Raw genomic sequence first — 43,254 nt, forward strand, 5'->3', positions numbered from 1 at the left:
GCCGATGGCCATCACGCTGGGCATGGCGGAGATCCTTTCCGCCCGGCGGCTGCACCTCATCACCGACGGCGGCGCGTGGAAGCGGTACATCGTCCGCGTGCTGCTGCTGACGACCGAACCTGAGGTGTCGCTCCCGGTCACGCTGGCGCACCGGCACCCCGACGTGCGCGTCTCGGTGGACGCCGACAGCATCGCCCCGTGCGCGGTGGGGCTGGGCGCATGACCCCGCCTTTCGCCCGATCCCCTCACCAGGCGCCGTAGTGGTGGCCGCGAGAAAGATGGTGCCCCAGTGACCGTGCTCGCGCTCGGCGCCTACACCCTGGACCTCTACATGTTCGGCGGCCGTCTGCCGGCGGCCGGCGAGAGCGTCAACGCCGCCGAGTACGCCACCGCGCACGGCGGCAAGGCGGCGAACGTGGCGGTCGCGGCGGCCCGGCTCGGCGCGCCCGCGCGTTTCGCCGGCTGCCTGGGCGAGGACGCCGACCGTTCGGCGGCGCTGGCGGCGCTGCGGGCCGACGGCGTCGAGGTGGACGACTGCGCGATCGCCAAGGGCGTGGCCACCGGGCGCAGCTTCGTCTACGTCGACGACCAGGGGCGGCAGATCGTGATGACCTGGCCGGGGGCGGCCGACCTGCTGGCCCCGGAGCGGGCGGCCGCGGCGGCCGCGCGTCTGCCGGCCGGGTCGGTTCTCGTCCTGCAGGGCGAGATTCCGGTGGTGACCTCGTGCGCGGCCGCGGCGGCCGTCTCGCCGGGAGTCCGCGTCCTGGTCAACCCCAGCCCGGCCGAGGCGTTCCTGGGAGCCGACGGGGCGGACCTGCTGAGCAGGGCCGACGTGGTGGTGCTCAACGAAGGAGAACTGGGCGTGCTGGCCGGCGGCCGCACCGCGGACTCGTCGCGGTCCCTGGGCCTTCGTACGAAAGGAGGCACCGTGATCGTCACCCGGGGCGAGCGGGGGGCCGAGATGAGCGACGATCACGGCACTATGCTGGTCGACGCACCCCGCGTGGACGCTGTCGACACGACCGGAGCGGGCGACGCCTTCACCGGTACGCTGGCCGCCACCCTGCGCGCCGGGCTGAGCCTGGCGGCCGGGGTCCGACTCGCCTGCAGGGTGGCCGCAGTCTCGGTCACGCGCCGTTTCTGCGCGCCCAGTTACCCGTCCGCCGGAGAGCTCGGCCTAGCCCCTCTCCACGGTCCACCGGCGCAGGAGATATCCCCATGACACCACGACCGCACACCCTGGCCGTCAGGATCCGCGACCGGCTCCGCCTCCTCATCGTCGAGCAGGGCCTGCGCCCGGGCGACAAGCTGCCGTCGGAGAACGAGCTGATGAACCTCTTCGACGCGGGCCGCACCAGCATCCGCGAGGCGTTCAAGCTCCTGGAGCAGGAGGGCGTCATCCAGGCGCGTCACGGCGACGGCCGCTACCTCACCGCGCAGCCGAGCCTGGATCGTCCGCTGACCCGCCTCGAAGGCGTGACGGAGATGCTCGCCAGCCGCGGTTTCACCGCCGACGACACCGTCTTGGACGTCGCCTCGGTCGAGCCGGACCGCCATCAGCGCGAGGTGCTGCGGCTGGCGCCCGGTGAGACGATCGTGCGCCTGGAGCGGCTGCGCCGGCACCGCGACGACGCGTTGCTCTACTCGATCGACCTGTTTCCGCGTCGGCTCGTCCGTCTCCCGCTGGACGAGGTCGACTGGTCCGGGTCGCTGTTTCAGCTGCTCACCGAGCACGGTCACACGATCGCGTACGCGGTCACCCAGGTCCGTGCCGTCACCCTCGACTCGGCGCAGGCCGAGCGCATCGGCGGCACCGAGGCCGGCGGCGCGTGGCTGCTGCTCATCCAGACCCACCACGACAGCGCTGGGCGGCCCCTGCTGTTCTCGCAGGACTACCACCGAGGCACCGACTTCTCCTTCCACCTGGTGAGGCGCCGTGACTGACCCCCCGACAACCGGCACTGTGACCGGCACTGTGACCGGCACTGTGACCGGCGCGCGCCGCCGCCACGTCGTGTTCGACCACGACGGCGCGCCCGACGACCTGCTGGCGCTGCTGCTGCTGACCCGCTACGAGAACGTCGATCTGCGCGGTGTCGCCGTCACCCCGGCCGACTGCCTGCCCGCGCCCGGCCTGTCGGCCACCCGCAAGATCCTCGCGTTGGTGGGCCGGGACGTACCGACGGCGCTGGGCGTGCTGCCCGGCCGCAACCCTTTTCCGCTCGCCTGGCGGATCGACGCCCTGCGGGCGGACGCGCTGCCCGTGCTCAACCAGCGCGGCCGCACCGTCCCCACAGGTCAGGCGCCCCCGGCGCACGAGCAGCTCGCCACCTGGCTGGCGCAGGCGCCGGGACCGGTCACCGTGCTGGCCACCGGCCCGCTGACCAACATCGCCTGGTGCCTGAAGCACCACCCTCGGCTCGCGGCGCGCATCGAGGAGATCGTGTTCATGGGCGGCGCCCTGGATGTCGCGGGCAACGTCCACCAGCCCGGCCACGACGGCACCGGCGAGTGGAACGTCTACTGGGATCCCGACGCCGTCAAGTGCGTGTTCGACTCCGACGTGCCGATCACCATGTTCCCGCTGGATGTGACCAACCGGGTGCCGGTGACCGCCGACTTCGTCGAGATCTTCGGCCGTGCGTACGGCGAGCACGTGAGCGATCTGGCCGGGTCGCTGCTCGCGCTCACCTTCGGCACGCTGGAGACCACCGGGCTGCCCTACTGCTGCTGGGACAGCCTCACCACCTCCTACCTCGCCGACCAGGACATCTGCACCTTCGAGACGGTGCGCTGCGATGTCGTGACCCGGAGCGCGAGCCAGGGACGAATCGTGCGAAGTGCCGGCGGGCGCGCGGTCCGCTGTGCCCGGTCGGTCGACGCCGACCGGTTCTACCGGCACTTCGTCACCACCCTCGCCCCGCGCGGGCGATGACCTCAACGACAGAAAGGATCATGCGATGAGCACGAGAACGATGGATGCGGGCGAGCGGATCGCCGCGCCTCTTTTCGGCCGCCGCCGGATCCTGTCCGTCTTCTGGCTGGCCGAGGACGAGATCTCCTTCTACGGGCTGCCGCTGCTGCTGTGCCGGGTACCGCACGTGGTCAGGGCGACGGTCGGCCGAAGCGTGACGGAGGCCGGCCAGGCGCTCGGCGGAGGGGACTTCGACGTGGTGGTGCTGCCGGTCGCGACGGTGCCGCAGGTGGTGGCCGCCGCCGGTACGCCCTGTGGCCGCACCAGGGTGCTGGCACTGATGCGAACGGAGGAGGCGCGCCACCTGTCCCCCGTCGCCGGCGACCACGGTGTCGACGGCTGCCTGCTGTGGGACGTGGTCAACGTCGCCGGATTGTCCGACGCCTTCGCGCACCTGCTCAGCGGCGACCTGCCCACCCTGCCGGTCGCGCCGTCCGTGTCGCCGTCTGCGCCGCCGGTCGCGTCTTCCCCCCAGACCGCCGGCGCCGAGCTGACCGACCGGCTGACCGAGCGCGAGCACACGGCGCTCGCCCTGCTGCTGCGCGGAATGAGCAACAACCAGATCGCCCGCGCCATGGGCATCTCGATCCACGGCGTCAAACGGCACGTCTCGAACCTGCTCGTGAAGTTCGACTGCTCCAACCGGACGGAGGTGGCGCTGGTCGCGCAGCGGCTGGGACTCAGCTCCGCCACCGGTGTCCCCCGCGTCAACCCGGCGGTCAGGTGAAGGGCGGCACCGCCGCCCTTCCCGAATTCGCATATCGCCCGTACCCCGCAGTGACCGAAGAGAAGTGGAGCGACAATGGACGTCCCCCCCATGGAACTCAGTGGTCGCGTTCCCCTCGTGCGCGCCGACGATCTCGACGCCGACATGCAGAAGGCGGCGCAGGCCATCAGGACCCAGCTGACCGACTGGGGCTTCATGGCCGCCGAGGTCCCCGGCCTCGGCGCACGCGTCCGCACCATGATGGAGGAATTCGCCTCGGCGTGCCGATCGGCGGAGCCGCGGCTGGCCGACTACGCGCAATCGTCGGTACCCCAGCTGTCCGTCGGCGGCACGCACGGGTTCTTCCCCTACAACTCCGAGATCCCGCGCCTGGCCAACGGCGTGCCCGATCCCAAGGAGTTCATTCACGTCAGCGGGGCGCTGCTGGCCGACCAGCCGCCCGGCGCCGGTGACGTCCTGCGCGCCTTCCCGGCGTTCGGGGCGGCGGCGGCCGGCGTGTTCGACACCGCGTTCCGGCTGATCTCCCTGTTCGGCGAGGTCGTCCGCGGCATGATGGCGCCCGGCACCCCCGAGCTGGACCTGTCGCGGGAGGCCACGAACCTGCGGGTGATCCGCTACCGGGACGTGGGCGACCGCGAGGTGCTGGCGCACGAGCACTCGGGCATCCAGATGCTCGGCCTGCAGCTGCCGCCTTCCGACCAGGGGCTGCAGTACGTGCTGCACGACGGCACCTGGGTGGAGCCGGTGATCGCCGGCACCGACGTGGTCCTGTGCAACATCGGCCGGATGTTGACGAGTGCCTCCGACGGGCGTTTTCGGCCGTCGACGCACCGGGTGCACACCAAGCCCATGCCGTCCGGCTACGAACGTCTGTCGTCGGTGCTGTTCGCCTACCCGCCGCACAAGGCACCCCAGTGGAAGATGGTCGACGGTGAGGTGGTGACGCTCGACGCGACGTGGGGCGACTTCATCGAGAGCCGGTTCCAGGGCCTGGGCGAGCGGCAGCCGGAGTCCTGACGAAGAGAGGTCCTGGTAGTGACGAGGAAATTCCCCACGAAGTAGTACCTGACCTGCGGCGACGGCCGCGTTTGACGGATTGCTGATCACTGCCGCTACGTTCGTTCCGGTTTCGTCCGGTACGGCAGGTACAGGTGGTGCGTCGTCCGAGAAGATGTTCTCCGAGGAGCGGCTGGAGCAGCCGCGCTCGTCCCCGGAGTTCACCGGCGATGAGTCGATCCGGTATTTCACGCCGCCGACGGCGAGTGTGGCCTTCGTCGATCCGGGCAAGGGGCGGGGACCGGTAGACCGGCTGGGCATGCCGGTCCAGCCGGGCACCCCGCCCTGGCTCGGGTTCGTGCCCGGCGACGTGACCGCCGCGCCGCCCGCGGCAATGGCACGGGCGGCCGGAACACGGTCATTCACGGCGGCCAGGTGCTGTCCACCCACACCTATGTCTCCGACCAATGGTCAACCTGTTTAAAAAGAGTCAACCGGATTACTGGACAATTCCCGCGCGCTATGGCCTACGGTCGAGCGAATAGCCTGTGGCCGGCGAGAGATATGACGGGCGTTGAGACATCCGTCTCGTTGCGCGAAACGGAATTTCATGCCCTCGCCAAGGGCTCTGACCTGCTGCCGACCTTGCTGAACTGCGAAAAGCCGCCTTTGGCCAGCAGAACGGGTGTGTGACTTCGACGGATAAAGGCGGCCGTTTCGACTTTCCGGATGATGCGGGCGACTTGCGGGGGGATGAGCGTTCGCGACACGCCATTAGAGTCAAATTCATGGAATGGAATTTTCAAGCGGCCGAAGACCTCGCAGCTGCATTGCGTGCCGGTGAAGTGAGCTCGGTGGAACTGGCCGACGAGGCGATCGCCCGTATCGAGCGGGACGACAAAGCGATCAACGCGATCTGCGTACCGGACTTCGACCGTGCGCGGGCCGCCGCGCACGGTGCCGACCTGGCGCGCGCCCGGGGCGAGGACCGGCCGCTGCTCGGCATTCCGGTGACGGTCAAGGAGTCGTACAACGTCGCCGGGCTGCCCACGACCTGGGGCATGCCGGCGCACCGGAGCTACATGCCGGCCGAGGACGCGGTACAGGTGTCGCGACTCAGGGCCGCGGGAGCGGTGGTGCTCGGCAAGACCAACGTGCCGTTGGGGCTGCAAGACATACAGAGCTTCAACGAGATCCACGGCACCACCAACAACCCGTGGGATCACGGTCGCACGCCGGGCGGATCCTCCGGCGGATCGGCGGCGGCCCTGGCGTCCGGGTTCGGCGCGCTGTCCATCGGCTCCGACCTCGCCGGTTCGCTGCGCACCCCCGCGCATTTCTGCGGTGTCTACGCGCACAAGCCGACACTCGGACTGGCGGCGAACCGCGGTATGGTCCCGCCGTCCGAGCCGGCATTGCCGATCGACCTCGACCTCGCCGTCGTCGGCCCGATGGCGCGCACCGCCCGTGACCTCACGCTCCTGCTCGACGTCATGGCCGGACCGGACCCGCTGACGCTCGGCGTGGCGCACGACTTGACGCTGCCGCCCGCCCGCCACGAGCGGCTCTGCGATTTCCGGGTCTTGGTCCTTGAGGAGCATCCGCTGATTCCGACCGGGTCCGCTGTGCGGGCGGGCGTGAACCGGGTGGCAGACGCGCTCGTCGACGGCGGTGGCCGCGTCGAACGGCGCAGTCCGCTGCTGCCCGATCTGACCGAAGCCGCGATGCTCTACATGCAGTTGCTGGTTTCGGGCTCCGTCGCGCGTTTTCCCGTCGAATCGCACGAGCGGCTGCGGACCCGCGCCGCCGGACTGAGCGCGGACGACCGCAGTCTTGACGCCGTGCGGTTGCGCGGCATGGTGTTCAGCCACCGCGACTGGATGGAGGCGGACAACCGTCGCGAGGTCCACCGCCACGGCTGGCGGCAACTGTTCGCCGAGTTCGATGTCGTGGTGTGTCCGATCACGCCGACGCCCGCGTTCCCGCACGACCACAGCCCCAATCCGCTGGAACGGTGGATCGACATCGACGGCGTCGAGTACCCGTACTTCGACCAGCTCGTCTGGGCCGGTCTGGCCACCATGCCCGGCCTGCCGGCCACTGCCGTACCGGCGGGCCGGTCCCCCGAGGGTCTGCCGGTGGGAGTGCAGCTCATCGGTCCGATGTTCGAGGACCGCACCCCGCTGCGGCTGGCCGAACTGCTCGAGCAGAAGATCGGCGGCTTCCACTCACCGAGATAGAGCATATCGCCGGGTATCCGCTGGCTGCCGGGGCGCCGTTTCCCGGGAAGGGAGTTCACCGACGCCGGTGGCGGAGTGCTCGCTGCTCGGCGACGTCGAGTGCGGGTGTGAGGGGGGCGAGCGTGGCGCGAAGGAGGTCCGGTAGTGAGCCGGACGGCACGACGAGCCCGCTGGTCGTGGAGGACGAGACGGTCGTCTGCAGCCACTGCTCGAGCGCCACGCGAACCGCGGCGGCCACGCTCGCCGCGAGCACCCGTGCGGTGTGCGGGTCGCCGTCGCCGAGACGTTCGGCGATCGCATCGGTGAGGGGGTGCTCGATCGCGGTGGTGGTTTCGACGAACGCGTCGCGCAGCGCGGGGCGGGTGGTGATCAGCAGCAGCGCGCCCTGGCCGGATTCGTCCGGGGCGGTGTACTGATCCACGATCGCCTCGATGACGGCGTCGGCGAGGCCGACGCCGCGGGGCCGGCCGGTCACCGCCGCCGCGACCCGCGCCTCCCGTTCGCCGGCGACGGCGGCGACGATCGCCTGTTCGCGGCTGGAGAAGTAGTTGTTGTACGTCCTGGGTGAGACGCCGGCGGCCTCGGCGATGTCATCGACGCGCACGTTGTCGGGTCCACGCTCAAGAGCCAGCCGCAGGGCCGCCGTGCGCAGGGCCTCTCGGGTGGCCTGCTTCTTCTGCTCGCGCAGCCCCGTGCGTCTCGTCGTCACCGTCTCAGCATCTCACCTTGAATGCGTGTACGCAAACTTGCCTACGCGCAACTTTTTTCCTAGCCTGGGCGTCCTCTCACCTCGGGCGAACAAGGGAGTGCACATGATCACGGATGTCGTCATCGTCGGCGGCGGTCCGAACGGGCTGATGCTGGCCTGCGAGCTGAGCCTGGCGGGGGTCCGGCCGGTCGTGCTGGAGCGGTTGCCGGAGCCGAGCGAGGAACCGAAGGCGAACGGATTGCTCGGCCAGGTCGTCAGGCTGCTCGACCGCCGGGGGCTGTACGAACGTCTCAGCGGCAGCCCGGAGCCGCCACGGCCGAACTCCGCCTACTTCATGTTCGGCGCGCTGGGCCTGGACCTGAGTCTGCTGGAGGACAGCCCCGTCTACGCCCTGCCGGTGCCGCAGCGACGCATCGTGCAGGTTCTGCAGGAGCGCGCCGTCGAGTTGGGCGTGGAGATCCGGCGCGGACATGAGGTCGTCGGCCTGTCGCAGGACGACGAGGCGGTCACCGTCGACGTCGCGGGCCCGGGTGGGACCTACCACCTGCGGGCCCGGTACCTTGTCGGCGCGGACGGAGCCCACAGCGTCACCCGCAAGCTGTCGGGCATCGGATTCCCCGGAGTCACCTACGACCGGATGACCGTGCGCTCGGCGCATGTGACGGTCCCGGCGGACCGGGTCGATCCCGCGACCGGTGCGCTGAACGTGCCCGGCTACGGCGCCGTTTCGCCGTTCATGCCCCACCGCACCGAGCACGGAGGGTTCTCCTACGCGCCGATGCCCGGCCACCCGCCGCTGCTCAGCACCACGGAGTGGGACCAGCCCATGACCGAGGCCTCGATGAGCCTGGAGGAGTTACGGGCGAGCATCCGCCGCGTGCTCGGCGTCGAGGTGCCGCTCGGCCCGCCCGACGGCCAGGGACCGCACGTGCTGCGCCGGCTGAGTGGCGGTAACACCCGGGTCGCCGAACGCTTCGCCGACGGCCGGGTGTTCCTGATCGGCGACGCCGCTCACGTGTACGCCGCCACGGGGGGCGGTCCAGGGCTCAACCTCGGCCTGCAGGACGCGGTCAATCTCGGCTGGAAACTCGCCACCGAGATCCGGGCGGGCGCCCCGTCCGGACTGCTGGACAGCTACGAGACGGAGCGGCGATCGGCCGCCCGGCGCATGGTGCTGAACGCGCAGGCGCAGGCGGCCCTGATCGCCCCCGGCAGCGATGTCACCGGACTGCGCGAGGTGTTCACCGAACTGCTCCGCGACCCGGACACCGTGCGGCGCCTGGCCGAACTCACCGCGGGCGCCGACGTCCGCTACGACATGGGCGCAGGCGAGGCGCATCCGCTGACCGGCCGGTTCGCCCCGGACCTGGACCTGCACACCCCGGCCGGTCCGGTCCGGCTGGCCGAGCTGACCACAACCGCACGCCCTTTGCTGCTCGACCTGACCGAAGAGGCGTCGCTGGCAAAGGCCCTCGCCCTGCGGCACGACCAGGTCGATGTCGTCACGGCGCGCTCCCAGGCCCCCGCGCCCACCGCCCTGCTCCTTCGACCGGACTGCTATGTGGCCTGGGCATCCGCGTCACCCCGGCCCGATCCCGCGGAGATCGCGACACTCCGGGCAGCCTTGCGGCGGTGGTTCGGAGTCACCAAGCCTGCCCACACCTGAGGCAGCCGGCGCCGGTCCGGAATCCGTTCCGGCCCCGAGCATCAAGAGAGGTGGCACTGAACATGGTTCGTCGGACCCCTACCTGATGTGGGTGAAGAAGTCCAGGACGTCCCCGGCGAGCAGCTCCGGTACCTCCATCGCGGCGAAGTGGCCACCGCGCTCGAACTCCGACCAGTGCCTGATGTCGTACAGCCGCTCGGCCAGCGGTCGCACCGACTGCGTGATGTCGTGCGCGAACACCGCCACGCCGACCGGCACCGGACACGGCTCGACCCGCCGCGGAGCCTCACGCGCCAGCCGCGCCGAGGAGGCCGCGGTGGCGGTCAGCCAGTACAGCGAGATGTCGGTGAGCATCCGCTCGTCGCCGATCCGCGAGCGCGGGTCCGTCCACTGCGCGAAGCGCTCGGCGATCCAGGCCAGCTGGCCGACCGGCGAGTCGGTGAGCGCGTAACCGATGGTCTGCGGGGTGGTGGCCTGCAGAGCCTGGTACGGCGGGCGGTTGGCCATCAACCGCCTGACCTTCTCCAGCCGGGCCTCGTCCGCTTCCGACAACTCAAGGCCGGCGTCGGGGTCCGGCCGGGTCGGCAGGTAGTTGACGTGCACCCCGACGACCTGCTCGGGTGCCACCGAGCCGAGCGCCATCGAGATGCCCGAGCCGAAGTCGCCGCCTTGTGCGCCGTAGCGCTCGTACCCCAGACGGCGCATCAGCTCGGCCCAGGCCCGCGCGACCCGGACGATGTCCCAGCCGCGCTCGTGGGTCGGCCCGGAGAAGCCGAAGCCCGGGATGGAGGGGATCACCAGGTGGAAGTCGCGCGACAGTGGCTCGATCACGTCGAGGAACTCCAGGAACGACCCCGGCCAGCCGTGGGTGAGGACGAGCGCGAGCGCGTCCGGCCTCGGAGAGCGGACGTGGACGAAGTGGATGTTCTGGCCGTCGATCTCGGTGGTGAAGTGCGCGAGCTCGTTCAGCTTGACCTCGTGCGCGCGCCAGTCGTAGCCGGTGCGCCAGTGTTCGGCGAGTTCCTTCAGCCGCGCCAGCGGGAAGCCGTAGTCCCATCCGGCGTCGGCGACCTCGTTGGGCCAGCGGGTGCGCGAGAGCCGGTCGGCCAGGTCGTCGAGGTCTGCCTGGGGGATGTCGATGCGGAACGGCTTGATCATGGTCTTGGCTCCAGGGGATTCGCCCGGCGCCCGGATGTTCGGACGGGCCGGTGTCGATGAGGTCGGTGCGGACGGCGAGGGGCGGCGGGTGCCGGTTTCGAACCACGCTCGCGCGGGTGTCCGCGGCGTGCCGGAAAGTGATCGGTTCTCGCGTGTTCAGACGGTCGCGGCCGGCATCGTTTTGTTGGCGTGACCAACGTTGGCGTCGCCCACTATATACAGATTTATTGGTCATACCAACGATGTATGGTGGCTGGTGTGGAAAAAACACCCGCCCGCCTAGCTGCGAAGCCGAGTTGGTTGCTCACCCAGCTGGCGGTGCACGCCCACCGCCTGGCCTCCGACGGCTTCGCCGAGGTGGGGGCGCGCGGATACCACTACCGGATCCTGGCCGCGCTGGAGGAGTTCGGGGTGGCCAGTCAGGCCGAGCTCGGCCGCCGGTGCAACATGGACCGCAGTGACGTCGTGGCGGCGATCAACGAGCTGGCCGGGCAGGGCTTGGTCGAGCGGACGCCGGACCCCGATGACCGAAGGCGCAACCTGGTTACCCTCACCCTGGCGGGTGATCGGCAGCTGCGGCGCCTGGACCGGGCGCTCGACAAGGCGCAGGAGGACCTGCTCGGACCGCTCGCGGCCGAGGACCGGCAGGTCCTGACCCGTCTGCTCACCCAGCTGCTCGCACACCACCAGCGGGGGTGAGCGGCGCACGGATCGCGCCGAGGCCGGCCGGGACGGAGAAAAAGCCGTTGATCACCCTCGCCGCGCGAGGGAAAGCTGTACCAAATCACTGGTGAAGAGAACCCGCGAGGAGCCGGTCGTGGCGAGTGGCTTGATGGTCGTCCTCGTGCTGGGCGTCATCATGGTGGCGGGAGCCTCGGTGCAGCGGCTGGCGGGAATCGGGTTCGCGCTCGTGTCGGTGCCCGCGCTGGTGCTGCTGCTGGGCCCGGCCGAGGGCGTGGTGCTCGCCAACTGCGCGGCCGGCGCCATCAGCGCGGTCGGCCTCGCCGGCACCTGGCGCCAGGTGCGCCTGGCCGCGATGGTCCCGCTGGTCGTCGCGGCCGCCTGCACGGTACCGGCCGGGGCCTGGGTGGCCGCCCGCCTGCCCGAGCCGGTGCTGCTGGCCGGTATGGGGGTGCTGGTGAGCGTGGCCGTGGCGCTGGTGATGTGGGGTGCCCGGGTGCCGGCCCTGCGCGGCGTCAAAGGCGCGGTGGCCGCCGGTGCCGCGAGCGGGTTCATGAACTCCTCGGCCGGAGTGGGCGGCCCCGCGGTCTCCCTGTACGCGGTGAACGCGGGCTGGACGGTACGGGAGTTCGTGCCGAACGCCCAGTTCTACGGGGTGGTGGTGAACGCCTTCTCCGTGACGGCCAAAGGCGTGCCGCAGCTGCCCGCCCCGGTCTGGTTGCTGGTCGCGGCCTCGATCGCGGCGGGCTCGGCGATCGGCGCGGCACTGGCGCGGCGGGTTCCGGAAAGGCCGGCCCGGCTGGTGGTGCTGCTGCTCGCGCTGGGCGGCGGGCTCACCACGCTGGGCAAAGGACTGTGGGAGCTGTGAGCGGGCCACCTCGCGTCGTCTGCCGATTATCCGGGCAAGGGGCGGTCGCGGAGCTCGGATTTGCGGATCTTGCCCGACCCCGTCTTCGGCAGCGCGTCGACGATCTCGAAACGGACGGGGATCTTGTACTTCGCGAGCCGGGAACGCAGAAAGCCCGTCAGTTCGCCGGGGGCGACGCCGGCGCCGGGACGAAGCACGACGAAAGCGCGGCCCACCTCTCCCCATCTCTGGTCCGCCATCCCCACCACGGCGGCCTCCGCCACGGCCGGATGCGCGAAGAGCGCCTCTTCGACCTCCGCCGGGTAGACGTTCTCCCCGCCGGAGATGTACATGTCCTTGATGCGGTCGACGATGCTCAGATGGCCCTCCTCGTCCATGATCGCGATGTCGCCGGAGCGGAACCAGCCGTCCTCGGTCAGCGCGGCGGCACTGGCCTGCGGGTTCCGCCAGTAGCCGGGGGTGACGTTCGGCCCCTGGATGAGCACCTCGCCCGGCTCCCCGACCGGTGCCGTCGTGAGGTCGGGGCGTGCCACCCGCACGCTGGAGAAGAAGACCGGCACCCCGGCCGAGCCCGCCTTGCGCACGCTCTCGCCCGCCTCCAGGAAGGTCGCGCCGGGGGCGGTCTCGGTCAGTCCGTAGCCCTGGCAGAAGACCAGGCCCCTTTCCTGGTAGGTGCGGATCAGCGCCACGGGGATGGCCGCGCCGCCGGCCATGAGGGTGCGCAGCGACGACAGGTCGGCCTCGGCCCAGCGCGGTGACCTGGCGAAGTCGGCGAACATCGTGGTGACGCCGAACATCCACGTCACCCGGTGTTTCTCGATGAGGTCGTAGCACACCTCGGCGTCCCAGGACGGCATGATCACCGAGGTGCCGCCCTTGAGGAAGGTCGGCAGCAGCGTCTGGTTCAGGGCCGCGACGTGGAAGAGCGGCGCGCTGATCAGCGTCACCTCCGTGCTCGTCACATCCACGCCGACCATCATGTTGAAGCAGTTCCACACCAGGTTGGCGTGGCTGAGCATCGCCCCCTTGGGGCTGCCGGTCGTGCCGGAGGTGTAGAGGATGAGGGCGAGGTCGTCGAGCGCCACCGGGACGTCGATGGGATCGGGTTCGCCCCGCGACGCCCAGGTCTCGAAGTCGTGCTCCCCCGGCGCGGGCGAGCCCAGGGCCACGAGCGTGTACGGTCCGGGCAGGGCGCGCACCGTCTGCGCGCAGCCGGGGTCGTACACCAGCAGTGAGGCGCCCGAGTGGCGGAGCATGTAGCCGATCTCGGGCGCGGTCAGCCGGAAGTTCAGCGGGACGAAGACGGCCCCCAGCAGGTGGGTGGCGAACATGGTCTCGGCGAAGGCGACGTGGTTGGGGCCGAGGTAGGCGACTCGATCCCCCGCCCCGATTCCCTCCTCGCGCATCCGTGAGGCCAGGCGGGTCGCCCGCCGGTGGACGTCGGCGTAGCTGACGGATCGGCCCGCGAGGACGAACGCGGTGCGCTGAGGGCTCATCTGGGCTCGGCGGGCGGGCCAGCCGCCGAGCCCGGCGTTACGCATCGGTGGCGGCACGGATCGCCGGGGCGCCGGAGGTGAGGTCGTCGCCACTGGTCTCACGCAGGGCCAGCACGCACAGTACGGTCAGCAGGCAGCAGGCGGCGATGATCACCGAGATCGTCGTCGTGCTGCCGCCCCCGGAGGAGGCGTCCAGCTGGGCGAACAGCAGCGGGCCCAGACCCGCGCCGAGTCCGGCGAGCTGGTAGCCGAGCGAGGCGCCGGTGTAGCGGTTCCTGGTGGGGAAGAGCTCGGCGTACAGCGCCCCGAGCGGGCCGTACATCATCGGGTGGATGAGCGCCTGGCCGAGCACCAGCGCGATGACGAGCAGCGCGACGCTGCCGGCGTTCACCATCGGGAACAGCACGAAGCCGAAGGCGGCCATGAGCAGCGCGCCCGCCAGCACGATCGGACGGCGTCCGACCCGGTCCGAGAGCGCCGACCAGGCGATGATGCTCACCACGGCGAGCGCGGAGGAGAGCGTGAGGCCGTTCAGCACGGCTTGGCGGGTGAAACCGGTCCGGACGCCGTAGGCGATGAGATAGGTGGTCAGCGTGCCCTGGGCCACGAACGCCGACAGCCCGACACCCACCCCCAAAAGCAGGGTCCTGGGGTGGTTGCGCAACACCTCCAGCAACGGCATCCGGGCGGCGCGGCCGCCGGTGCCGGCCGCCTCGAACACGGGAGTCTCCTCGACCCGCAACCGGACGAACAGGCCGACCCCCAGCAGGAGGATGCTGAGCAGGAACGGCACCCGCCAGCCCCAGCTCAGGAAGGCCTGCTCACCCACGACGGCCGCGGTGCCGCTGAGCACGCCGGTGGAGAGCACCATGCCGAACGGGGCGCCGGCGTTGGTGAAGCTCGCCCACAGGCCGCGGCGGCTGCTCGCGTGTTCCGCCGACATCAGCACGGCGCCTCCCCATTCGCCGCCGATGGCCACGCCCTGCAGTACGCGAAGGGCGACCAGGGCGACGGGGGCCAGGGCGCCGATCTGCTCGTAGGTGGGCAGCACGCCGATGAGGAAGCTGGCGACACCCATCAGGGTCATGGTCAAGACCAGCATGCGCTTGCGGCCGAGCCGGTCGCCGAAGTGGCCGAAGATCACTCCGCCGAGCGGCCTGGCGAGGTACCCCGTGGCGAAGGTGCCGAAGCTGGCGACCGTGGCCGTGAGCGGGTCGAGCGAGGAGAAGAAGATCTTGCTGAAGACCACCGCCGAGGCCGTGGCGTACAGCAGGAAGTCGTAGTACTCGATCACGCTGCCCAGGAAGCTGGAGGCCACCGCGCGGCGCAGCTGAACCTGGTTGGGGGGAAAGACCGACGGGTTCGTCATGACTGAGCTCCTCAGTCCGAGAGCGAGCTACTGCGCTTGCTTGCCCGGAGGTTAGGCATTTTTGTGACGGACGTCAATCCTTTGCCCAGCATTAAAAGGTGCCGAGCCCGAGCAGGCGCACGGCGTTGTCCTTGAGGATCTTCGGGCGGACCTCGGGCTTGATGTCGAGGGCGTCGAAGTCGGCGAGCCATCGATCCGGCGTGATCATCGGGTAGTCGGATCCGAAGAGCACCTTGTCCTTCAGCAGCGTGTTGGCGTACCGGACGAGCTGCGGGGGAAAGTACTTCGGCGACCACCCCGACAGGTCGATGTAGACCTGCGGCTTGTGCGTGGCGACCGCCAGAGCCTCGTCCTGCCAGGGAAAGGACGGATGGGCGAGGATGATCCGCAGCTCGGGGAAGTCGACGGCGACGTCGTCGACCAGCATGGGGTTGGAGTACTTCAGCCGGATCCCGCCCCCGCCGGGCAGGCCGGCACCGATGCCGGTCTGGCCGGTGTGAAACAGCGCCGGCACGCCCATCTCCTCGATCGCCTCGTAAAGCGGGTAGGCCACCCGGTCGTCGGGCGCGATGCCCTGGACGCTCGGATGGAACTTGAAACCACGCACCCCGTGCTCGGCCACCAGCCGGCGCGCCTCGCGGACACCGGCCCTGCCCTTCCACGGATCGACGCTGGCGAAGGGGATCAGCACGTCGGCGTGGGCGGCGCAACTCGCCGCGACCTCCTCGTTCGAGATGCGCCGATGCCCGGTGGCGTGCTCGGCGTCGACGGTGAACACCACCGCCGCCATCCTGCGCTCGCGGTAGTAGGCGGCCATCTCGGCGATGGTGGGCCGAGAGTGCCCCTTGAAGTACTTCGCCGAGGCTCCGGCCAGCTCGTCGCTGAGCGAGGCGTGCCCGTCCGCGGAGACCTCCGCGTGCGTGTGCACGTCGATGGCGACCAGTTCGTCGACGTTCATGAACTCTCCTTGTGCACATATTTGACTTCCGTCAATTATGTGCCTGACATCTGGCCCGTCTACGCTTTCGGTGTGAACATCGGCGGCGAAGACGGACCGGCGGCGCCGTCCGCGCGCCCGCAGTCCCTGATATTCAGCTTCCTCGGCATCCACGCCCTGGATCGCGGCACCGCCATCTCCTCGGGCAGCATCATCGAGGTGTTCGCCCGCCTGGGCGTCTCGGAGGAGGCCGTCCGCTCCACGCTCGCCCGCATGGTCAAGCGCGACCTTCTGACCCGCTACCGGGTGGGGCGCAGGGTCTATGTCGGGCTCACCCCGCACGCCGAGGCGGTGCTGCGCGACGGACGCCGGCGGATCTGGGAGACCGGCGCGGTGAACCGCGACTGGGACGGCACCTGGACGGTCGTCGGGTTCTCCTTGCCCGACAGCCGCCGCAGCACCCGCCACGACCTGCGCTCCCGGCTCATCTGGGCCGGATTCGGCCCGCTGCAGAGCGGACTGTGGATCGCTCCCGGCGCGAAAGAGGTCTGCGGGGTGCTGGAGTCGCTGGAGGTCGACGATCACGTCACGGTGCTGACCGCGAGGGCGTTCAAACCCACCGAGGCCGCCGACCTGGTGGCCAAGGCCTTCGACATCGAGCAGATCGCCCAGCGCTATCGGGCCTTCCTCGCCAGGTGGGACCTCACCCGGCCGCTGCCCGACGCGCCGGACGATCTCGTACGGCAACTGGTGCTGCACACCGACTGGCTGCAACTCGTCCGCCAGGACCCTCATCTGCCGGCCGAGCACCTGCCTGGCGACTGGCCGGCGATCAGGGCCGAGCAGGTCTTCCGCGCGCGGGCCGAACAGTACGAACGGCCCGCGCTGAAGGTGGCCGGCGGCCTGCTGGACGAACTCACCCTATGACGCAGGCGGTCCCGTTCAGCGCGAACGCCGCCGGAGCCGAGTTCGTGCCGCTGTAGGTGCCCTGGAACCCGAAACTACCGCGGGCCTGCGGGGCGATGGTGGCGTTGTAGGAGACGTTGCGCGCGCTGACCTGGGAGCCCGACTGGGTCACCGTGGCGTTCCAGGCACTGGTGACCTGCTGGTTGCCCGGCCACGTCCAGGTCACGGTCCAGCCGTTGACGGGGGTCGACCCGGTGTTGGTCACGGTGACATCGGCGGTGAAGCCGTTGTTCCAGGTGTTGGGAAGGTAGGTGACCCGGCACCCGGCACCCGGGCCGGGGGTCGGGGTCGGCGACGGGGTCGGGGTCGGAGTGGGTGTGGGGGTCGGGGTGGGGGTCGGGGTGGGTGTGGGGGTGGGAGACGGGTTCGGCCCGCCGGTGAGGCCGAAGAACTGGATCGCGGCGGCGGCCATCCCGCTCGACGGCAGGCTGTGACCGGCCCCCTGGATGCTGTAGGCCTCGACCTGCACCGTGCCGGAGGCGTCGGCGTAGCGGCGGCGGTTCCAGTTCGCCTGCGGGGTGTCGCTGCTGGTGGGCGTCTGGCTCAGACCGAAGACGTTGGTCCACTGGTCGATCGCCTGCTGGTGGGTGGCGTAGTACACGAGGTTGTCGTTGGTGCCGTGCCAGAGCTGGACGCGCGGCCGGGGACCGCTGTAGCCGGGATAGGCGGCGCGCACCAGGTCTCCCCACTGCTGGGGCGTCTTGCTGATCCGCCCGGAGGCGCAGTTGCTCACGCCGGGCGAGGGAACGTAGTCGGCCTCGTTCGGGAAGCAGGCGAACGGCACCCCCATGAACGCCGCCCCGGCCTTGAAGACGTCGGGATAGTTGCCGAGCATGATGTTGGTCTCCATGCCGCCGGCCGAGGAGCCGGTGACGTAGATACGGTTGGCGTCACCGTTGTACCGCTGCCGGGTGTAGGTGATCATGGACAGCAGGGAGACCGGGTCGCTGCCGCCGTTGCGCACCTGCGAGGCCGCCGACCAGGAGTCGAAACAGTTGCCCTTCTTGGAGGCCGAGGGGTAGATGACGATGAAGCCACGCTGGTCGGCCAGGGTGCGGAACTCCGACCCCGAGAAGAAGCCCGGCCCGGTGCCGCCGCAACCGTGCATGGCGAGCACGATCGCGGGGCTGGACTGGACGTTGTCGGGCACATAAAGGTGCATCCGCAGGTTGCCGGGATTGGCGCCGAAACTCGTCACCTCGGTCAGGGTGGCGGCGGCGGCGGGCTGCCCGCCCACCAGGATCGTGGCGGCACACAGCATCGCGGCACAGACGGCCGCGAGCACAGCACTCCATTGCCTCATCGGCTCTCCTTCGCTTGACGTTCGCTCGGTGCACGAGCCGCAGCGCCGCCGACTCGCCCTGACATCAGCCGGTATAGGGGCGCGTCGCCAGGCGGTCAAGCTTCCCCCGTCCTGGATCATGGCCCCCAAACGATGAGAAATGCTGCTTGCGCTGGTTATCAAGCGATTTGTTATCAAGTAGCTTGATATTTGAGGCGCGAAACTTACATCGCCCGTTATCGTCATCCGGTGACCTCACGCCACGACCCCGCAGCCGACCAGCCGCCCAAAACGGCGCCTCACCTGAGCTACCTGGTCTACCGGCTGGAGCGTCGCATCCGCGCCCGACTCGACGAGGCACTCGTGCACTACGGCGTCACCACGACCGAATACATGGCACTCAGCGAACTGCGCATGCGCACCGGACTGTCCTCGGCCGAACTGGCCCGCATCGCCTTCGTCACACCACAGGCGATGAACCTGGTCGTACGCGACCTGGAACAACGCGGCCTGATCCACCGCGACGCACACCCCGACGGCGGCCGGGTCCTTCGCGCCCACCTCACCCGCGAAGGACAGGCCGCACTACGGCACTGCGACCGAGCACTCGACCGCATCGAAAAGGACATGCTCGCCGACGTCGACGACAGCACACGCACCACGCTGATGGAGGGCCTCACCCTCTGCACCCGCGCCTTGCGCCCCCCTGAGCCCACAAGCGCCGGACTTCGGCGGGCGAAGACGCCTGACGATCTCACGGCGTGATCCGGCTTGACCTTGACACAGTGACAAGGTCTTCACTGAGGGCCAGGAGGTGGCCCCCATGACCATGCCGCAACAGGACACCAACCCGATTCCAGCCCTCCAGGGACTGCAGGACGACGACCCGTCGGTACGGCTGCGAGCGGCGCTGACGCTCGGCACGACCCCCGACCCGCGCTTCATCGACAAGCTCATCGAACGATGCGCCATCGAAGACGAATTCCCCGTACGCGACACGCTCACCTGGGCACTCACCCGCCACCCCGCATCGATGACACTCCCCAGGCTCCTCGACGAGGCCCGCTCACCACGCGCCCAGGCACGAAGCCAGGCCCTGCACACCCTGTCCAAGATCGGAGATCGGCGGGCATGGCCGGCGATCACCCAGGCACTCCTGTCCGACACCGACGACGAGGTGGCACGCAGCGCCTGGCGAGCGGCCGTCGTGCTCGTACCCGAAGGCCAGGAGCCCGAACTGGCCGCAGCACTGTCGACACAACTCGGCCGCGGCGAACGCGAGACACAACTCAGCCTCAGCCGGGCGCTCATCGCCCTCGGCGAGGTGATCTCACCGATCCTGCACGCCGCCCGAACGCGAGCAGACCCCCGCGTGCGCGCGCACGCGATCGCCACCGAGCGACTGCTGCGCGACCCAGAAGCCGGATTCGAGTTCGCGATCGAGCAGGCCAAGCGCGTCGTGGCCCTCGGCGAAACCGGAAGGCAGGGATGATGAGACGGTGTTGATCGGTGAGGTGGCACGACGCTCCGGAGTCAGCGCCCGCATGCTCAGGCACTACGACACACTCGGCCTGGTGCGGCCAACAGGCCGCACCGGCGCCGGCTATCGCGAATACTCCGCAGCCGACATCCAGCGGATCTTCCACATCGAGAGCCTGCGATCGCTGGGACTGTCACTGCACGACGTCGGACGCGCGCTCGAAGACCCCGCCTTCACCCCCGCACAACTCGTCGAACACCTCATCGGCCAGACCCAGGAACGCATCGCGAGACAGACCGAGCTGCTCACACGCCTTCGCCGCATCGGCGCCGCGCAACCCGCCGACTGGAAGGAGGTCCTCCACACCGTCGAACTCCTCCAAGCGCTGAGATCAAAAAGCGCCGGCAAGCGCCAGCACGCGGCCCTGTCCTCGACCCAAGAGGCCTCGGTGCCGGTGGAGGCACTGGTCGAGGCAGTGCTCGGCGAGAAAGACCCCAACGTCGCCGGAGCCCTTCGATGGGCCCTGGCGCGATCAGGCGACAGCGGAGCGGCGCTGCTGGCCAAAGGCCTCGGCTCACCGACAGCCGAAGTGCGCGAACGTGCCGTCCAATCCATCGCCGAGATCCCGGACGCCAAGGCGACCACACTGCTGCGCGACGCCCTCGCCCACCCCGACCCCGTGGTCCGCAAACACGCAGCCCTGGCGCTCGGGACACGCGGCGTGACCGAGGCGATCCCGACACTCATCGACATGGTCGTCGAAGGCCCCAACGACGTCGACGCGGCCGACGCGCTGAGCACCCTGGCGAGCAGCCCCGCCCTGGCCGACCAGATCGCCACCGGCCTCATCGACCGCCTCACCCCCGGCACCGCCGAACCGCCGGCACGCCGACGCCTCGCGCAGGCGCTCGCGGACATCCCGGCGACCACCGCCTCACGCGCCCTCGCCGACCTCTCACACGACGAAGACCGCGCCGTCGCGCTCACCGCGGCCTACATCCTCAAGATGCGCCACGCCTGAGGACGAAGACGCGCCGGTGCGGGCGACGGAGTCTCGCCCGCAACCGTCCGCCGAAGCGACGCCGCCCCGACCGACACGCGACGAACGACCGGATCACAAAAACGAGCCAACGAGCCCGGCGAACTCCTCAGGACCGACGATCCGCACCCCCAAACTCTCGGCCTTGGCCCGCTTGGAACCCGCCTTCTCCCCCGCCACCAGCAACGACGTCTTCGCCGAGACACCCGAGGAGGACCTGCCCCCGGCACGCTCGATCAGCTCGTTCATCTGGTTGCGGGTCAAAGACTCCAAAGCCCCGCTCATGGAGCCGGTGACCACGACCGACATCCCGGCCAGCGGCAACCCGGACGTGCCACCCGGCTGCGCGGCGACCTCGCCCCCCTCGACACCGGTGACGACAGGGTCGACGAGCGCGACAGGAGGCGTCCAGCCGGGCTCGCTCATGGCGACCCCGGCCGCCACCAGCTTGTCGATCAACGGCGCGAGCTCGGCGAGCTCGGCCACCACCGCCGGAGCCTTCTTCGGGCCGATGCCCTCGACCGCCTCGATCGCCCCCGCATCGGCCGCGCGAATGGCGGCCATACTCCCGAAATGCCGGGCGATGCGACGGCTCATGGACCGGCCGGTACCGCGCACGCCCAGCGCACAGAACACCCTGCTGAGCGGCTGCGCCTTGGCCCGCTCGATCGCGGCGAGCAAATTGTCGGTACTCGTCTCCCCCATCCGCTCCAGGCCCAGCACCTGCTCGCGAGTCAGGAAGAACAGGTCGGCGAAGTCGGCGATCAACCCCGCGTTCAACAACTGCAGAATACGATTTTCCGCCAAACCCTCGATGTCAAGCTGGTCACGACCCGCGGCATAACCGATGGAGGCGATCGTCCGGCAGGCACGACCACGCACGCACCGCCACCGCTCCTGCGAGGTGTCGATCGCATCACCGCAGGTGGGACAGACCTTCGGGATCTCGATCGGCCGCTCATCACCGGTGCGCAGGTGCACCACCGGCGCCTCCACACGAGGAATCACATCACCCGCCTTGTAGACGGTCACACTGTCGCCCAACATCAAACCCCGACGCGCTATGTCAGAGGCGTTGTGAAGCGTGGCATAGGTGACGACACTGCCATCGAGCTCGACCGGCTCCAACACCGCACGCGGGGCGATGACACCGGTACGGCCGGTGTTCCACTCCACACCGACCAACTTGGTGATCTTCTCGGTGGCGGGCAGCTTGTAGGCGACGGCCCACCGCGGAGCACGCGAGCTGAAACCGGCCTGCGCCTGGTCCGCGGCGAGATCACACTTGATCACGATGCCGTCGATACCGAATGGCAACTCCGGCCGCACCGCGGCGATCTCCTCGACCCGCTCCCGCACCCCCTCCAACGCCTCGGCGACGATCCCGGCCACCGAGGTGGCCGCAGTGGTCTGCACCCCCTGCCCCGCGACCCACGCCATGACCTCGCTGTGCGGCAACCCACGCAGCCACTCAGCCGTCTCGGAGGTGTCATCGGGATACGGCAGCGCCCCATAGCCGAAGAAAGTCAACTCGCACACATACGGCCGATCCTGGGCGCGCAGCGTACCGGCGGCGGCGCTACGCGGGTTCGCGAACGTGGTGCCGTCATGCGCCTGCCGCTTGGCACAGGCCTCCTCGAACTGCGACGCCGTCATGAGCACCTCACCGCGCAACTCAACGCTGACCGGCTCGGCCAGCCTGGAAGGCAGCCCCACGACGGTGCCGATCGCGTGGGACACATCCTCACCGGCGGTACCGTCACCACGGGTCACAAGCCGCACCAGGCGGCCATGACGATAACGAGCCGAGATGGCCAGACCGTCGAGCTTGGGCTCGACACTCCACGCCGCCACCGGACGCCCAAGCCTGCGCTCCAGCGAGGCGGCCCAGTCGGCCAGCTGCCCGGCACCGAAGACGTTGTCCAAACTGAGCATCGGCACCGCGTGCGGCACATCGCCGACCACCGCACCCCCGGCCACCTTGCCCGTCGGCGAGGTCGCCAGCACCTCCTCAGGATGCTCGCCCTCATAAGCCTCGATGCCCCGGACCAACCGGTCATAGGCGTCGTCATCCAACGTGGAAGTGCCGTCACCGTAGTAGGCCGCAGCAGCGTCCAAGGCAAGCTGGACGGCTTCGGCATAGGCGGTCTGATCAGCGAGAAGAGTACTGGGGGGCGCGTCGGTCATGATCCCATCATCTCTCCCGGCACCGACATTTTCCGGCCGCCGAACGCCCCCCAGCCCAAATGGCCGACAGGAAGGGACGGAGACGTCCTTCGCCTTTAGCGGTGCCGACTTACTACAGAACCTGGTCGTGACGGGCGAAGATGTCCAGCAGCACACCGATGGGCACATCCGCCTCGGTGGGATAGCGGAAATGCCGGTCGGGATTGATCGTGTAGTGGTTGCGGCGGCCCACCTTGGAGCGGGTCAGATAGCCCGCCTTGTGCAGGTCGGTCACAATGCCCTGTGCCGCGCGCTCGGTGATACCGATGACGGTCGCGATGTCGCGCAGCCGCACCTGCGGGTCCCGGGCGATCTCCAGCAGCACCCGAGCGTGATGGGTCAGGAAAGTCCACGAGGACGAAGGCTGATCGGGACTGTTCTCGGCCATGTCATATCCTCTCGGCCTCGCCAGGGCGGGCCGCTACGCAACGGTCAGGCAGGACACCACCACGCGAAGAACTATACCGGAAATATCTTTCATGTATCTTTGTTCCGACGTAATATGGATGGCGTCCAGGCCCATCGGCATGCACCAGGGCACACAAAGGGATCGATCACATGACTGTCGTGCACCACCGGCCAGCACCGGTCGGCCTCCACGCCCGGCAACACCGGCTGCCGACCCCACTGGCCACCGACTCACGACGAACGCCCGACGGCGAAGCCGCCCCCCTCCAGGAACGGGTCACATCCGGCGAACACTGGACCGACGCCGTGCTCTACCTCGACCGCACACTGCGCATCACCTACAGCCTGGCCTCACCCATAAGCACAGTCCAGCTGATCGGCGAACTCGACGCCACCAACACCCAGGCGGCAGCCCGGACCCTGACCCAGACCCGCACCGCCGAGGACATCCTCACCATCGACGTCGGACGCCTGGAGTTCGTCGACGCCGCGAGCCTGCGCATGCTGACCGACCTGTGCCGCGACGGCATGGCCCACCTGATCAACGTGCCGACCGGCATGCGCCGCCTACTCGGCCTGCTGAACCGGACGGACGTCCTCGACAAGTGCGCATGACGACCCCCAACCGCCCCAGCCCGAGGGCCTGCCGCCCTGCGTGGCCAACCGCCGCCGACGACCTGAACCCAGCCGGCCGTCCGAAGACGACCGTGACCGTCGAGGACCCCCGGTGGCGGGCGGCGGCAGGCAGTGGTGTCATCTTCCGGAAGCAGGGCGACGCGATACGCGTGGTGAACCTGGCGGCCGTCCTTCAACCATGAGAGGTATCGACGACCAAGGAGGGGGCGAAACCTGCCGCGTTGCGTTCTTCCCTAGATGGAGTGGGTTTTTGATCTTGAAGTGATTTTTAACCAACCCACGCCCTTTACAATGTAGATTTATAACTGCCTCGGAAGCCGTCAGTTGACGCCCGCCGACTCCGGGGGCAAGTCCTCTGTCGACCGGCTCGACGAATCGATCCGGGGGGCATCTGCCCCCTCCGTGAGGTGGCGCCCCAAGGCCGGATGACCGACCGGCCAATGGCGAGACGCGTTTGACGGAGAGCCCGGGTCGCCGGCGACGCACTACCCCACTCCCCCTCCCTCCGAGAGGCGGCACATCCTCGCCGCAGCACGCTGAGCTGCTTTGACACCCCCCTTTCCGGCCCATAGCCTCGCATCGAATCGATTCGAACCAGGGGTCGCAAGGCGCGGGCTCGATCCGGTGCCACGGGGAGGCCACAGTGAACATCGGGGAGATCGCCAGGCGCGCCGGCGTGTCACGTAGCACGGTCTCGTACGCGCTGAGCGGCAAGCGGGCGGTGTCCGAGGCGACCCGCCGGCGGATCGAGCAGGTGATCGCGGAGGCGCGTTACCGTCCCAACGCCAGCGCCCGGGCACTGGCGGAAGGGCGCACCCGTACGCTCGGGCTGGCGGTCCCGCCCGCCGGCCGGAACCTCACCTTAATGCAGCTGGACTTCGTCGCGAGCGTGGTGGAGGCCGCGGGCCGTCACGGACTCGACGTGCTGCTCTCACCCAGTGGTGACGAGCACGACAAGTCGTTCGAACGGATGGTGAGCAGCCGCCGGGTCGACGGTGTCATCTTGATGGAGGTCCGACTGGAGGACCCGCGAGCGCACCGGCTGCGCCGGTCCGGCCTGCCGTTCGTGACGATCGGTCATACCGCGGACTCCCAGGCCGACTGCTGGGTGGACGTGGACTACGAGGCGTTGACCTCCCGCTGTGTCCACCACCTGGCCGACCTCGGACACCGCGCCATCGCGCTCCTCAACCGGCCACAGGAGTTGCTGGCCGCCGGTTACGGTCCCGCCCGCCGGGCTCTGGACGGTTTCACCGCGTCGGCGACCGAACGCGGCCTGAGCGCCACCTCGGTGTGCTGCCCGGACGAGGCGACGGCCGGCGAGGAACGCGTCGAGGACCTTCTTCGCCTGAGCCCGGCCGTCAGCGCCGTCGTCACGCTCAACGAGGCCGCCCTGCCGGGTGTGGATCGGGCTCTGCGAGGCCGGCGACTTGCGGTGCCCGGCGACTTCTCGATCACCGGAGTGGTCGCCCGGCAATGGGCGGAGGATTTCCACCCGCCGCTGACCTCCGCCGATGTGCCTGTCGCGACCATGGCCACCCAGGCCGTGGAGCTTCTCGTGGAACGGATCTCATCACCGGACGCTCCCCCGCGCCAGGTTCTGCTGCAGCCGTCGATCTCGCTACGGGCCAGCACCGGCCCCGCTCCGGTACGCCCCTAGACGCGCCGGGCACCATGCGGACGGAAACCGGGCGCTTCGAACCGGCCACCGAAGTGACCGGCACCCTCGACCGGACAGCTTCGACGCAACCGCATCTCGTACAGGCTCTAGTCCACCTCGACGTGGTCGAGGAACCGGAGAAGGTGTGAGAGCACCCGGATGCAGGCGGCGACCTCGGCATCGCTCAGATCTCCGCCCGCCTGGCGGAGAAGCGCGCGCTCGCGGTCGATCAGGGCGGTGACGGCGGCCCGGCCCTCCTCGGTCAGCCGGATGAGCGAGGACCTCTTGTGCGCCGGGTTGGGGACGGACTCGACCAGGTTCCGCGCGGCGGCGTCGTTGATCATGCGCTGTACGAACTGGCGGCTCAGCGCCTGAGCCCGGCCCATCTGGGGGACGGTCATCGGCCCGTGCTCGCAGAGCATGGTGAGCACGGCCCGTACTCCGACGGACAACCCCTCGATGGGCGCGTCCTGCTCCACCTTTCGCTGGGCACGCCGGTACAACGGCCCCACCAGGTCGAACACCTCGGCGAGCCGGTCGGCCCGCTCATCGGACGCGGGGTTGCGGTCTTTTTCCCTCACCTCACCATGATGACACCTGGGTTGTCATTGTCGACCAATAATGACACCCTGGTTGTCATGAGTGACCTGTTCCGGCTCGACACCGGCACCGGCCGGCCCCTCGTCCTGCTGCACGGCGGCTTCCTGGACCACGGCATGTGGGAGGACCAGATTCCGTTCCTCGCCTCCCGCTACCGCGTCATCGCACCCGACGCCCGTGGTCACGGCCGGACCGCCAACGCCACCGAGCCGTTCCGGCCCACCGACGACCTGGCCGCCCTGCTGCGTCATCTGGGCACCGGCCCCGCGATCCTGGTGGGGGTTTCCATGGGGGCGGGCGTCGCGGTCGACACAGCGCTTGAGCACCCGGAACTGGTCAGCGCCGTGGTCGTCAGCGGCGCCGGGACCAGCGAGCCGTACTTCACCGACCCCTGGACCGTCCAGACCATGACCGCGTGGCACTCGGCGATGGCCGCCGGCGACCTGAACGCCTCGATCGAGGCGTTCACGCTCTTCGCCGCCGGTCCGTACCGCACCCTCGACGATCTCGCCCCGGAGGTCGTCGCCCGCCTGCGCCGGATGACCGGGGACACCATGTCCAAGCACACCGCCGGCGAACCCAACCTGCTCGTCCAGGTACGCGACACCTGGGAGCGCGCCGCCGGGATCGACGTCCCCCTGCTGGCGGTGAACGGCACCGTCGACTCCCCCGACCACATCGGCATGGCCGAACGCCTCGCCCACACCGTCGCCAACGGCCGGGCGATCCCGGTCGAAGGGACCGCTCACTACCCCAACATGGAGCGCCCCGACGTCTTCAACGAGATCCTCGAAGGCTTCCTGCGTGCCCTGTGATCCCAGCGTCCGTGGGAGGTCTCCACTGCCGGAGCGGGACAGCGGGAACACGAACCGCCGCAGGGCTACCCGGCGGCCGGGGGCACGTTCGGGAGAAGACCGCCGGATCGGCGTCGTTCGTTCGCGGCGGCCAGGATCAGGTAGCCGCTCGCCGTCCAGGTGTAGGCACGGTCGCGCAGCCCGGCACCGTTTCGGGCGTCGAAGTTCTCCGCGAAGCCGGATTTCTCGCACAGCGCGCGGAACCGCGTGCTGATCTTGTCGGCCAGTTCGGCGAAACCGGCGCGGCGCAGGCCGTCCTCGATCAGGACGGTCGAGGGCGCCCAGATCGGTCCCCGCCAGTAGCCGTCGTCTCGATAGTGCTCGGAGGTCGGCAGCTCGGTGGCGGGCCCGTAAGCGGTGAGGTGCGTCTCGATCCTCCTGGCCAGCGTGGTGCGCACCGGTTCCGGCAGCTCTGCTCCCAGCACGATCGGCATCAGGTCCAGCAGGCTGTCGCTGGACCAGGTCCGCCTGGAGTGCGCGCCGCGCGAGACGAACCGGTCGCCGGCCCAGAGCTCTTCGAGGAGCGCCTCACGGATCCGATCGGCGGCCTGGGACCACGCGGCGGACTTCTCGGCGAGCCCGAGTTCGCCCGCGAGGTGGGCGAGTTCCCGCATCTGGAGTACGAGGAAGGCCGCCAGGTCGGCGGTCTCGACGACCCGCTCCGGGTCGAAGGTGGTCGCGTTGTCCCAGCCGCTGTCGTTGCCGTGCTGGTAGTGCGGCAACTCCTGCCCGGGAACACGGCGCGCGGTCAGCCAGAACCCGGTCCAGCGCTCCAGCTTCCGGTACGTCTCGGCCAGCTCGGCCGCGGGCAGCCGGGGCATGCGCTCCCGCAGGTGGCGCAGCGCCCAGCCGTGGATGGGCGGCTTGACGAAGTTGTAGAGGACCTCGGAGTGGGTGATGGAGTCGGGTAGCGCGCCACCTTCGTCCTGGTGGTCGAAGACGAGCCGGAACTGGTCCCACGCCAGGTCGGGCACCCCTTCGGCCAGCGCGATCGCGTTGAAGCAGTGGTCCCAGCTCCAGACCTTGTCCATCCAGTGCTTGGACATCAACACCGCGGGGCGGGTGATGAACCCGGTCGGCCGCACCGTGGCCGACCACAGCACGTAGGCCGCCAGATCCGCGGCGGGCGTCTCGGCGCCGCGCCACGGTGCCAGCGCCTCGGCGAAGGACTCGAAGTCGGCCCTCGCCGATTTGACCGCCTGTTCGAAGGTGCCCGCCGACAGGTACGGCGGGCGGGAGGTCCCGTACTCCTCGATCGCGATCTCCCACGGCTCGCCGTCACCGGACAGGACGACGCCGCGCTCCCCCGAGCCCAGCGCCTGCGCCCCCGGGCAGTCGGTCATGTCACCGCGTAACACGGTGACCCGATAGCGCCGCCCGGTCTCGTAGACCGTGAAGACATGGGCCCCGTCGACCGGATCCCGGTAGAGGTACGGCCCGCTGAACGGGGTCAGGTCGGGGTTGGCCGCGATGAGACGCAGCCCCAGTCCCCGCCCTCGCAGCCGCGCGGTGTCCGGCCGCTCGTAGGCGAGTTCCATCTGTCCACTGTCATGGGTCCAGGTGAGCCGGTGCGGCGTGGCCGCGACGGTCGTCTCGGCGCGTACTCCCCCGGTGGTGGGTATCAGCCGCAGGATCGGGTGCAGTCCCGTCTGGTGCGACACGAGATGCACGTCATCCGCGTAGGTCTTCTCCGCTATCACAGGTGAGAAGTTGAACCAGGACCCTCGGAAGCTGAAGGGAATCTCCTGGACGGAGAACTCCGGGCCTGGTGCGGCGACGGTCATGAAGTCAGCTCTCTTTCTCGATGTGGGTCCGCATGGCGGCGACGCCTGCGGCCCGCGGCGGCCGGCCGTGCCTGGCGGCCGCCGCGGGAAAGGGCGAGGAGCGGTCAGTCCTTCACCGCTCCGGCGGTGACGCCCGCGGCGACATAGCGTTGCGCGATGATCAGCAGCACCGTGGCCGGAAGGGAGGCCACGACCGCGGTCGCCATGATGGCGTTCCACTGCTGGTTGTTGTTGCCGATGTAGTGGTAGATGCCCAGGGTGATCGGCCGCAGGGTGCCACCGCCGTCGAGTGTGCTGGCGAACACGAAGTCCGACCACGCCCAGAGGAAGGCGAACAGGGAGACCGTGACGACGGCGTTGCGACTGACCGGCAGGACGATCGACCAGAAGACACGCACCGGCCCCGCCCCGTCGGCCGTGGCCGCCTGGAGCATCTCCCGGGGTATTCCGGACATGAACGCGGTGAAGACCAGCACGGCGAACGGGACGGCGATCGTGGTGTCGGCGACGATGAGGCCGGGCAGCGAGTTGAGGACCCCCAGGTTCAGATAGATCGCGTAGAAGCCCATCGCCATGATGATTCCGGGGATCATCTGCGCGATCAGCAGCGCGAAGCTCAGCGCGCCGCCGCCCCTGGGACGCAGCTTCGCCAGCGAGTAGCCCGCGGGCGCGGCGATGGCCACGGTCAGCACCACCGTGGCCAGGCCCACGATCAGGCTGGTCGCCAGGTAGGGCATCTGCTGGTCGAGGACCGCCCGGTAGCCGTCCAGCGTGCCGTCGAACGGGAACCAGGGCGGCGGGCTCTTGCGCATGTCCCGGTCCCGGGTGAAGGAGACATTGATCATCCAGTAGACCGGGAACAGCATCAGCCCGGTCAGGACCACTCCCAGGACGCTCTTCCACCACACCCTCTTGCCGGTCATGGTCGTGACTGCCTTCGTTGTACGCGGATGTAGATCAGGCCGAAGACGAGGGCCATCAGGATGAGCAGGTTGCCCACCGCCGCGCCCGGCCCGAAGGCGGGCAGCAGGTTGCCGAACCCCAGCCGGTAGGACCAGGTGGCGAAGGTCGTCGAGGAGTCCGCCGGACCTCCCTTCGTCATGATCCAGATGATGTCGAACACCTTCAGCGTGTAGACCAGGCCCAGCAACAGCGTGATCGCCGACACCGGCCGCAGCAGGGGGAAGGTCACCCGCCAGAACTTCTGCCAGCCGCCTGCTCCGTCCAGCTCGGCGGCCTCGTGGACGTCGCGCGAGATCGCCTGCAGACCGCTGTAGAGCACGACCAGGTTGAAGGGGATGCCGATCCAGATGTTCGCGATGGTCACCGAGACCAGCGACCAGTCGGGGGAGGTGAGCCAGTTGACCGGTCCCAGGCCCGCGTAGCCCAGGGCCGCGTTCACGATGCCCGAGTCGCTGTTGAGCATCCACGACCAGGTCGAGGCGGACACGATCAGGGGCAGCAGCCACGGCACCAGGAACAGCGCGCGCAGTGTGGCCGAGAGCTTGAAGTTCTGGCTGAAGAACACCGCCAGGGCCAGGCCGATGGCGAACTGGAAGGTCAGCGACACCAGGGTGAACGCGACGGTGTGGGTCAGTGCGGGCCCGAAGGTCGGGTCGTCGAGCACTTCGCGCAGGTTGTCCAGCCCGCTGAACTCCGCCCCGCCCTGCACGAACGAGCGGACCGTGTAGTCGCGCAGGCTGAGGTCGATGTTGCGGTAGAGCGGATAGAGGTAGAAGGCGATCAGGTAGGTGGTCACCGGGGCGAGGAATGCCCAGGCCGCCCACTGGGTGGAGCGTGGCCGCCGCCGGTCACGCGAGCGTGGTGGGGCGGCGACGCGCGCCGCCCCACCACGCTCGGGCACAGAGCGGGAGGCCGCGGTCTGTGTGGGGTTGTTCATGACGTCCTTCGCCGAGTCTCCGACGCGATCAGTTCGTGGCGGCGGACGCCGCCTTCTGGGCCTCCGCGAACGCCTCCTGCGGGGTCTTCGAACCGCTGAGGGCGCTCTGCACCCCGGTCCACAGCGGCTGCGAGATCTTGGGGTACTTGGTGCCGAGGTCGTCGCTCGTGCGGCCTTTCGCCGCCTTCACCGCGTCGACCCACACCTTCAGGTCGGCCGTCGCGGCCACCTGCTTGGCCTGAACCTCCGCCGTGGGGGCGATGTAGGACAGCGTGGTCGTCGTGGTGAGCGAATTGTCGGCGCTGGTCAGGCAGCTCACCAGCTTCTGGGAGACGGCGTAGCGGCCGGTGTCCTTCTGCACCGGCACGCTGACGAACTCGCCACCGGTCGGTGCGGGCGCGGTGGCGCCGCCGGCGGCCGGGATCGGGATGATGCCGTACTCGAAGCCGGCCTCCTTGGCGTTGGCCAGCTGCCAGGTGCCGTTCTCGGCGAAGGCGTAGTCCCCGGTCGCGAACTCCTGCCAGCTCGTCGTCTGGGTGTTGTTGATGACCGAGTTGGGGGCGTAGCCCTTCTTCAGCCAGTCGGTCCACAACGCCAGGGCGGAGACGGCCTGCGGGGAGTCGAGCTGGGTGAGGTTCGCGCCGGAGCCCCAGAACCAGGGCAGGAACTGGAAGCTGCCCTCCTCGGTGCCGATGGCGGAGAAGGTGATGCCCTTCTTGCCGGCGTCCTTCACCTTGGCCAGCGCTGCGGTGAGCGAGGCCCAGTCCTTCACGGTGGCGATGTCGACGTCGGCCTCTTTCAGCACCGCCTTGTTGTAGTAGAGGGCGAGCGTGTTCGCCCCGATGGGGATCCCGTAGGTCTTGCCACCACTCTGACCTGCCGCGAGGAGGTTGGGATCGATCGCCGAGGTGTCGATCTTCGCCTCCTCGGTCGTGCCGAGCACTCCTGCCTCGGCCAGCGTCGAGACCACCGGGTTGTCCACGATCAGCACGTCCGGGGAGTTGCCCTGCTGTGCGGCGAGGAGGGCCTTGTTCGTCAGGTCGCTGGTGTCGTAGCCGGTCCTGGTGACCGAGACTCCCGCGTCGGTACCGCACTTGGTGAGCAGTTTCACCCACTCGGAGGTGCCGTCGAACTGCGGATACGGATCCCAGATCGTGTAGGTGCCGCCGGAGGCGTCGGCGGACCCTCCGCCGGAACCGTCGTCGGAGGACGAACACGCGGCCATGCCGCTCGTGAGCACGAAGATCACCAGGCTCATACCGGCGCCGCGCCGCCCCCATTCCGCTGATCTCATCGGGTCTTCCTTCCGCCAACGGGCTTTTCCGGATTGTTTCGATCTCATGTCGAATCAATTTGTCGAACCGATTCGATGAACATAGGCCTCGCCGCGACGAAGGTCAATGGGGCGCCTGGACCGACATGCATGGCCCCCGAGGGTTTCGGCCCGCCTTCCGCCCGCCCTTCGTGGCGGCGACCTCGGAAGCCCGTACGCCACGTCGTTCACATGGCGTGTCCGACCGCTTTCCCCTGGTGAACCGATTCGACCTATCATGTGTCTGTGTCGACCCGGATTTTTGAGGAGTCTCGATGAACATCGGGGAGATCGCCCGGCGGGCAGGGGTCTCGCGGAGCACGGTGTCCTACGCGCTCAGCGGCAAGCGCTCGCTGTCGGAACAGACCCGGCGACGCATCCAGGACGTCATCGACGAGCTCGGCTACCGGCCCAACGCCAGCGCCCGGGCGCTGAAGGAAGGCCGCACCCGCACGCTGGGCCTGGTCATCCCGCCGGCCAGCCAGCGGCTCACCGACATGCAACTGGGATTCGTGGCCAGCGTGGTCGACGCCGCGGCCCGGGCCGACCTCGACGTCCTGCTCTCGCCTTCCGGCGGCGAGCATGACCGCTCCTTCGAGCGGGTCGTCACCGGCAGCCGGGTGGACGGGATCATTCTGATGGAGATCCGGTTGCGGGACGACAGGGTCACCCGGCTCCAGCAGACCGGCCTGCCGTTCGTCGGCATCGGCCGTACCGCCGAGCCCGATGACATGTGCTGGGTGGACGTCGACTACGAGACGCTGATCTCCCGATGCGTGCAGCATCTGGCCGATCTCGGGCACCGGCACATCGCGCTGGTCAACCGCTCCGCCGAACTCGTCGCCGCCGGTTACGGGCCGGGCCACCGCGCCCAGGCGGGCTTCGCCAGGACCATCGCCGAACGTGGCCTGACAGGCGTCGAACTGTGCTGTGCCGACGACGCCTCAGCCGGGCACACGTGCGTGGAGCGGCTTTTGGCCGACCACCCCGAGGTGACCGCTCTGGCCACCATCAACGAGGCAGCGCTCCCCGGCGTCTACCGGGCCCTGCGCCACGCCGGTCTGGAGATCCCCCGGGACTTCTCCGTCACCGGCGTCGCCGCCCAGCACTGGGCGGAGAACCTCCACCCGCCCCTGACCGCGGCCGACGTACCCGCCGACCAACTCGGTGCCCACGCCGTCGACCTGCTCATCCAGCGCATCGCCAACCCCGACACCCCGGTCCGGCACCTTCTCCTCGCTCCCCCGATCTCCCTCCGATTCACGACCGCCCCCGCCCTGCGCCGCTCCGCCGACGGGGCCACACCCTGAGGACTCTCTGACGACACCGCCGTGAATCTCGCGGCGCCCGGTCCGGCGCCCGGCCTGATCGGCGGGTTCCGGCAACGGACGGGAGACAAGATCAGGGGACGATCGCGGCCATAACCTGGCGAACGGGCCGGGGACGAACTCAGCTGGACGGGCGCCGTGCGCGGCGCGTCATCGCTTTGGGAGAAGACCGCGCGGCCGCGACGAACGACAAACGGCGAATTCGACAAACGGCGAAGTTCGGGAAATCACCCTCTACTTGCCACTCTCAACGTATAGCGCACCGGGGGGCTTGCGGCAAGACCCCGGTCATGCCGCAGAATCATCGCCCGAGGCCGGAACCTGGGGAAATCAGGGATCCGCGAAGTACGCGTTCTTCGTCGATCGACGTAGGGGTCACGCGAGACGCCGGACCACCGGTGGAACTCGCGGTGCGGTCGTGGGCACCCGGCGCGAAGACGTGGGTGTGCTCGCCGCCGGACCACGCGGAGCAGCCGGCCGAAAAGCGAACTTTGTCGAATGGGGGATCTTCATGATCGACGTGATCATCGCCGGCGGCGGGCCGACCGGCCTGATGCTCGCCGCCGAGTTGCGGCTGCACGGGGTGCGCGTGCTCGTACTGGAGAAGGAGGCGGAGCCGGCCCGATATGTCCGCGCGCTCGGCCTGCACGTGCGCAGCATCGAGGTGCTGGACCAGCGTGGCCTGCTGGAGAGGTTCCTCGCGCACGGCAACAAGCACCCGCTCGGCGGTTTCTTCGCCGGCCTCGCCAAGCCCGCGCCCGACCGGTTGGACACCACGCATCCCTACGTCCTCGGCATCCCGCAGCCCGTCACCGATCGCCTGCTGGCCGAACGTGCCACCGAACTCGGCGCGGAGATCCGGCGCGGCCACGAACTGGTCGGGCTGAGCCAGGACGAGGACGGGGTGACCGCCGAGCTGGCCGACGGCACGCGGCTGCGCTCGCGCTACCTCGTCGGCTGCGACGGTGGCCGCAGCACGGTGCGCAGGCTGCTCGGCGTCGCCTTCCCCGGCGAGCCCTCCAGGAACGACACGCTGCTGGGCGAGATGGAGGTGGCCGTGCCGCCGGAGACGGTCGCCGCCGTGGTCACCGAAGTCCGCAAGACCAACCTGCGGTTCGGCCTCGGCCCCTTCGGAGAAGGCGTGTACCGCGTCGTCGTTCCGGCCGAGGGAGTGGTCGAGGACCGCTCGGTCCCACCGTCGCTGGAGGAGTTCAAGCGACAGCTGCGGGTCTTCGCCGGCACCGACTTCGGCGTGCACTCACCGCGCTGGCTGTCTCGCTTCGGCGACGCCACCCGGCAGGTGGAGCGTTACCGGACCGGCCGGGTGCTGCTGGCCGGCGACGCGGCCCACATCCACCCCCCGGTCGGCGGGCAGGGGCTCAACCTCGGCATCCAGGACGCGTTCAACCTCGGCTGGAAGCTGGCCGCCGAGGTCGGCGGCCGGGCACCGGAGGGGCTGCTGGACAGCTACCACACCGAACGGCATCCGGTGGCCGCCGACGTGCTGGACAACACCCGCGCCCAGATGGAGCTTTTGTCCACCGAGCCGGGCCCTCGCTCTGTGCGCCGCCTGCTGTCGGAACTGATGGACTTCGAGGAGGTGAACCGGTATCTGATCGAAAAAATCGTCGCGATCGGGGTCCGCTACGACTTCGGCGGGGGGCACGAACTGCTCGGCCGGCGGATGCGGGACGTGGCGCTGAAGGAGGGGCGTCTCTACGAGTTGATGCACGGCGGCCGCGGGTTGCTGCTCGACCAGACCGGCCGGCTCTCGGTGGCGGGCTGGGAGGGCCGGGTCGACCACGTCGTCGACGGCGGCGAGGAGTTGGACGTGCCCGCCGTGCTGCTGCGGCCGGACGGCCACGTGGCGTGGGTCGGTGAGGACCAGCAGGAGCTGCTCAGCCGGCTGTCCAGGTGGTTCGGCGCCGCCGGCTGAGCGTGCGATCCCGGCGCCCGGGGCGGCCGGCTCGGCCCTCGAGTTGCGTTCTCACCGGGAAGGGCCACGGCGTCGCGGCCGGCTCCCGCCCCGGGTGACCGGTGCGGGAGATCGGCCCCCGGGGCGGGAGCCGGGCGTGTTCCGGCGAGTGCGGTGACTACGCACTCGGCGGTGGGTTCGTACGCACTTCCGCTGATGGCAACCGGCTCATTCGTCGCAAGAATGGCGCTACCCGGCAAAAAAAGGTCGATCACCACTTGATGCCAGGCTCAAGCCACTCGGGAGACAGATGAGATACGAACTGCTCGGGCCGCTGCAACTGGTGGACGAGAGAACGCGCACGGTCAACGCGCCCAAGGTGGAGACCTTGCTGGCCGCCCTGCTGATCCGCGCGCACCAGCCGGTCTCGACGGATGAGCTGATCGACGAGTTGTGGGGGAACGAGCCGCCCCGGCGAGCCCGTGCCGCGCTGCACGTCTACATCTCCCACCTGCGCAAGAATTTCGTCCAGCCGGCGGTCGAGGGCGCGACGATCCGGACCCACTCGCAGGGATACCTGCTGGAGGTCGAGAGGTCGTCGGTCGACGTGTTCCTCCTGCGGGCCCTGCACGCCGAGGCGCGGGCCGTACCGGAGGGCGAGCCCGAGCGGGCGCTGGAGGTCTCCGCCGCCGCGGCCGGCCTGTTTCGCGGGCCGGTCCTGGCGGGGATCAACAACGGGCTCATCGTGGGCACCTTCGCCCGGTGGGCGGAGGAGGTGCGACTGGAGTGCCTGGAGACGGTCGCGCGCTGCTCGCTGCGGCTCGGCAGGCACCGGGAGCTGATCGGTGACCTGTCGGCGTGGGTCGAGGAGTACCCGCTGAACGAGAACCTCCGCGAGCACCTCATGCTGGCCCTCTACCGCTCCGGCCGGAGGGCCGAGGCACTGGAGGTCTTCCAGTCCGCCCGGCAGGCGCTGCGGGAGGAACTCGGCCTCGATCCGCGCAGGACGATGCGCAGGCTGCAGTTCGCGATCCTCGAGGCGGACACCGACTACGCGATCGCGGGCTGATGCCTCCGGCACCGTCCCCCTCGCGGGACGGTGCCGGAGCTCACCTCCCGCTCAGCCCTGAGCCGCGGCCCGGCGCGCCCCGGGACCGAACCAGAAGAGCAGCGCCACCGCCAGTGCCAGCACGATCGCCGCGCAGGCCCAGACGAACACCGACGAGATGTTCGCCGCGACGCCACCGCCTTCTTCGGTGAACGGGATCAGCAGGGCCGCCAGGCCCAGTGACCCTCCGACGGTCAGCGCCGTCTGCAGCAGGCCCGCGGTGACGCCCGCGTACTCGGGCGGGGCGGTGGTCAGAATGATCATGTTGAACGGGATGATGGCGACTCCGACGCCGAGCCCCATGACGACGAGCGCCGGGAGCACGCCGGTCAGGTAGGTGCTGCCGGCGTCGAGGCGGGTCAGCCAGGCCACCCCGGCCAGCACCACGACCAGGCCGAGCACCGCTCGGGTCTGCAGGCTCACGCTCGCGATGTGCTTGGTGAGCAGCTGGGTGACGACGAGCAGCGCCAGGCCGAAGGGGAGGATGGCCAGCCCGCTGCGCAGCGCGTCCAGCCCGAGCACACCCTGCAGGTACTGGACCAGATAGATCAGGAAACCGGTGAGCACCGCCGCGAGCAGCAGCAGGCACAGGAGGGCTCCCGCCCTCTGCCTGCCGGCGAAGACCACCAGCGGCAGAAGCGGCTCCTCGGTGCGCCGGTCCCATATCAGCAGCGCCGCCGCCAGCAGGGCCGCCGCCGCGAGTGAGCTCAGTGCCCCGGTGTCGCCCCAGCCGCTCTCGGCGGCGCGTACCAGCCCGTAGACGGCGGCGGTGACGGCTGCGGTACCCAGCAGGGCGCTCGGCAGGCCGAGCGGGCGCGGCCGGGTGGCCTCGTCACGCAGACCCAGCACCTTGGCGGAGACGGCGATGATGAGCAGGCCGATGGGCACGTTGACCAGCAGGCTCCAGCGCCAGTCCCCCACCCAGGTCAGCACACCGCCCAGGACCATGCCGGCGGAGGCCCCCAGGCCGGTGACGGTGGAGTACAGGCCGAAGGCGCGCTGGCGGCGCTCTCCTTCGAAGACGATCGCGAGCAGCGCCAGACCGGTCGGACCGGCGATCGCCGCGCCGGCCCCCTGCAGGACCCGGCCGAGCAGCAGGACCTCCAGGTTGGGTGCGAGACCGGCGATGAGCGAGGCCACGACGACCAGCCCGATTCCGGCGAGGAAGACCCGGCGGTGGCCGAGCACGTCACCGAGCCGGCCCGCGAGCAACAGGAGCCCGCCGAAGGCGAGGAGGAAACCGTTCGGCACCCACGACCCACCGGTGATCGAGAGTCCCAGGTCGGACTGCAGGGTCGGCAGCGCGACGTTCACGATGGTGCCGTCGAGCTGCAGCATGAACTCCGCGCCGACGATCGCGGTGAGCGTGAGGGCCCACGGCCGGGCAGGGGCGTCCCTGGCCGGAATCCCCTCGGAGACGCTGTCGGTACTCATGGAACCTCCGATGCCGATCACCCGGACACATACTGAGGCATCCTCAGGTTAGAGGCCGGAACTATACTGAGGACGTCTCAGCTTGGATGAGAAGAGTCAAGCTGAGGCCGCCTCAGGATGTCAAGCGGGAGGTTCGATGACGACCGGCACGCCCCACATCGCCCAGCGCCCCAAACGCGCCGACGGCCGGCGCAACTACGACGCGATCCTGGCCGCGGCCCGTAAGGCGTTCGAGGCCGACGGCTCCGAGGCGTCCCTGGAGAACATCGCCGCCCAGGCCGGCGTGGCGATCGGCACGCTGTACCGGCACTTCCCCGTCCGCGCCTCCCTGGTGGAGGCCGCGACCAGGGACGGGCTGGCCGATCTCGTCGCCCACGCCGAGCGACTGCTCTCCTCCCCCGACCCGCTGGGGGCCCTGGCGGAGTGGATGGAGCGGGCCGTACGGCACTTCAGCACCTTCCGAGGGCTGGTCGGCATCCTCGCGCAGAGCATGTACGACGAGGGGACCCCCTCGTACGCCATGTGCAACGCGATGCATCACGGCGGCGCGGACCTGCTTCGCGCCGCACAGGCCGCCGGTCTGGTGCGCGCCGACCTGACCCCCGGCGAACTGTTCGACCTTCTCAGCGGCGCCGCCTGGGTGCGCGAGCAGTCCCTGCCGGACAGGGACGACACCCCTCGCCTCCTGCGCCTCGTCCTGGAGGGGATCACCACGCACGACCACCGGCCCTGAGCGAGCCCGCGACCGGACCACCCATCCCCTCGACGGCGGGCGACCGGTCTCGCCACACGACCCCTCGACGACGAGTGGTGATAAAAACCAACTAATTAGGTAGGCTAATAGTAGTTATTGTCGGCGCCGGACCAGGGGACCGGCACCACAGGAAAAACCGGCCCGTACGCACAAGGGAGCGCGGCCAGGGCCACCCGTCGTCTTTCCTTCACGAACGCCTGGGGTCTTCACAGAGATGAGTTCGTACGAAGAGAGCCTTTCCGACACCGCTTCGGTCGCCGTGGTACGCACCGCCGAAATGGACAGATTGCAGCACCTGACCTGGGAACCAGGAGGCGAAGGGCGTCTCGTCGCCGTGTTCGGCGAACCGGGGGCCGGCAAGACGCATCTGCTCTCCACACTCGTGCGGGACCGGCAGTGGACCGTACTGCCCGCCGCCGTCTATCGCTGCTCGCGCGGCGATCGAGAGGGCACGATGAACAGCGTCAGGAGGATGCTGCGGCGTGCCCGGTTGTCCTCGGAACGCCATCAGCCGCCGGGGGTGGCCGGCCTGTCACGGCACCGGCGGCAGCCGGACCGTGAGCTGGTGGTGATCGAGGACGCCCACCTCGCCGACGAGCGAACCATTCACGAACTGGCCGGGATCGCCGAAGGCGCCTCCCCGCCGCTGGTGGACGTGGTCGTGTCGCTGCGTCCCCGGCAGACGCCCGAGGCGCTGGCCGAGGCCGTCTCCCTCGGCGTGGCCTTCGGCCGCACCGCACGCATCGAGCTGGCGCCACTCAGCGACGAGCAGATGCTCGCCATGACGCCCGTCCCCGCTCCGTACGATCTTCGCCGTCGTAGCCGTGGCAACCCGTTCAGCCTCCGCGCCCTGCAGGCCCTCGACCACAGCACGTGGTCCGGGAGCGACACCGCCGTCGCCCCGTTCGAGTTCACCGTGCTCACCGAGGTCCGGGGCCTCACGCTGAACGAGCGCTACGTGCTGAACGCCGCGGCGATCCTGCGCTCGCGGTTCGACGTCGAGCTGCTCGCCGAGATCGCCGAACTGGACGCGCTGGTGGTCTCCGCCGCCCTGCGCGGCCTGGTCCGCCGCGACCTGGTGCGGGTCGAGCCGATCGGCACGCTGTTCTCCATTCGGGACGAGGTCTTCGGCACGCTGCTGCGCAGGACGATCGACCCCTGCTGGGCCACCCGCGCCCACCAGCGCGCCCTGAGCCTGCTCTCCGCCCGCGGCCAGGCCGGCAAGCAGCTCGGTTTCCACCTGGTCAGCTCGCTGTCACGGGTCCGCGCGAGCGAGCTGACGCGGATCGTGGACGCGTCCTACGAGATCATGGAGACGGACGTCGCCGAGTGCGTCTCCTGGCTCACGCCGGTGATCGCCGAGGCACCCGTCTCCAGCGAGATCGGGATGCGCGCCCGGCTGGCACTGAGCACCGCGTTCGGGCGGATCGGACGGATGACCGAGAGCCGGGACCTGCTCTTCCTGGTGCACGAGTCCGGCGGCTCGGTGGACCCGCTCATGCTGGCCGGGCAGGTCGCCTCCGTGTCGATGGTCGAGGCCGTGCTGAGTCAGGACGCGCAGACCCTCGGCCTGCTCAACGAGCATCTCGCCCGGCAGGACCTGCGACACTCACCGGTCTGGCCGCGTCTGGTGTTCGCGCAGGGCTTCCGCACGACCATGCTCGGCCGAATACCGGGGAAGAGCGAGCTGGAGCAGGCCCTTCAGGTCGCCCGTACCGGCCACGACGACCTCACCGCCGCGGGCCTGCTCGCTCTTCGGGCGCTGGAGGCGACCTTCTCCGGTGAGGTGGACCGGGCACTGGCCGACACGACCACCGCGAGCGAGCTGCTGGACCGCGCGCCGGAGCACCTGGTGGCGCGTCACCTGGAGAGCCTGTTCGTGGTCGTCCTCGCCCATCTCTACCTGGGCCGCTACGTGGAGGCCCAGCGGCAGGTGCGGCGGGGCGTCGACGTCGCCCGCCACCGCCAGCGGATCTTCCTGCTCCCGGCGCTCCTGGTCCTGCTCAGCGAGGCCGAACGCCACCTCGGACAGCTCGAACAGGCCCGCGAAGCCGCCAACGCCGCCATCATCGAGTCCGGCCCGGACAACTCTCTGCGGCACACCCAGGCGGTCGCGCTCAAGTCCGCGGCCGAGGTCTGGATGCAGCCGGTGGGCAGCGGGAAGGCCAGGTCCCTCGCGCAGCAGGCACTGGCCCGGCAGTCACCGTCGCAGGCCAACGTCAACGGCAGCGCCTCGATCGCCGCGCTGACCCTCGCCAGATGCGCGTGGCTCGACGGCGACCCCGCGCACTGCGTCGCCCTCCTGCTCAACGAGGGCAAGGGGTCCGAGCTGCGGACCATTCCCATGGCCTACCGCAACACCGCCTGGGAGATGCTGTGCGCCGCCGGAATGGACGCCGGCATGCCCCTGGACGGCTGGGTGCGCAACAGCCAGGAACACGCCCGTGCCGTTCCGATGCCGCACAACCTCGCCTACGCGGACCTCACCCGAGGACATCTGCACCGCGTGCGGGGTTCGCTCTCCGAGGCGGCGAGGTGCTATCAGGACGCGGCCGATCGCTTCGCGTCGGCGGGCATGGGGATCGAGCAGTGCTACGCGCTGGGACAGGCCGCACGCGTGCTCGGCGAGCTGGGGCACGCCGAACGGTCCTCCCGCACGGCCAGGCTCGCCGCCGAGATGGCACGCCGGTCAGGGGCGGTGACCATGCTCGACTGGCTCGGCAGGCAGACGAGCGGGCCGGCCACCGCGGAACTCGAACCCGAGACCGGCCCCGTGGAGATGTTCGGCCGGCTCACGCACCGCGAGCGTGAGATCGCACTGCTCATCTGCACGGGCATGAAGCGCCGCGAGATCGCCGACCGGCTCACCATCAGCATGCGGACCGTCGACGTTCACCTGACCCGGATCTACCGGAAGACCGGTGTCAGCTCCCGGATGGAGCTCGCCCTGGCGACCCGGCGGAAAACGACCGACCGCGACTACGCCACACGCTTTTAGGACCACTTGAGCCGTTCTTTCTAATGTCGGTTCCTGCGAGCCTCCGCGTTCCGGACGGCGGCTCGGAATTCCGCCCAGGAGGCGACCATGGATTTCCGCGTGCTTTCCGCTCGGATCTCACCGGTGCTCGACACCGTGAACTCCTGGGCCCTGCCACTCGTGGCGGCGCCACCGGAAACCACCTCGGAAAGGGTCGGCGCCCTCGGCCGGCCGGGCCGGTCGCTGATCCTGCGCGATCTCACCGAGAAAGTCGTCGAATACCACTCCAGTAATCCCGACCCCACCGGGACGACACCCACGGAGAAGGACTTCGCCACCGTGAGGCTTGAGATATTCGGCTCGGACGGCGAGCCGCTCGGCCACACCAGAGGGGCGGGCCGCATGCTCTACCGCCAGGAGCACGACGGGCATTTCATCGCCTACTTCGGGGAGGAGATCCGGCTGAACGACGGCAACGTCATCCGCTCAGGAGGACTGGTCGACGACGCCCGGCTGACCGCAGGCGAGGCCGCCACCTTCCCCGCCGTCGTCGTCGCGGGGCCGCTGCGCGGCGCCATCGGTTTTCGCCAGTTCCGGCCGCTGGTCAAGGACGCCCACGACACCTACGAGTCGACGATCGTCGTCTACCTGCGGTAACGGGACGGAGAGCGCAGATGACCCTGACACGACTTCCCGTTCGCAGGATCGGATCCCTCACCGTGGGCGCGCAGGGCCTCGGCTGCCTCGGCATGTCGGAGTTCTACGGCGCCACGGTGGAGGCCGAGTCGATCGCGACCATCCGGCGCGCCCTCGACCTCGGGGCGACACTGCTGGACACCGCCGACGTCTACGGCCACGGCGCCGGTGAGGAACTCGTCGGCAAGGCCGTCGCCGGGCGGCGGGAGACGGCGATCGTGGCGACCAAGTTCGGCGTGGTACGCCCAGGACCGGGCGTCGGCGCCACCGTCCGAGGGGACGCCCGCTACGTCCGGCGAAGCTGTGAGGCCTCGCTGCGGCGGCTCGGCGTCGACCACATCGACCTGTTCTACCTCACCCGCGTCGACACCGAGGTCGGCGTCGAGGAGAGCGTCGGCGCGATGGCCGAACTCGCCGCCGCGGGCAAGATCCGCGAGATCGGACTGTGCGAGGCGGGTCCCGAAACCATCCGGCGCGCCCACGCGGTGGCCCCGATCGCCGCGCTGCAGACCGAATGGTCGCTGTGGTCGCGAGACATCGAGCGCCGGATCGTGGCGACGTGCCGGGAGCTGGGCATCGCGCTGGTGCCGTACTCCCCGCTGGGCCGGGGCTTCCTCAGCGGTGCCATCCGTTCTCCCGAGCAGCTGGAGGAGGGCGACTTCCGGCGCTTCGGGCTGCCCCGGTTCGCCCCGGACAACCTGCCGCGCAACCTCACCCTGGCCGACCGTCTCGTCGAGCTCGCCGCCTCACTGCGGGTCACGGCGGCGCAACTGGCGCTGGCGTGGTTGCACCACCGGGGGGCGGACGTGATCCCCATCCCGGGAACGAGGCACCGCGCTCATCTGGAGGAGAACGTCGACGCCGCCTTCCTGAGCCTCACCCCGGCCGATCTCGCCGCCGTGGAGGCGGCCGTTCCCTCGGACGAGGTCTACGGGGAACGCTGGAACGAGCAGAGCATGCGGTTCGTCGACCGCTGAGGGACGGGATCGGTGTGGGCCGGTGGAACGCCGCGCCGCGTTCCACCGGCCCACACCCGCCCACCCCAACCCGCGGCACCCCCCCGGGATACCATAG

The 43,254-nt window shown here is 69.7% G+C and carries 38 protein-coding genes (1 of these 38 cut by a window edge); 24 read left to right on the plus strand and 14 right to left on the minus strand.

Annotated elements, in window-relative coordinates; all coding sequences use genetic code 11:
* From ACIBH4_RS32985 to ACIBH4_RS33015, 7 genes are all read left to right on the plus strand, one after another.
* A protein-coding gene (locus ACIBH4_RS32985; protein ID WP_362519079.1) for a hypothetical protein crosses the window boundary here: on the plus strand, positions 1-223 show its 3' portion. Its footprint begins 689 nt before the window's first position; 223 of the gene's 912 nt are visible here — the last part of the coding sequence; the start codon falls outside the window, past its left edge; it ends in the stop codon at positions 221-223.
* 66 nt (positions 224-289) lie between these two features.
* Complete coding sequence (locus ACIBH4_RS32990) at positions 290-1,222, plus strand: PfkB family carbohydrate kinase (RefSeq protein ID WP_362519082.1); 933 nt, start codon at positions 290-292, stop codon at positions 1,220-1,222.
* On the plus strand, positions 1,219-1,944 hold the full coding sequence (locus ACIBH4_RS32995) for a GntR family transcriptional regulator (protein ID WP_362519085.1): 726 nt from the start codon (positions 1,219-1,221) through the stop codon (positions 1,942-1,944). Before ACIBH4_RS32990 ends, ACIBH4_RS32995 begins: the two co-directional genes overlap by 4 nt.
* Positions 1,945-1,963: 19 nt before the next feature.
* Positions 1,964-2,935 (plus strand): nucleoside hydrolase, encoded by a 972-nt coding sequence (locus ACIBH4_RS33000; protein ID WP_399173432.1) that lies wholly within the window; start codon positions 1,964-1,966, stop codon positions 2,933-2,935.
* Between the two features lie 25 nt (positions 2,936-2,960).
* Positions 2,961-3,701: a LuxR C-terminal-related transcriptional regulator gene (locus tag ACIBH4_RS33005; RefSeq protein WP_362519092.1), complete on the plus strand. Its 741-nt coding sequence runs from the start codon at positions 2,961-2,963 to the stop codon at positions 3,699-3,701.
* Between the two features lie 75 nt (positions 3,702-3,776).
* Positions 3,777-4,718 (plus strand): hypothetical protein, encoded by a 942-nt coding sequence (locus tag ACIBH4_RS33010; RefSeq protein WP_362519095.1) that lies wholly within the window; start codon positions 3,777-3,779, stop codon positions 4,716-4,718.
* 767 nt (positions 4,719-5,485) lie between these two features.
* The gene (locus tag ACIBH4_RS33015; protein WP_362767464.1) at positions 5,486-6,937 is read left to right on the plus strand and encodes an amidase; all 1,452 of its coding nucleotides are present in this window, start codon (positions 5,486-5,488) and stop codon (positions 6,935-6,937) included.
* Between the two features lie 55 nt (positions 6,938-6,992).
* Here the strand turns inward: ACIBH4_RS33015 and ACIBH4_RS33020 are convergent, their stop codons facing one another.
* Complete coding sequence (locus ACIBH4_RS33020; protein WP_362519101.1) at positions 6,993-7,646, minus strand: helix-turn-helix domain-containing protein; 654 nt, start codon at positions 7,644-7,646, stop codon at positions 6,993-6,995.
* 103 nt (positions 7,647-7,749) lie between these two features.
* Between ACIBH4_RS33020 and ACIBH4_RS33025 the strand changes: the two genes are divergently transcribed.
* Positions 7,750-9,312, plus strand: coding sequence for an FAD-dependent oxidoreductase (locus tag ACIBH4_RS33025; protein ID WP_362767462.1), 1,563 nt, complete (start codon positions 7,750-7,752; stop codon positions 9,310-9,312).
* 78 nt (positions 9,313-9,390) lie between these two features.
* On the opposite strand, the gene ACIBH4_RS33030 is transcribed toward ACIBH4_RS33025, so the two are convergent.
* The gene (locus ACIBH4_RS33030) at positions 9,391-10,470 is read right to left on the minus strand and encodes an epoxide hydrolase family protein (RefSeq protein ID WP_362767460.1); all 1,080 of its coding nucleotides are present in this window, start codon (positions 10,468-10,470) and stop codon (positions 9,391-9,393) included.
* 258 nt (positions 10,471-10,728) lie between these two features.
* Here ACIBH4_RS33030 and ACIBH4_RS33035 point away from each other — a divergent pair, with 258 nt between their 5' ends.
* Positions 10,729-11,169: a MarR family transcriptional regulator gene (locus ACIBH4_RS33035; RefSeq protein WP_362767457.1), complete on the plus strand. Its 441-nt coding sequence runs from the start codon at positions 10,729-10,731 to the stop codon at positions 11,167-11,169.
* 91 nt (positions 11,170-11,260) lie between these two features.
* Entirely contained in the window at positions 11,261-12,019 is a 759-nt protein-coding gene (locus ACIBH4_RS33040; RefSeq protein ID WP_362519112.1) for a sulfite exporter TauE/SafE family protein, read from the plus strand.
* Between the two features lie 26 nt (positions 12,020-12,045).
* Here the strand turns inward: ACIBH4_RS33040 and ACIBH4_RS33045 are convergent, their stop codons facing one another.
* The 3 genes from ACIBH4_RS33045 to ACIBH4_RS33055 form a co-directional block, all read right to left on the minus strand.
* The gene (locus ACIBH4_RS33045; RefSeq protein WP_399173436.1) at positions 12,046-13,515 is read right to left on the minus strand and encodes a long-chain fatty acid--CoA ligase; all 1,470 of its coding nucleotides are present in this window, start codon (positions 13,513-13,515) and stop codon (positions 12,046-12,048) included.
* A 37-nt stretch (positions 13,516-13,552) separates the two neighbouring features.
* On the minus strand, positions 13,553-14,884 hold the full coding sequence (locus ACIBH4_RS33050) for an MFS transporter (RefSeq protein ID WP_362519118.1): 1,332 nt from the start codon (positions 14,882-14,884) through the stop codon (positions 13,553-13,555).
* A 91-nt stretch (positions 14,885-14,975) separates the two neighbouring features.
* Positions 14,976-15,842 carry an amidohydrolase family protein gene (locus ACIBH4_RS33055; RefSeq protein ID WP_362519122.1) on the minus strand — a complete coding sequence of 289 codons (867 nt, stop codon included), beginning with the start codon at positions 15,840-15,842 and terminating at the stop codon, positions 14,976-14,978.
* A gap of 39 nt (positions 15,843-15,881) precedes the next feature.
* Here ACIBH4_RS33055 and ACIBH4_RS33060 point away from each other — a divergent pair, with 39 nt between their 5' ends.
* Positions 15,882-16,748 (plus strand): PaaX family transcriptional regulator C-terminal domain-containing protein, encoded by an 867-nt coding sequence (locus ACIBH4_RS33060; protein WP_362519125.1) that lies wholly within the window; start codon positions 15,882-15,884, stop codon positions 16,746-16,748.
* On the opposite strand, the gene ACIBH4_RS33065 is transcribed toward ACIBH4_RS33060, so the two are convergent.
* Positions 16,738-18,090 (minus strand): PHB depolymerase family esterase, encoded by a 1,353-nt coding sequence (locus tag ACIBH4_RS33065; protein ID WP_362519129.1) that lies wholly within the window; start codon positions 18,088-18,090, stop codon positions 16,738-16,740. The genes ACIBH4_RS33060 and ACIBH4_RS33065 overlap by 11 nt on opposite strands.
* A 228-nt stretch (positions 18,091-18,318) precedes the next feature.
* Here ACIBH4_RS33065 and ACIBH4_RS33070 point away from each other — a divergent pair, with 228 nt between their 5' ends.
* Genes ACIBH4_RS33070 through ACIBH4_RS33080 form a run of 3 tightly spaced genes read left to right on the plus strand, consistent with a single transcriptional unit; the run spans position 18,319 to position 20,570 of the window.
* Positions 18,319-18,834 (plus strand): MarR family transcriptional regulator, encoded by a 516-nt coding sequence (locus tag ACIBH4_RS33070; protein ID WP_362519132.1) that lies wholly within the window; start codon positions 18,319-18,321, stop codon positions 18,832-18,834.
* Between the two features lie 58 nt (positions 18,835-18,892).
* Positions 18,893-19,561 (plus strand): HEAT repeat domain-containing protein, encoded by a 669-nt coding sequence (locus ACIBH4_RS33075; RefSeq protein ID WP_362519136.1) that lies wholly within the window; start codon positions 18,893-18,895, stop codon positions 19,559-19,561.
* Between the two features lie 7 nt (positions 19,562-19,568).
* Positions 19,569-20,570 carry a HEAT repeat domain-containing protein gene (locus tag ACIBH4_RS33080; RefSeq protein WP_362519141.1) on the plus strand — a complete coding sequence of 334 codons (1,002 nt, stop codon included), beginning with the start codon at positions 19,569-19,571 and terminating at the stop codon, positions 20,568-20,570.
* A 93-nt stretch (positions 20,571-20,663) separates the two neighbouring features.
* Here ACIBH4_RS33080 and ligA read toward each other — a convergent pair whose 3' ends face one another.
* Positions 20,664-22,775 (minus strand): NAD-dependent DNA ligase LigA, encoded by a 2,112-nt coding sequence (gene ligA / locus ACIBH4_RS33085; protein ID WP_362519144.1) that lies wholly within the window; start codon positions 22,773-22,775, stop codon positions 20,664-20,666.
* 112 nt (positions 22,776-22,887) lie between these two features.
* On the minus strand, positions 22,888-23,202 hold the full coding sequence (locus ACIBH4_RS33090; RefSeq protein WP_362519147.1) for a helix-turn-helix domain-containing protein: 315 nt from the start codon (positions 23,200-23,202) through the stop codon (positions 22,888-22,890).
* Positions 23,203-23,372: 170 nt separating this feature from the next.
* On the opposite strand from ACIBH4_RS33090, the gene ACIBH4_RS33095 reads away from it, so the two are divergent.
* On the plus strand, positions 23,373-23,837 hold the full coding sequence (locus ACIBH4_RS33095) for a hypothetical protein (protein ID WP_362767452.1): 465 nt from the start codon (positions 23,373-23,375) through the stop codon (positions 23,835-23,837).
* 664 nt (positions 23,838-24,501) lie between these two features.
* Positions 24,502-25,518, plus strand: a complete 1,017-nt coding sequence (locus ACIBH4_RS33100) for a LacI family DNA-binding transcriptional regulator (RefSeq protein WP_362767449.1) — start codon at positions 24,502-24,504, stop codon at positions 25,516-25,518.
* Positions 25,519-25,625: 107 nt separating this feature from the next.
* On the opposite strand, the gene ACIBH4_RS33105 is transcribed toward ACIBH4_RS33100, so the two are convergent.
* Positions 25,626-26,099 carry a MarR family transcriptional regulator gene (locus tag ACIBH4_RS33105; protein WP_362519160.1) on the minus strand — a complete coding sequence of 158 codons (474 nt, stop codon included), beginning with the start codon at positions 26,097-26,099 and terminating at the stop codon, positions 25,626-25,628.
* A gap of 57 nt (positions 26,100-26,156) precedes the next feature.
* Between ACIBH4_RS33105 and ACIBH4_RS33110 the strand changes: the two genes are divergently transcribed.
* Complete coding sequence (locus ACIBH4_RS33110) at positions 26,157-26,933, plus strand: alpha/beta hydrolase (protein WP_362519163.1); 777 nt, start codon at positions 26,157-26,159, stop codon at positions 26,931-26,933.
* 65 nt (positions 26,934-26,998) lie between these two features.
* Here the strand turns inward: ACIBH4_RS33110 and ACIBH4_RS33115 are convergent, their stop codons facing one another.
* From ACIBH4_RS33115 to ACIBH4_RS33130, 4 genes are all read right to left on the minus strand, one after another.
* Positions 26,999-28,756, minus strand: a complete 1,758-nt coding sequence (locus tag ACIBH4_RS33115) for an MGH1-like glycoside hydrolase domain-containing protein (RefSeq protein ID WP_362519166.1) — start codon at positions 28,754-28,756, stop codon at positions 26,999-27,001.
* 104 nt (positions 28,757-28,860) lie between these two features.
* Positions 28,861-29,679 (minus strand): carbohydrate ABC transporter permease, encoded by an 819-nt coding sequence (locus tag ACIBH4_RS33120; RefSeq protein WP_362519169.1) that lies wholly within the window; start codon positions 29,677-29,679, stop codon positions 28,861-28,863.
* The gene (locus ACIBH4_RS33125) at positions 29,676-30,656 is read right to left on the minus strand and encodes a sugar ABC transporter permease (protein ID WP_362519172.1); all 981 of its coding nucleotides are present in this window, start codon (positions 30,654-30,656) and stop codon (positions 29,676-29,678) included. Before ACIBH4_RS33125 ends, ACIBH4_RS33120 begins: the two co-directional genes overlap by 4 nt.
* A gap of 28 nt (positions 30,657-30,684) precedes the next feature.
* Positions 30,685-31,950 carry an extracellular solute-binding protein gene (locus ACIBH4_RS33130; protein WP_362767446.1) on the minus strand — a complete coding sequence of 422 codons (1,266 nt, stop codon included), beginning with the start codon at positions 31,948-31,950 and terminating at the stop codon, positions 30,685-30,687.
* Between the two features lie 293 nt (positions 31,951-32,243).
* On the opposite strand from ACIBH4_RS33130, the gene ACIBH4_RS33135 reads away from it, so the two are divergent.
* From ACIBH4_RS33135 to ACIBH4_RS33145, 3 genes are all read left to right on the plus strand, one after another.
* Positions 32,244-33,278 carry a LacI family DNA-binding transcriptional regulator gene (locus tag ACIBH4_RS33135; RefSeq protein WP_362519178.1) on the plus strand — a complete coding sequence of 345 codons (1,035 nt, stop codon included), beginning with the start codon at positions 32,244-32,246 and terminating at the stop codon, positions 33,276-33,278.
* Positions 33,279-33,807: 529 nt separating this feature from the next.
* A complete protein-coding gene (gene rox, locus ACIBH4_RS33140; RefSeq protein WP_362519181.1) occupies positions 33,808-35,232 on the plus strand; it encodes a rifampin monooxygenase in 1,425 nt (474 codons plus the stop codon).
* Positions 35,233-35,521: 289 nt separating this feature from the next.
* Complete coding sequence (locus tag ACIBH4_RS33145) at positions 35,522-36,280, plus strand: AfsR/SARP family transcriptional regulator (RefSeq protein WP_362519184.1); 759 nt, start codon at positions 35,522-35,524, stop codon at positions 36,278-36,280.
* Between the two features lie 51 nt (positions 36,281-36,331).
* Here ACIBH4_RS33145 and ACIBH4_RS33150 read toward each other — a convergent pair whose 3' ends face one another.
* Entirely contained in the window at positions 36,332-37,753 is a 1,422-nt protein-coding gene (locus ACIBH4_RS33150) for an MFS transporter (RefSeq protein ID WP_362519187.1), read from the minus strand.
* Between the two features lie 136 nt (positions 37,754-37,889).
* On the opposite strand from ACIBH4_RS33150, the gene ACIBH4_RS33155 reads away from it, so the two are divergent.
* The 4 genes from ACIBH4_RS33155 to ACIBH4_RS33170 all read left to right on the plus strand — a co-directional run bounded on the left by ACIBH4_RS33155 (position 37,890) and on the right by ACIBH4_RS33170 (position 43,157).
* On the plus strand, positions 37,890-38,486 hold the full coding sequence (locus tag ACIBH4_RS33155) for a TetR/AcrR family transcriptional regulator (RefSeq protein WP_362519190.1): 597 nt from the start codon (positions 37,890-37,892) through the stop codon (positions 38,484-38,486).
* 298 nt (positions 38,487-38,784) lie between these two features.
* Positions 38,785-41,505 carry a LuxR C-terminal-related transcriptional regulator gene (locus tag ACIBH4_RS33160; RefSeq protein ID WP_362767443.1) on the plus strand — a complete coding sequence of 907 codons (2,721 nt, stop codon included), beginning with the start codon at positions 38,785-38,787 and terminating at the stop codon, positions 41,503-41,505.
* 87 nt (positions 41,506-41,592) lie between these two features.
* Positions 41,593-42,141 (plus strand): hypothetical protein, encoded by a 549-nt coding sequence (locus ACIBH4_RS33165; protein ID WP_362519196.1) that lies wholly within the window; start codon positions 41,593-41,595, stop codon positions 42,139-42,141.
* A 17-nt stretch (positions 42,142-42,158) separates the two neighbouring features.
* The gene (locus ACIBH4_RS33170; RefSeq protein WP_362767440.1) at positions 42,159-43,157 is read left to right on the plus strand and encodes an aldo/keto reductase; all 999 of its coding nucleotides are present in this window, start codon (positions 42,159-42,161) and stop codon (positions 43,155-43,157) included.
* Positions 43,158-43,254 lie beyond the last annotated feature (97 nt).

It is taken from the genome of Streptosporangium sp. NPDC050284 (assembly GCF_044459525.1).
Classification (GTDB): domain Bacteria; phylum Actinomycetota; class Actinomycetes; order Streptosporangiales; family Streptosporangiaceae; genus Streptosporangium.

Excerpts from the sequence above, each read along its gene's own strand:
- ACIBH4_RS33075 (WP_362519136.1), top strand. The coding sequence starts at position 18,893 with ATGACCATGCCGCAACAGGACACCAACCCGATTCCAGCCCTCCAGGGA.
- ACIBH4_RS33150 (WP_362519187.1), bottom strand. The coding sequence starts at position 37,753 with ATGAGTACCGACAGCGTCTCCGAGGGGATTCCGGCCAGGGACGCCCCT.
- ACIBH4_RS33130 (WP_362767446.1), bottom strand. The coding sequence starts at position 31,950 with ATGAGATCAGCGGAATGGGGGCGGCGCGGCGCCGGTATGAGCCTGGTG.
- ACIBH4_RS33160 (WP_362767443.1), top strand. The coding sequence starts at position 38,785 with ATGGACAGATTGCAGCACCTGACCTGGGAACCAGGAGGCGAAGGGCGT.
- ACIBH4_RS32995 (WP_362519085.1), top strand. The coding sequence starts at position 1,219 with ATGACACCACGACCGCACACCCTGGCCGTCAGGATCCGCGACCGGCTC.
- rox (WP_362519181.1), top strand. The coding sequence starts at position 33,808 with ATGATCGACGTGATCATCGCCGGCGGCGGGCCGACCGGCCTGATGCTC.
- ACIBH4_RS33055 (WP_362519122.1), bottom strand. The coding sequence starts at position 15,842 with ATGAACGTCGACGAACTGGTCGCCATCGACGTGCACACGCACGCGGAG.
- ACIBH4_RS33125 (WP_362519172.1), bottom strand. The coding sequence starts at position 30,656 with ATGAACAACCCCACACAGACCGCGGCCTCCCGCTCTGTGCCCGAGCGT.
- ligA (WP_362519144.1), bottom strand. The coding sequence starts at position 22,775 with ATGACCGACGCGCCCCCCAGTACTCTTCTCGCTGATCAGACCGCCTAT.
- ACIBH4_RS33135 (WP_362519178.1), top strand. The coding sequence starts at position 32,244 with ATGAACATCGGGGAGATCGCCCGGCGGGCAGGGGTCTCGCGGAGCACG.
- ACIBH4_RS33170 (WP_362767440.1), top strand. The coding sequence starts at position 42,159 with ATGACCCTGACACGACTTCCCGTTCGCAGGATCGGATCCCTCACCGTG.
- ACIBH4_RS33045 (WP_399173436.1), bottom strand. The coding sequence starts at position 13,515 with ATGAGCCCTCAGCGCACCGCGTTCGTCCTCGCGGGCCGATCCGTCAGC.
- ACIBH4_RS33010 (WP_362519095.1), top strand. The coding sequence starts at position 3,777 with ATGGACGTCCCCCCCATGGAACTCAGTGGTCGCGTTCCCCTCGTGCGC.
- ACIBH4_RS33015 (WP_362767464.1), top strand. The coding sequence starts at position 5,486 with ATGGAATGGAATTTTCAAGCGGCCGAAGACCTCGCAGCTGCATTGCGT.
- ACIBH4_RS33165 (WP_362519196.1), top strand. The coding sequence starts at position 41,593 with ATGGATTTCCGCGTGCTTTCCGCTCGGATCTCACCGGTGCTCGACACC.
- ACIBH4_RS33090 (WP_362519147.1), bottom strand. The coding sequence starts at position 23,202 with ATGGCCGAGAACAGTCCCGATCAGCCTTCGTCCTCGTGGACTTTCCTG.
- ACIBH4_RS33065 (WP_362519129.1), bottom strand. The coding sequence starts at position 18,090 with ATGAGGCAATGGAGTGCTGTGCTCGCGGCCGTCTGTGCCGCGATGCTG.
- ACIBH4_RS33025 (WP_362767462.1), top strand. The coding sequence starts at position 7,750 with ATGATCACGGATGTCGTCATCGTCGGCGGCGGTCCGAACGGGCTGATG.
- ACIBH4_RS33030 (WP_362767460.1), bottom strand. The coding sequence starts at position 10,470 with ATGATCAAGCCGTTCCGCATCGACATCCCCCAGGCAGACCTCGACGAC.
- ACIBH4_RS33095 (WP_362767452.1), top strand. The coding sequence starts at position 23,373 with ATGACTGTCGTGCACCACCGGCCAGCACCGGTCGGCCTCCACGCCCGG.
- ACIBH4_RS33145 (WP_362519184.1), top strand. The coding sequence starts at position 35,522 with ATGAGATACGAACTGCTCGGGCCGCTGCAACTGGTGGACGAGAGAACG.
- ACIBH4_RS33115 (WP_362519166.1), bottom strand. The coding sequence starts at position 28,756 with ATGACCGTCGCCGCACCAGGCCCGGAGTTCTCCGTCCAGGAGATTCCC.
- ACIBH4_RS33050 (WP_362519118.1), bottom strand. The coding sequence starts at position 14,884 with ATGACGAACCCGTCGGTCTTTCCCCCCAACCAGGTTCAGCTGCGCCGC.
- ACIBH4_RS33155 (WP_362519190.1), top strand. The coding sequence starts at position 37,890 with ATGACGACCGGCACGCCCCACATCGCCCAGCGCCCCAAACGCGCCGAC.
- ACIBH4_RS33120 (WP_362519169.1), bottom strand. The coding sequence starts at position 29,679 with ATGACCGGCAAGAGGGTGTGGTGGAAGAGCGTCCTGGGAGTGGTCCTG.
- ACIBH4_RS33110 (WP_362519163.1), top strand. The coding sequence starts at position 26,157 with ATGAGTGACCTGTTCCGGCTCGACACCGGCACCGGCCGGCCCCTCGTC.
- ACIBH4_RS33005 (WP_362519092.1), top strand. The coding sequence starts at position 2,961 with ATGAGCACGAGAACGATGGATGCGGGCGAGCGGATCGCCGCGCCTCTT.